Source organism: Anabaena sp. UHCC 0253, assembly GCF_009712085.1.
Lineage (GTDB): Bacteria > Cyanobacteriota > Cyanobacteriia > Cyanobacteriales > Nostocaceae > Dolichospermum.
This window is the reverse complement of sequence record NZ_VILD01000009.1, coordinates 217,497-272,753: the sequence shown is the minus strand read 5'-3', so window position 1 is coordinate 272,753 and position 55,257 is coordinate 217,497. Positions and strand designations below refer to the sequence as shown.

Sequence of the window (55,257 nt, the reverse complement as noted above, 5' to 3'; positions counted from 1 at the left end):
AATGATTGAATTAACAGCTACAGAAAATATTTCAATTATAGGAAATATTTCAATTCCAGGAAATATAACTACATCTAGTTTAGATAATGACGCTGGTAATATTGCCATTACTTCGGAATTCGGAAATATTGAGATTAGTAATAGTAACTTAATTAGTACATCTTCGATAGAAGATGGTATTAGTAGTGGTAGGGGTGGAGATATAACTATTCAAGCCGGAGGAACTGCGATTGATAAACCAGCCATTAGTTTAACTGATACCACAATAGATACAGCAGCTTTTGGTAATAATGGAAAATCAGGAAATATTTTAATTTCTGCAACTAATAATGGAGGAATTAAATTAATAGGAGAAAATCAACAACCGCGAATTTATGCTGATACCTTTGCTAGTGATCCTCAAAATCAAAATCAACGAACAGGTGGTAATATTAAGATTATTGGTGGGGATATTAATATCAATAATTATATCATAGATAATACAGTTCATAAAAATACCTATGGAAATGGTGGTTATATCAAAATTTTCGGTAAAAATATTACTGTTGAGAACAACAGCAAAATTCAAACAAACGTTAAATCTAATGCTATTGGTGACAGTGGTCATATCTATCTACTAGCAGATGATTTTCTTTATTTTCAAGATTCTGAGATTATTGCTAATAATGAATCTGAAGGTGTTGCTGGTAAAGTAGAAATCACAGGTAATAAATTAGTATCTTTAACTAAGACTAAAATTAATAGTAGTAGTAAAAATAGTGATGAAGAAAATGGTTTTAGTTATATACAAGTAACATCAGAAATTGGTTCAATTAATTTAAATTCTGTCACATTTGAGACTAATAACTCTGGTACTTTCTACGCAGGAGATATAGAATTAAATGCTGGTGATACCATTAATATTAATAATGAAAGTAGTTTAAATAGTCAGGGTAATTATGGTCGAGTTTTAATTAATAGTCAAAAACTGAATATTGATAATTCCACCTTTAATACCAACAATCCTAGTAGTGATAGTGATGCTGGTTATATGGAGTTTAAAATCACGGAATTAGCAGAAATTAATAATAGTCAATTTACTAGTAAAGGAAATTTTGGCTATATCTCTATCGAAAGTCCATTGTTAACCATTAATAACTCTAAAATCAATACTAATTCCCCTGATACTGACAACAATGCTGGTTATTTGCAATTAAATTCCTTAGAAAAAATCCAAATCAGTAATAGTCAATTAGATAGTCAAGGGAGGGAAGGATATATCTTCATAAATAGTCCTAGCGTCGTGATTGATAACTCAATATTTAACACCACAAACAGCAGCGTTGAAAGTGGAGAAGATCAATTAATTCATTCTGGTAATATATCAATTAATGCTGAGAATCAAATTTCTATTCTTAATCATTCCCAGCTAAATGCTTTTACAGAACGTCAAGGAAATGCAGGTAATATTATTCTCAATTCTCCCAACGGCTCAATTATTATTAACAATGGTTCTGGATTAAGTAGTAACGTAGAAAAAACAGGAATAGGAACAGGAGGTTATATTGATATAGATACTCAAAAATTACAACTTTTGGGAAATTCAACAATCAAAACATTAGTCCAACCAGGAGGAGAAGGAAACGCCGGAAATATTAATCTCCGAAATTTAAATAGTTTAGAAATTAATCATAGTGAAATTTCTGCAACATCTATTGATGGTCTCGCGGGAAGTATTAATATAGATGCTAAAAACTCAATAGAAATTAGAGGAGAAAAAGGTATAGCGGTAGAATCCACCGGTCAAGGTGAAGCAGGAAGTTTAAATATTTATACTTCTAACTTTATTATTGCTGATGGTGCGAAAATATCTGCATCTAACACAGATGGAGCAGGAGGTAGTATTAATATTTATGCTGATACATTTACAGCCACCAATGGGGGACAATTAATTACGAATACATCTGGTAATGCTAAAGCTGGAAATATTACTTTACAGGTGAAAGAAAATATTACCCTAGCTGATGCCAATAGTGGCATTTTTGCCAGTACCAATCCTGGTTCTAGTGGTGATAGTGGTAGTATTGATATTGACCCCGAAATGTTTATGATTAAAAATGGTGCGGGGATAGGAGTCAATAGTCAAGGTAGTGGCAAAGGTGGAGATATTTATCTACAAGCTGGGACACTGATATTAGATAATAATGCTTATATTACTGCGGCTACAGCGAGTAATCAAGGGGGAGAAATAAATCTCAATATTAGAGACTTATTATTATTACGTTATGGTAGTAATATTACTGCTACAGCGGGGAAAGCAGGTGCAGGAGGAAATGGGGGAAATATTAATATTAGTGTTCCTTTTATTGTAGCTTTGCCTAGTGAAAATAGCAATATTACAGCCAATGCTTTTCAAGGAGATGGAGGAAATATCAACATCACTACAAATACTATTTTTGGTTTAAAGTTTCGTGATCAAGAAACTGAATTTAGTGATATTACTGCTTCTTCAAAATTTGGCTTGAGTGGTGAAGTGATAATCAATCGTTTAGATGTTGATCCTGCTCAAGGTTTAGAAGCATTATCTACTAATTTAGTTGATGCTTCTAGTCAACTTGCTCAAAGTTGTCAAGGTGGTGGAAAATTAGCACGTCAACAAAATCAATTTATCATTGTCGGGAAAGGTGGATTACCATCTCAGCCTAGCGATTTATTAACTGGAACAACTCCTTTAGTAGATTTAATAGATCCAGTTTCTACTCAGGAAACAAGTCAAGAAAATATTATACCAGTTGTCATTAGTAAAAAGTCAGAAAACAGCACAAATCGGGTATTTCAACAAGTACAAGGATGGGTAATTGCTGATGATGGTAAAGTAATTCTCACAGCCGAAGCACAAAAATCAACATTGCAAAATACAGGTTTAAATCATCCTGGTTGTCAAGTTTCTGTGGGAGGACTTACGCAGTAACTAGGAAATGTAAAGGTAATTCATGAATTACCACAACGATAAATAGAGATTTCACGTAATTTTTTTCTATTTCCTGTCACCTGTAACCTCAGATTGGGCAATAATACTACATTTTAAAGATGTGAAGACCGATCCAGCTATGACCCCAGATATTTTTACAATGATGTTATTAGACAAAATTATTCTAAAAGCCTATGCAGCCTAATAACCCCAATCAATTTACAGAAAAAGCCTGGGAAGCGATCGCTCAAACCCCCGATATCGCTAAACAGTACCACCAACAGCAACTAGAAAGTGAACACCTGATGAAAGGGTTGCTAGAGCAGGAAGGACTGGCCAGTGCGATTTTTACCAAAGCCGGCGCAAATCTGCAAAAAGTCCGCGATCGCACAGAGCAATTTATTCAACGTCAACCCAAGGTATCTGGAACTAGCACTTCTGTTTATTTAGGGCGAAGTTTAGATACACTGTTAGATCGGGCAGAAAAATATCGTCAAGAATTTAAAGACGAATATATTTCTATTGAACATTTACTGCTGGGTTACGCCAAAGATGACCGTTTTGGTAAAGGTCTCATCCAGGAATTTGGTTTAGATGAAAACAAACTCAAAAATATTATTAAAGAAATTCGGGGGAATCAAAAAGTGACAGACCAAAATCCAGAAGGTAAGTATCAATCACTGGAGAAATATGGCCGCGATCTCACAGAAGCCGCCCGTAAAGGTCAACTAGACCCTGTAATTGGTCGTGATGATGAAATTCGTCGGACGGTGCAAATTCTCTCCCGTCGTACCAAAAATAACCCGGTTTTAATTGGTGAACCCGGCGTTGGTAAAACTGCGATCGCTGAAGGTCTAGCACAACGCATAGTAGCAGGTGATGTTCCCCAATCTCTCAAAGATCGGAAATTGATTAGTTTGGATATGGGAGCTTTAATTGCCGGAGCAAAATTCCGAGGTGAATTTGAAGAACGGCTCAAAGCAGTATTAAAAGAAGTTACCGAATCCGGCGGAAATATTGTTTTATTTATTGATGAAATTCATACCGTTGTCGGTGCAGGTGCAACCCAAGGGGCTATGGATGCCGGTAACTTATTAAAGCCGATGTTAGCACGGGGTGAGTTACGCTGTATTGGGGCGACAACTTTAGACGAATATCGCAAATATTTGGAAAAAGATGCAGCTTTGGAAAGACGCTTCCAACAAGTTTATGTAGATCAGCCAAATGTCCAAGATACAATTTCGATTTTACGCGGTTTGAAAGAACGCTATGAAGTTCATCATGGGGTGAGAATTTCTGATAGTTCCCTCGTAGCTGCTGCTACTCTGTCTAATCGTTATATTAGCGATCGCTTTCTCCCCGACAAAGCCATTGATTTAGTTGATGAAGCCGCTGCTAGACTGAAAATGGAGATTACATCCAAACCCGAAGAACTCGACGAAATAGACCGGAAAATTCTCCAATTAGAAATGGAGAAACTCTCCTTACAAAAAGAAATTGATCCTGCTTCCCGCGAACGTTTAGAAAGATTAGAAAAAGAACTAGCTGACTTCAAAGAAGAACAAAGAACTCTCAGCAGTCAATGGCAATCTGAGAAAGATATTATCACCAAAATTCAGTCAATTAAAGAAGAAATTGACCGTGTTAACTTAGAAATTCAACAAACAGAAAGAAACTATGATCTCAACCGGGCTGCGGAATTGAAATATGGCATATTAACAGACTTACAGCGAAAATTAGCCGCAGTCGAAAGTGAACTTTCTCAAACCCAAGGAACAGGCAAATCTCTATTACGAGAAGAAGTCACAGAAGCCGATATTGCCGAAATTATTTCTAAATGGACAGGAATTCCTCTTAATAAATTAGTGGAATCAGAAAAAGACAAACTCTTGCATTTAGAAGATGAATTACATCATCGTGTCATCGGTCAACATGAAGCCGTCACCGCTGTAGCTGATGCCATTCAACGTTCTCGCGCTGGACTCTCTGACCCAAACCGTCCCATTGCCAGTTTTGTCTTCCTCGGTCCAACAGGTGTGGGTAAAACCGAACTCGCTAAAGCCTTAGCAGCCTATATGTTTGACACAGAAGAATCCTTAGTGCGGATTGATATGTCCGAATATATGGAGAAACACGCCGTCTCTCGCTTAATTGGTGCGCCTCCCGGATATGTCGGTTATGAAGAAGGAGGACAATTAACCGAAGCCATTCGTCGTCGTCCCTATGCGGTGATTTTATTCGACGAAATCGAAAAAGCCCACCCTGACGTTTTTAATATATTCCTGCAAATTCTCGATGATGGTAGGGTGACAGATGCCCAAGGTCGAACAGTGGACTTTAAAAATAGTATCATTATCATGACCAGTAACATCGGTTCTCAATACATCCTTGATATATCTGGAGATGACACCCGTTACGATGAAATGCGTAATCGAGTAATGGAAGCAATGCGTAGTAGTTTCCGTCCAGAGTTCTTAAACCGTTTGGATGAACTAATTATTTTCCACAGTTTACAAAAATCAGAATTGCGGAATATTGTCCAATTACAAGTAGATAGGTTAAGACAAAGATTGAGTGACAGAAAAATGTCTTTGAAATTATCTAATTCTGCTATTGACTTTTTAGCAGAAGTAGGATATGATCCTGTATTTGGTGCAAGACCATTAAAACGAGCTATTCAACGGGAATTAGAAACCCAAATAGCTAAAGCCATTTTACGGGGTGACTTTAGCGACGGTGACACCATTTTTGTAGATGTTGAAAATGAGCGTCTTTCCTTTAATCGTTTACCCGCAGAAGTATTTACAAGTTAATTGCTTGACAATAGGAAATAAGAAGAAGATATTTCCTAATCATCATCTGTAGAGGCGTTTCCGTGGAACGTCTCTACGATAAAAGGTTTAATTTCAGTTTTTATTAAATTTTTAATTCCGAGAAAGCGGTACTATAGCGGTATGCACTTGAGTGAGATACAGTCAGCCAATTGCAAACCCTGTAGGGGCGCAGGGTCTGCGCCCTAGATTGTATTGCATTCTACCGATAAACGCTATAGTACACAACGGCGTAAATCAACCAACCATTAAGAATTCTCAAAAAGCTTGTGTAATATGCTTTTTTAATTTTTAATTTTTAATTTTTAATTCCGAGAAAGCGGTACTAGCCTTTTTATGCCTTTAATTATTGCATGATATGGAATTTGCCACGAATTTTCTAACCCCCAAAGATATTGTAGATACTTCGTAAATCCTAAAAAATTTGATTTCCCATTTTCATCAGATACCATTCTTACATATTGGTAATATCTCAAATTTAAACGATCTAATACGCTATTATTTTCCTGAGTCATAATCTGATATTCACGGTCTTCAAAGCTGGAAATTGGTAAATTGATTATCTGCGTCAAAATTGAAGACGGTATAGAAATATTTAAAATTTCCTGTAAAGCCGTGAGCAGATTTTTTAGTCCCCAAACAAAGCGGTATTCTTGGGCTTTGATAACTAACTGATTCCAGTCAATTTGATTTTCTGAAGCATTGATAATAATTGCAGCATCAGCTAGTTTATTACTTGACATAGCCTGATTTTTTAACCCTGCACAAATATACAATAACTGATATGTTGGATTTAAAATATTTATTTCTAATTCACCCAATTGAGTAATTATTATATTTTCCCAAAAATCATGTTCAGCTTTTTCTGAAAAGCCATCTGCGAATAAATGCCACCGCAAAATCAAAAATTGATTGGCACTGTTTTTAAATCCTATCGCTTGGGAAAATAGTAAAATTTCTTTAGGTATCTTTCCTGTCGCTTCCCAACCAAGATTTTGCAATAAATTAATCCCCATTAAAGCATCTGAGGAATGAATCAATAATTCTAAATTAGGCATCATTCGTAATCCATTATCGTGGTAATAATGGAGATTTAACGCGGCATCTTTAAGTAATAGAGTTTTAATTCCCTTTTCTGAAAAAGACTGTAAAATTGGGGCAATGGCTTGAAATAAAACTTGATTTTCTACCCAAGTGCGTCGGTACACTCCCTTCAGTCTTCCTATATGCACATCTATCACTTCCTGTAAGGATAAATTGCGATAAAGTAAAGGCAATAAACGATAAGATTCAGTATCTAAATCTTCAATATCAACCGATTCTCTCCATTGCTTCCAGGAATCAAATCCCGCTTCTTCTGATAAGAATGCTGCTTGCAAAAGCAATTTTTTCTCGTTAGTAAGTCCAGAATTTTCTTGATTATTCATAATTATACTTTTATCCCTGGAATATTAACTCTAATCTTGTAAACAGAGGTAGAAGCTGTAATATAAAGACTTTGGTAATCTTCATCTCCCCAAGCACAATTTGCTGGTACTTCTGGAGTGACAATTGTTCCTAAATGATTACCTGCTAAATCAAAAACCCAAACTCCACCACTACCTGTACAGTAAATATTTCCTTGTACGTCTATCTTCATTCCATCTGGTAAACCGGGTTTTTCGACTTTCATATCATAAAAAATCCGTCCATTGCTAAGTGTTCCATCAGATTGAATATCAAAAACTCGGATATGACGACGTTCTGAATCATCTATATACAGCTTTTTTTCATCAGGTGAAAATGCTAAACCATTTGGTTTGATAAAATCATCAACAACAATAATAATTTCATTGTTATCTGGTGAAATTCTATATACTCCTTGAATTAGTTGTTCCTGTTGTTCGGGTTTAATCCCATAAGGTGGATCTGTAAAATAAATAAACCCGTCGCTTTTAACAACGACATCATTAGGACTATTAAGTTTTTTCTCTTGAAAAATATCAGCTAAAACAGTAATTGAACCATCTTTTTCTGTGCGGGTAACTTGACGTGTACCATGTTCGCAAGCTATCAATCTTCCTTGTTTATCTCTAGTTAAACCGTTGGAATTATGGCTAGGTTCTCTAAAAATTGTTAATTCACCATTAGGTGTGAGTTTATATATTTTATTGGCTGGAATATCGCTAAATAGGAGATACTTTTCTTCAGTAAACCAAATCGGTCCTTCTGTAAATTGAAATCCTGTAGCGACACGCTTGATTTTCGCATTTTTAGGAAAGAGAGTTTTAAATGTTGGAGATTTTGCCTCTAATCTACCTGGTGCTAATTTTTGAGTAAAAATTGCAGCTATTCGTTTGATTTTTCTATTAATCCGTTGAACAATATGAAACATTATATTTATGTAAAAAAAAATAGGGTTTTTTAATTGAGGTGGATTTTGAGCAACACGATAATTATATAATGTTGTGCCACCATCAATTTTTAGAACCGTTCCTGTCGTGAATTTTGAAAAGTAATCTGAAGCTAGATAAACAGCCGCTCTACCTATATAACAAGGAGAGATACTACAGCCATGCAAAAGATTATATTCGATACTCAATGGTTGTTTTTGCTCATCTTCCGCTACCCAACTGGGAGCAATTCCATTGACTCTTATTTTGTATGGGGCTAAGTCTACTGCTAATTCTTTGATAATCATCCCTAATGCTGCTTTGGAAGAACTATAACTAGGCCAACGAACAACTGTTTCTTGGTGGATAGAAGTCATAAAAATAATAGAACCTTGAATAGAATTACTCACCATCATTTGGGAGATAAGTTTGGTAAGGTACATGGGACCAAATACATTAGTTTGAAAGATTTTTTGCCATTCTCCTAAATCCAATTTATTTATCCCAATTGTTTCAAATTGAATGCCTACATTATTGACGAGAATATCAATTATGATTTTGTTTTCCTTTAAAATGCTATATAAATAATCAATATTTTCAGGTTTTGATATGTCTAAAACAAAGCCTCTTACCTTAACTGGATAAGTATTTAATTCTTTTTCTAAGTTTAAACATCCTTCCTCAACAATATCTGTGAAGAAAATATTTGCACCTTGTTTAGCCATTTCAATAGCGATACTTTTGCCAATATTTTTTGCTGCTCCCGTAATCAGAACATTTTTTCCAGCTAAAAGCTGATTATCTAAAACTAATGAAGGCTCTACAGTTTTGACTAAAATTTTCGGTTTGAGAGTAGGTATCGGATCGAGGAAGGCTTTTGATGCGGCTTTAAAACGCATTCTAATGTTATTTAACTTGGTTTTTAAGTTCATATCATATCCGTGAATTATAAGCCATCAATTTGAATATCCTAATCTTTAGTGCGACGACGATCTAGTGATGCTTTGAGAATCTGAATATATTCAGTCTGATATTGTTTTTTCTGAATTCCTTTATTGGTTTCATGCAGTCGCCGCTTGGCTACTAAATCGGGTAACATCATTGTTTGGAGTCCTATCTCTGTCAGACGTACTTGCCAACTAGCAAATTCGGCTAATTTCCAATGAGTTTCAAATAAACCAACCCGAAAAAAAGACTCTCTTTTTATTAGCAGTGCTGAAGGAATATGTCCCGGCATTAATTTATCGGGAACGTACAGTTTTGCTTTCAGATTGTCTGCCAATTCTGGACTAATAAACTGTTCAACCTGTCCAAATACAACATCAAGATTGGGGTTATTTATAAATGCTGCCATTTGGCGTGTTAATTTATCCTCTACCCAAAGGTCATCTGCATCAAGAAAGGCAAAATAATCGCCTTTGGCTAATTCTAAGCCTCGATTACGAGCCGCCGCAGTACCACTGTTGACTTGACAACAATACTGCACTACAGAACCAAATCCCTTGGCTATTTCTGCACTAGCATCAGTTGAACCATCATCTATAACGATAATTTCTAGGGGCTGATAGGTTTGAGCTAGTACACTTTCTATGGCTTGGGCTAGATACTTTTCGCAATTGTAAACTGGAATAATGACGCTGATTAAAAGGTTTTTGTTCATGCTTATTCTTGCTCCAATTTTTGATTGCGTTTCCGTTCAATTGATGGTCTCATAATCTTTTAACGGTTGAATTCAAGGAGGACTACCAAGATATTCATTAATTGGCATATCTAATAAAATATTAGTTGGAGATATTTGTTTTTTTCGGATTCTATCTAAACGTTTCTTGTATATTTTGATAAATCCCAGTTCAACTAAATTTTTCCCCCCAGTCATATTTTTTTGATGTTTTCGATAAAACAGCATTACCTGATCTATAAGAACCTTGGATATCCCATTTTCCCAGGCTCGGATAAACCAATCTACATCTTCAGCATAATTGAGTGTTTCGTCAAAAATGCCAATTTTTTCAAATACAGATTTCCGATAAATTGCGCTCCCTAAATTAATATAGTTGTAAGGTTTATAGACAGGTTCAAATATAGGTTTTTTATCAGATGTCAGTTGTGATAAATTCATTTGTTGAATTAATCCTTGTACAATCTCTACCGAGGTATTATCTGCCAAATAATTTCCTTGCACTTTCAGTTTATCATCCGACCAAATATCGTCAACATCCAAAAAGGCAATTGCATCACCATTTGCTATTCTTATCCCTCGGTTTCGAGCAGCCGATGGACCACTATTTTCTTGATAAATATAGCGGATACTGTCCTTGAATTCGGCAGCTATTTCCGCAGTCTTATCTTTTGAACCATCATCAATGACAATGATTTCTAATGGCTGATAATCCTGATTTTTGACATTTTCAATGGCTTCTGCTAGATATTTTTCTCCATTAAAAACTGGAATAATAACGCTAACAAATAATTTTTGATTTTCCATTTTCTATTGTTTTGTAATGAGATTGGAAATTACTTGAGGGATTTGCTCTAAATCAGTACCCAGTTCTAGATAATAACAAGGAACTTGTTTTAAGACTTGCATCATAATCTGACAAGCTTCTTTCCCTGCACCAGCTAATTGAATCATCGTACTTGGTACAAGTGAAGCTAAAGCGGCAGCAGCAGAGGTAGCTGTTAAAGAAGTATCTGTTTTTCCAGTAATGCGCGGAACTAAAACTGCACGAATGGGGCAACTTTTCAATATTTTTTCGGGAAAATGCTCGTTAATAAAATAAACGGCTTTTTCTGAATCCAGGCGATCGCTATTACTGATAGCCTCAGCCAAAAATGGTAATCTATTCACATCATCGGCATTTTTTTTGCCTGTATTGTAGATACTAAACACCGTTGGTGTCGGTTCACAAGTAATTAAACTGTAATCATCGCTGGCATAAAAAAGCTCTGAATTAATACAACTTAAAGCCGTTGTTGATTTTCCCGAACCTCCTTTTCCTACTAACAACACACCACCGCTGGAAAGTCCCACCGCACCTGCATGAACCAGTTGTATTCCCCGTTTACTCATCCAGACATTCAAAATAGTTCGTAGGGGTGAACCAGTTTCCCAATAGGGAATTTGTGCAGTTGTATCTACCCAATAGATGCCTAAATTGCGATCGCTATCCAACAAACTCAATGCAAATGCACCCCATTGAAAACTCGTATGAATGCGATCAGTATTGAATCCGTGAATTTCTCCGCGCTTAGGATGATGATGATTCCTACCCCAAGGTGGAGGAGGCATAATAGTTTTGGTTGAGGTACTATCCCACAAACAAACTGTTAAATCAGGATGGGAAACTGGTTCTATTTCCAAATGTCCTAAAGCCGGAGTTTGATAAGAAATTAAAGCCTCTCCAGCAAATCGTAACTGAATTTTAAACCCACCAATATCATAAAACCGATTAACTGCACCACCCACAGATGCTTCGGCTTTTTCGTATAGTTCATAAATTGAATCAAAAAAAGCAATTGGATCTTTCTTCTCTGTTTCAATTAAGTTTTCTGATTCTTCAATATCGGGTTTCATTATTTATTTTCACTTATATTTTTAACATTGATTTGGTTGGGTTGAGATCAGAAAACCCAACCTACATAAATTCTGTTAATTGATTTAAACCTTGGCACTTGGCCAACCCACTTCCTGATCTACATCATGGATGGGATCTAAAGCCAGCAATTCTTCCATGTCTGTATATTTATTTAAAGTTGGTGGTTCAAATTTCAGCTTTTCTATAGCTTGAGTTGGCAGATTATCATTATTTGTATGCGTTTGATTTTCTGCATCTGTTGCATCAATACTAATCAAATTTTCGCTTTCTAATTCTGCAATTAGATTATTAACACCGATTTCAATGGTTTCTTTGCTACTGTCGTAACTATTAAGCATTTCTGCCAAAATCTCACCTCTGGAAAGACCTCTAGCTAGTTTTTCCCAAATATCTGCTCCGACTGTCACTAAACTATAATAATCTCCCCCATCCAGATTGACGATGACTACTTCACCTTCAATCATTTCGTGGACAACCTTCGGGACATTGATTTTAAATTTTTCAGATAAATTCATTGTGCTTTGAAACTGAATGAGATTGTTTGCTTAACCCAAATTTAATTATAATGTAAATTTGATCACATCTTTTTTAAAGATTTAATAAAGAAATTTACATTTTCTTAAAGATAGATAATATAGCAGCAAGTTTATTTGTGTATTCCTGACGGAAGCTATCGGCATAAATCACTCATGCGAAAATGCCCTAATTTTTAGTGAAGTCAGGGATATTGTGGTTCAAAATTGCTATAGAAAAATTAGAAATTCTGGTTAATTTTTTTTAATACTTGCTCTCTAACTAACCGTATAGGTCGCAATAAATAGTAAATAAAAGCGGGAAATTCTGCTAAAGGCAGTATTAACCAATCTGAAGTTGTCGGCGTTGTGGACAAACGCAAAGAATAACGTATTTTATCTTGTAAACGTTCCCTAACACTCAGATGAAAACGAGTCACTCTCCCGTCTTGGAATGAGCCATCAGTTTTTTGAAATAAATTTTGGCTAACTTCAACTGCAAGTAAACTAACTTTTGGATCTGTCTGAATTTTTTGCCAAACTTCATCAGGTAAAGCAGTTCCCAAAATATTTCGTGCTAGTGTCAAAGCCAAAAAATAAGATTCTTTGACCACCTTTAATTCTTGCTTGTTCGAGCAATTTTTCCCAATTTAACTGGGGATAACTGCGAATTAATTCAGCCACATCACAAATGCGAGCTAAATTTGTCCAACAGTCTTTTGTCCCATGTCCAGCTAACATCAACAGCATATTTTCTGGAGAAAGATTGGGAACACTTTTACCAGCAATCGTAACTGGTTCTAAGTCTTGCCATAATGCCTCACAATCAATGGGAAAAGAAAAATAGTTTGGCATTACTCCCCAGTGAAGTTCTACTACCAGTTCTGTTTCCGGGTGGATAAAAGGATAAGCAGCTTCACGAACTAATTTATAGATGCTTTGCGATCGCACAAACGCAGCTTTTTGAGCCTCTGTAACTTCGATGCGCTCAATCTTCTGGCTATATCCCTGAGACACGAATACTTGTTTGGCCTTTTCTACATCCTGCGGGTGAACTAAAATGTCTAAATCGCTAAACTGTCGCAGTGATAAATTTCCATAAGCACTCGCAGCCAAAACTGGTCCTTTAAAGGGGAGAACTGATATTTTTGCTTCTGCAAATAAATTTAGCAGCCTTACCAATTCCCCACTTAAAAGTAAACTACGCCTAGTTTGAGCCAGAAAATCAAGTCGTAATTTGCTCAAAATCTCTTTGGGAACTACATCTGAAAAATTTCTGGAAAGACTGGAATATAATAGAGGCAACACTCGTTGCTGTTGCGCCATTTCTATCAATTTACCCCAATTTATATTTTTTGCTAGAAGTTCTCTAATATGATCAGCTTTTTCTGGTTCTATCTTAGTTCTGGCACAGCAAAGTAGCAATTCAATTTCAGAATTAGTCTGTGATAATATAGTCTCAACAGTTGAATGATGCAATTTCAGTCTCCATTAAAAAAAATCAGAATTTCAATTATTACAAATAATTTTTATTTTTTAGGTGTTGCTTCACCAAAATTAATCACGAGGGTGATAAGCAAAGTGATCCTTAGTTTTGCAACCATGGCAGAACTGCATTAGTTCATAAAATTGAGCAATATAGCAGGTGACAGGTGAACCAGCGCGCGCGGTCATGGGGGAAACCCCCATGAGCGACTGGTGTTCGCGTAGCGTGCCTGAGGCATTCACCCGAAGGGTGACAATTATTCAAGAAATTTGAGGTAAAGATATTTCTCAATATCCTATCACCCATCACCAAGAGATTAAAATGAAGAATCAGGTTGTTGTAAAAATTCCTCTTCTTCTGGGGTAGAGATGCGTCCTAAAATTTCATTACGATGGGGAAAACGACCAAATCGAGCAATTATTTCCTTGTGTCGAAACGCTGATTCAATCGCTTTAGCACTATCAGGATCATGGCTAAGTTGTTGAAATAGCTTAATACATTTGCGCTGATCAGCTAGGTTTTCACTGTGTTCAAATGGTAAATAAATAAACCAACGTTTCACAGATAATAATTGCCGATCATAGCCTTTACTTGTCGCGTGTTGTGCTAATGAAATTGCTTCCCAGTCCGTTGCAAAGGCTTCTGGAGTATCACGAAACATATTTCGGGGAAATTGATCTAGCAAGAGAATTAAAGCTAGACAACTTTCAGGTGCATTCATCCAATCATGTAAGTGTCCCGCTACTGCTTCTCGGTAAACTTCAAAAAAAAGATCGCGGACTTTAGCATCAAAATCTGGTTGTTTGTCAAACCAAAATGGCTGCACTTTACCGTAATTTGGGTCATCTGGATAACCAAACCAAAAATCCAAAATAGCTGTTGCCTGTGACATTGCTGTTATTGATTATTACAAAGCACCTGTCGCATTTTACACATATATCTGGTATTTTTGGTAATTTAATTTGAGATGATTACCATAATGTCATCACATTTTCATCTTCTAGAGTGTTCCAAACAATAAATGATCCAAAACCAGAGATTGCTTCATTCCGCTCCGCTCCATATGGCTAACGCCACGCTCCGCGAACGCAATGACAATTGGGCATTTTTTTACTTGGAATACTCCTATCGGACTTACGCAATAACTCTCTGAAACTCTTATTTCTCCGCGTCCTCTGCGTCCTCTGCGGTTCATTTCTTCATGATTTTACAGAATCCTACTTTCGATAGATTTATTATTTTGCCAAATATTTTATAATAGAAATTGTGCTACCTGTTAACCTGCACAAATTATGCTTTGTAATGGCATATAGCAATTATGTCCTCTTGTTCAATACCTGCGCCATTTTTTTGTAGGTATTGGTTGTTTAGACGATTTTTGGCTTTAACACTTCAGAAAGTACAGTAAGGCAACAATTCCTGAGCAAAATTCAACTCAAAAGCTTGTAGGAAGCTAATTGTTAGATTTTTCAGTGTTAATTTTTGATGCTGCATTGCGGTACTAGCCAAATTCAAGGCTTGTTAAAAATACACAGGGTGTCAGAAATCAACGTTTTTGTATTTGAGGAAATCGAATTGTTTATGAATACTAAAAAAGAAGGCCGTGGTAGCGGTAGATTACAACACACGCCTTAAATCCTGTAGAGACGTTCCATGGAACGTCTCTATATCTGTAAAAATATATTTATCAGGGCGAACGATGGGGATCGAACCCACGAATGGTGGTACCACAAACCACTGCCTTAACCACTTGGCTACGCTCGCCATTCACTACTTGAGTATAGCACAACCTCCAGAAAATGATCAAGTTTTTTTTGCCAGAAATTAGAGAATTTTCTTGGTAGTCTTTAAAAGACTAACAATCGGACTAGATCAAGTAGGAATATGAAACCTTTAACTATGCTTATATGTGTAGGCGCAGCGGGTATTGGCATTCTAGGGGCAATGATGTCGAAGACAAATCCCAATCAGGTTGAATATGAAAAGTATGCAGTCCAAAAACTGACAACATATCTAAAAACTGATGTATGTCAAAAAACACCAAGTTTTTTAGAAAGATTAATCAAAACTAATTGTGAGCAAGTGCTGGAGTCAGCAACACCGCACATCAAAGAACTAATTACTAGCACAACCAAGCGACAAGATTATATGATCTTTAGTATTTATCGGACCGAAATCAAGCTTGATTCTTGGATACCAGGGTACAAATTTGAAACAGTAGGCGCGTTGAATCAATTTTACACTTACAATGCCCAAGAAAAATAAATCAGCAGAAATCAGATGAAGACTTAAGATACAAGTAGTCCCGGAAAAAACTACTCTGTGATGAGTTTCTGTACTAACTGTCTGTATCCGCAAAATCCAGATAATGCTCTGTTTTGTCTTAAATGTGGTAAACCGCTTTTACTTAAAGATCGCTACCGTCCTCTTTATCCTTTAGGTAAGGGTGGGTTCGGGAGAACACTTTTAGGTGTGGATGAACATATCCCTTCTCAACCTCAATGCGTAATTAAACAACTCTGTTTCCCAGAAGAGAATCTAGCCAGCTTTCGCAAAGCTGTAGAATTATTTCGTCAAGAAGCAGTGCGCTTAGATGATTTGCGCCATCCCCAAATTCCCCAATTATTAGCACATTTTGAACAGGAAAATCGCTTGTATTTGGTACAAGAATTAATTTCCGGACAAACATTAGCCCAGGAATTAGAGCAGCAAGGAGTTTTTAATCAGGGGAAAATCCAGAAATTACTGCAAGATTTATTACCTGTGTTGGAATTTGTGCATGGTCATCATGTTATTCACAGGGATATTAAGCCGGAAAATATAATGCGAAAATCTCTAGGAGGGGATTTAGTATTAATTGATTTTGGTGTTGCTAAATATATTTCTGCAACTGGGGTAATGAAAACAGGAACAACTATTGGGAGTCCTGAATACATGGCCCCTGAACAAATGCGGGGTAAAGTGTTACCAGCGAGTGATCTTTATAGTTTGGGTGTAAGTTGTATTCAGCTATTAACGGGGATTTCTCCCTTTGATTTATTTGATGATACAAGCGATCGCTGGATTTGGCGAGATTATTTACCTCCAGACAATCATGTTACATCTCATCTAAGTGAAATTCTGGATAAACTTATTCATAATGCCTTGGCTCAACGCTACAAATCTGCTCAGGAAGTCCTAGCAGCAATGGCAATAAATACCCAACCAGCCAAGAAACAGCAACTTACTACTCTCCGTTCGGATACAGGTATTAATTACCAGCAATTACGTGATTTCCTCGCATGGAAACATTGGCAAAAAGCAGATGCAGAAACTTGGGCGTTAATGTGTCAAGCTTTATCTAAACGGAAAGGTAGTTATTTATCTAATAGTGATTTAGAAACTTTACCTTGTCAGGATTTACAAATAATTGACCAATTGTGGACAAAATATAGTCAAGGGCATTTTGGTTTTAGTATCCAAACCCAAATTTATAATACCTGCGATCGCGACTATGCAGAATTTTGCAGTACAGTAGGTTGGTATTTGCCCAATGCTACTTCTGTCCGTCAACAATTAACTTTTAAATTATCTGCACCAACAGGCCATTTACCTTCTCACTTTTGGGTTAGTGGTAATCAGTTAGGAAGACACATGAAAGCTTTAACTGCAAAGGTGGCAAGCTGTTATATTAGGAACAATTGACAATTGATAATTGACAATTGACAATGCTTAATAAAGTGAAAACTTAGATAAATCAATAACAATTGACTCCTTCTTCTCTCCTGTCACCTGTCACCTTCTTCCAGCCCTAATTATGCAAAGTAATACAGCTTATCTTTTAGTATCTCATGGCAGTCGTGATCCTCGTCCAGATATGGCTATGGAGCAATTAGCTAGGCTGTTAAGTGAGATATTACCTCAAGGTGAAAATTTCGTAGGTGTCGCTACCTTAGAAGCAAATATCCAACCTTTACATCTGCAAATACAAGATTTTGCTGATCGTGTTCAGGCTTTTGGCTGTAAAAATCTGCAAATTATCCCTCTATTTTTGTTACCGGGTTTTCATGTCATGACTGATGTTCCCGCAGAAATTGCGATCGCACAAGAGGTGATAAGTGCAGGAATAATCATGGAATTGCGTCCCTATATTGGTAGTTATCCTGGGTTAGGCAAGTTTGTCGCTAGGATGATGATGACGGTAAAAGCAGATGTATCAATTATTTTAGCTCATGGTAGCAGACGGGCTGGTTCTCATGCTCCTGTGGAAAGTATAGCGGCTAGTGTGGGCGCAGTTACGGCTTATTGGTCTGTACCTCCGAGTTTAGAAATAAGAGTACAGGAATTGATAGCTGCTGGTGATCAAGAAATTGCGATTTTCCCATATTTTTTATTTACAGGTGGGATAACTGATGCGATCGCTCTGGCAGTAGAAACGCTAAAATTACAATTTCCATCAGTAAGTTTTCAACTCGCACCACCTTTAGGAACAAGTCGAGAATTTGCTGATTTAATCTGGGATTTCATTAAAGAAGAGGACAAAGTTTTTGGGTAAAGTCTATTTAGTTGGTGCTGGTCCTGGAGATCCTGGACTCATGACACTCAAAGGAAAAGGGTTGTTGGCTTGTGCAGATGTCGTTATTTATGATGCTTTGGTGAGTCCAGAAGTGCTGGACATGATAAATCCCGAAGCCGAACAAATCAACGCGGGTAAACGCATGGGTAGACATTCGCTGTTACAGGAAGTCACTACCCAATTACTGATTGAGAAAGCTGAGAATCATGGCATAGTTGTCCGGCTCAAAGGTGGTGATCCTTTTATCTTCGGTCGTGGTGGGGAAGAAATGGCGGAATTGGTAGCCGCAGGTATTCCCGTTGAAGTTGTCCCAGGGATTACATCAGGAATTGCCGCACCAGCTTATGCAGGTATTCCTTTAACCCATCGTCTTTATAGTTCTTCCGTAACTTTTGTGACTGGACATGAATCCGCTGGTAAGTATAAACCTCAGGTAAATTGGCAAGCGATCGCTCACGGTTCAGAAACTATAGTAATTTATATGGGTATTCACAATTTACCCTACATAGTTGAACAGTTTACTCTAGCTGGGTTGAGTTTAGATACACCCATTGCCTTAGTGCGGTGGGGAACTCGGCCAGAACAGGAAGAATTAATAGGTGAATTGGGGACAATTGTAGAAGAAGTGGAAGCAAAGGGATTTCTTGCACCAGCGATCGCGGTAATTGGTGCAGTTGTAAAATTACACGGTATATTATCTGGTTCTGTAGAGGACAAAAAATAGGGAAAAGCTGACAAGGGCGATATCTGCTGCAAATCACTGAAAATTTGTTTAGAAGTGGTAATATTTGATGATACATTTGGTAGTATTTCGTATTCAAAAGACTACTCCTAAATAAAACTTTTAGAGGTGTAAATGAGTGAAATTCCTCTCTGTAGCATATTGATTTCATCCCAATTATCCCCAGATGAAATAGAGTCTTTAGAAACATCACTATCTCTAAGTTCACTGAAGATACAGAAGTCATCAAACCGCGTGTTAGGTGTAGATGACATTGTTTTGATTATTACAGTAGCGTCAACGACGGCACAGTTGATAGATTATAGTATCAAAGCGGCTAAGGCAATCAATAATTGGCGGCAAAAATTACGAGAAAAAGGGATAGAAGCAAAAGGCAAGTTAAAACACCCAAAACTTCCTGATATTGACTTCAGCACCGCTACAGAAGCAGAAATAGAAGCATGGTTTAAAAGACTAGAAGCATGATTGTCTCACAAATAGCTGTAAAAATCCCCCTTAATCCTGGGGTAGAAAAACTCTCCAAACAAGATCATTCCTTCAGTAATCAAATTCTCATCCTGTTTTCAGCCCCTCTACTCAATGAAGATTTATCACCAGTAGAGAATTTATCAATTCAGAAAGAAATTGATGCTATAGCAGAAGTGCTAGAGGATATATCTCATCCTATAGCAGTGGAAATAGTGGTGAAAGTAGCCACCTCACAAACATTACAAGATGTGTTATCTAGTCGCGTCAAACCACTGATTATTCACTTTATTGGTCATGGGATGACAGAGGGAGAAAGTACAGCCCTAGTGTTAGAAAATAAGGTAGGAATGACTCGTTCTTTTAGTGAGGAAGAGTTAGAAATTGCCCTATCAAATCAGAAACAAGCACCCTGTCAATTAGCATTATTAAATGCCTGTCATTCAGAAAAGTTAGCTCAAGCTTTTGTCAAAGCAGGAGTATCTCATGTAATTGGAGTAGACGCTGAAGATAAGATTTTAGATGTTGCAGCCCGATGTTTTTCTCGACGACTTTATCAAGCATTATTTAATCAAGATAACATTGCTAATGCTTTTTTATTGAGTCGTAATGCAGTTAAACTTGATGATAAATTAAAAGCAATCTTTAACTCTCAAACTTTTCAGCAAGGAGTTAATTTTGATGAAGCTTTCAAATTTCGATTATTACCCCAATCTTCCCATAATCAATCACTGATTATAGAACCAGCCGATTCTCATCAAGTTATATATCCCCAGTGGTCAAATACTAATATTCCCCCTGATAATACCAACTTTGTAGGACGCAAAAAAGAAATACATCAAGTAATTAAAGCACTGGTAGAGTCGGATAATAAACGTTGTATAGCCCTACATGGTATGGGAGGAATAGGTAAAACGTCCTTAGCTTATGCTATTGGTCAGTGGTTACATGAACGAAATCGCTACAAGGATGGAGTTTGGTTTATTAGTTTACGCGATACTGATTCTGTAGGAACACTAATTACGAAAATCAAACAGAGTCTTGAATTGAGTAATTTTGCCTTAGAAAAAGAATTAAAGAATAGTCGACTGTTTTTAATTCTCGATGATTTGGATAAATTGATTGAAAAAGAATCTAATGAATTAATTGAATTTTTGAACTCGCTTTTAGAACAATGTCCTAAATTAAGAATGTTGTTAACTTCTCTTGATTCTCTAGCAGGGGATATTCTTTATTGTCATCAAGAAGAAGTTTACAGCATGGGAGCATCAGAAACAAGAGAGATATTTAAAAAGTATGCTCCACCGCAAGCACAATGGGGTAATGATGATTTACTAGAAGATTTTAATCTTTTAGTTAAGTTTCTGGATGGTTATCCCTTAGCGATTAAATTAGCAGCATCTTATATGGCAGAAACTAAATCTACTCTCAAGATGCTGTGTGAAGACTTGATAGATGAACCACTGGAAGTTCTTGCTGCTTATTCTCCTCAAGAAAGAAAAGAAAGAAGTCTGCGGATAACTTTAGATCGTTCTTTTGAAATGTTATCGGTAGAAGGACAAGATATATTTCCCTTATTGGCTTTCTTTCCTAGTGGGTTAAGTCGAGATTTAGCTAGGGATATTTGGGGAAGAAGTGGGAATAAGGCTTTATTGGAATTGTCTAAGTTTTCGATGGCAGAAAAATCTCCTACTGCATCTGATTGGAGAGTAAATTTACCCGAACCCGCCCGTACTTATGCAGAAAGTAAATTACAGAAAGGAAGAAGAATTGACTATATTGCTCCTCAAGTTTTGGATTTCTATCATCGCAATTTTTGTGACACAGTTTTCAAGCTTTTTAGCAATGGAGATGAGCATAAAGGGCAGCAGTTACTTCTACAAGAAAGCTCAAATTTAATCTTATTTCTGGAATGGGGTTATGAGCATGAAATGAGTTCAGACAAAATCTGTCACAGTGCGAGAATTACAGCTTCATTAAGTCCTCATTGGCTTTGGATTGAACCGGATAAAGACCCGGTACTAAAATTGAATTTAGCTTTAGCAGCAGCCCAAAGAAATCAGGATAAAGAGGGAGAAGATTTAGTTAAACTTATGATCCCTGTGAATGCTGCTTTTTCTTCTAAAGAAGAATTTAAAGATGTTCCATATTTGGGACAAAAAAGTGATGAGCTAAAGTTTTTTGAGTTTGAAACTGTTACCGTTAACCGTAGTGGCAAAATCATTCAACGAGAAACCAAACAAGCCCAATACTTTAATGAAAACTTGGGTGAAAATATCACCTTAGAAATGGTTGCCATCCCTGGTGGTATCTTCACGATGGGTTCATCTAAAAGAGAAGGGGATGACTGTGAACAACCTCAACATGAAGTAACTGTTCAACCCTTTTTTATGGGTAAGCACCCTGTGACACAATCGCAGTGGAAAGCGGTGGCCAAACTACCCCAACTTAACCGAGAATTAAAAGTAGATCCATCTTATTTTAAAGCTGATAACCGACCAGTAGAACAAGTTTCCTGGTATGATGTAATTGAATTTTGTGATCGCCTCTCCAAATACACAGGCAAAAGCTACCGTCTACCAAGTGAAGCAGAATGGGAATATGCTTGTCGAAGCAGAACTACGACACCATTTCACTTTGGTGAAACAATTACAAAAGATTTAGCTAACTATAATTGTGACTATAACTATGATGATGAGGTTGAAGGAATTTATCGAGCAGAAACAACAGAAGTAGGCAGCTTTAAAATAGCCAATAACTTTGGATTATACGATATGCATGGCAACGTACTGGAATTTTGTCAAGACCATTGGCATAATAGCTATGAAGGTGCGCCTACAGATGGGAACGCATGGTTAAATAATGAACAATCTATGAGAATAGATGAAGATTCTATTATTACAAGATTGCTACGCGGTGGTTCTTGGAGAAGCATTCCCCTTTTTTGCCGTTCTGCTTGTCGTAATAACTTCTACTTCGACGACTACGAACATGAAGATATTGGTTTTCGGATTGTGTGTAGTGGTGCGGCGAGGACTTAGTAGCCCTTTGCAATCTTGCGCTTTTTCTATTTTTTTCTGTCTTTACTCGCTACACGAGTAAATTTTTTTTGCAAAACTGATTAAATTATACTAAAAACGGCTTCCATTTTTACTTTTTAATCCTGTTCATCCTTAAATCCTGGAAATCCTGATTCAGACAATTTCTCTAACTAGCAACTTAGGTTATTAATGAATAAATGCTGAGATTTTGGATTTAGAGAATGTTCCTAAAGTCTAGATTTCTACCTATTCTCGTTAATAATTCTCACACAATATGGTGAAAAATAATTTTCAGTAAATCTCCTTGAGAAAAAGGCTTTTCTAAATAACCATTAGCTTTCACAAACTTGGCTTTTGCTCTATCTCTTAATCCCATTCTTTCTGTCATCAAAATTACAGGAATATTTTGATAATGTGTGTGTTTTCGTAATAAAGAACAAATTTCATAGCCATCTAAATGAGGCATTTCTATATTTAGTAAAATGATATCTGGCTGTACGCGCAGAATTTCCATTAAAGCTTGGGAAGAATCCATAAATTTAATTACAGAAAATATTTGCTCATCTAAAAAATCTGCTACAGCATTTAATATGTTATAATCATTGTCTACACCCAAAATACTGTATTTTTTCCTCTCAGTAACTTGGGAATTGATCGGCTGATTTATATTAGGCTCATAATCAACTTGATATGAATTGCTTTTGGGTAATTGTTCTGGAAATTTGTTAACTGGATGTGACTGATGATAATTTTCAAAATTCAAATTTTCTTCAACATCAATTTTTACCCCTGATTGACATTTTTCTACTAAAGTTCTTAAATTCAAATGACAAAACTTAGGGAGATCATCTAAAAAAGTATTAGGGACAAACTCATAACTACCATGTTCTAAATCTAGTAATGATTCTAAAACCTCTAATGCCAATTGCTCAATTAGCAAAGCAGCTTGAAAGTGACTAATATATTTTTGATTAACTAACCAACAAATGGCTAAATAATCGGGATTTGGTATTGACTGATTCTCAATATCTTTTTCAAAAATCATCCGTACCTGTTCATTAATACCTCTAGGAAGAGTAGAAATTTGCTGACTCAATTTCTGTAAATTTCGGTAAAGAGGTTCAAACATTTCTTCAGAGTAACTAGCGTAAATTAGTTTACCCTTATCCATATATATTGACCATGCACCAGATTCACTAAATACTTGTAAACAACCAGTAAACGAATTATTAGTAATCTTCTTTAATAGAGTAATTGGTTGTAACTTTTGGAAAAATCTATATCTACTAATAGGTATTGTATTCATGGTCGGAAATTGATCATTAAATTTTTCTCTCATGATCAGTTAATTAATGTATTTTATAAACATTCTGAATCCTGTCTTTTGAATTCTTCCCTTTAGGTTACTATATATTTTTTGGAGAAATAAAAAAGTATGTTAAACCTATGATGAAAAAATGAAGTAGAGATGTTCCAGCAGAACGCTTATAATTTTTAATCTCAATGTTTTTTAAATTACCCCCTACTAATCGTGTCCGTAATTAATATCCAAGTCCCAGAAAATTGTCAGCGCCTAGATGTCTATTTATCTCAAGAGTTATCAGATTTATCCCGTTCACGCATCCAGCAGTTAATCGAACAGGGTCATGTGCAAGTTAATGATACAGTTTGCAAATCTAAGAAAATTCATCTAAAAAGTGGCGATCGCATTACACTAGAAATTCCGGCAATCCAACCGTTAGAACTAGTAGCAGCAGATATTCCCCTCGATATTCTCTATGAAGATGAAGAGATCATCATTCTCAATAAACCCGCTGGTTTGGTTGTTCACCCCGCACCAGGACATCCTGATGGCACTTTAGTTAATGCTATATTGGCACACTGCCCCAATTTACCAGGAATCGGTGGTGTTCAACGTCCGGGCATAGTCCACCGTTTAGACAAGGATACTACTGGAGCGATCGCGATCGCTAAAACAGATCTAGCTTATCAGCACCTCCAAGCACAACTACAAGCAAAAACCGCTCGCAGAGAATATCTAGGTTTAGTTTACGGTGTCCCCAAAACCTCAACCGGAAGCATAGACTTACCCATTGGTCGCAATCCTCAAGACCGCAAAAAAATGGCCATTGTCTCTGTAGAAGATGGTGGACGTAATGCTATCACTCATTGGCAGGTACAAGAGCGATTTGGCAACTACACACTAATTCACTTCCAACTAGAAACAGGACGCACCCATCAAATTCGCGTCCATAGTTCCAAAATCGGTCATCCTATCGTTGGTGATCCTATTTATAGTTCTGGTCATTCCATTGGTGTCAATCTACCAGGACAAGCCTTACACGCTTGGAAACTCCAGTTACAACATCCCGTTTCTGGAAATTTAGTCGCAGTCACAGCGCCTCCTCCCCGCAGCTTTACGACTTTATTGGAAGTATTACGCCGTCGCAGTGGAGTTTCTTAAAATTTAATAAAATTATGAAGCCTTAGTCCCATTTTGTGCATATAACCTTTTTTACCTTAAAATCCCCCCCTGGGGGAAAAAGAGAAGAAACTTCTTTCAATTATTTAACAATGTAAATTTACAATCCTTAATCCAATTCAGTAACATCCCAAAACAACCAAAAAGGGCTGTAATCTATTTATAGCAAGGGATTTATAGAAAATTTAAACAATATTAACAAACAAAATATTGCGATTCTTTTCGAGAATTGTAAACTTATGTAACGTAAATATTGATTTTTTCTCACTTACACACCTTGTATGTAAAGGATTTGAGGCTTTTCTTAGGCGATCATCTTATTTATTCATAATTTGTAACAAATAAAGACTCTATGGCATTGTATAAACATAAACTGTAGGGGTTAAACAACAGAAAAAAGTTAAACAAAGCAGGCAATTGACGAAGTTTGCCAGTTTCTCATAAAATCCCTCATGACTCTCATAATTTCTAGTTCATAAAATATAAATATGGTCTAGTATATGAGAAGATAGATTGAGAAGCGCTTTGATTTGATTCTGTTGCCAACCAATCCGAATTAGTTTTAATTTAGAGATCTCTCAACTAAGTAATTTAGGAGATTAGAGTCCATGACATTAGATGTATTTTCCAAGGTTGTTTCCCAAGCTGACGCTAGAGGCGAATTCCTCAGCACCGAACAACTAGATGCTTTAACAGCAGTTGTAGCTTCTGGTAGCAAGCGTTTAGATACCGTTAACCGGATTACAAGCAACGCTAAAGACATTGTTACTGACGCTGCTCGTGCCTTGTTTGAAGAACAGCCCAACTTGATTGCTCCTGGCGGCAACGCTTACACCAACCGTCGTATGGCTGCTTGCCTACGCGACATGGAAATCATCTTACGCTATGTAACCTATGCAGCATTAGCAGGTGATGCTAGTGTTCTTGATGACCGTTGCTTAAACGGTTTACGTGAAACATACCAAGCTTTGGGTACTCCTGGTGCTTCTGTAGCAGTTGGTGTTGGCAAAATGAAAGAAGCAGCGATCGCTAAAATTAATGATCCTAACGGGATCACCAAAGGTGATTGCAGTTCTTTGGTTTCTGAAGTTGCTAGCTACTTTGACCGCGCTGCGGCTGCTGTTGCCTAACAATTTCTTACAAATCAAATTAGCTCGAACCTAAATTGAGCTTCTCCCAACAAAACAAGCAAGAAACACTCTAGGAGATTTTCACCAATGAAAACACCAATTACCGAAGCAATCGCATCTGCTGATACCCAAGGACGCTTTTTAAGCAACACCGAATTACAAGCAGTTAACGGCCGTTTTGTTCGTGCTGCTGCCAGCATGGAAGCTGCTCGTGGTTTGACAGCTAACGCTCAAAAATTGATTGATGGTGCTACCAGCGCCGTATACAGCAAATTCCCTTACACCACCTCTACACCAGGCGCTCAATTTGCATCTGACAGCCGTGGTAAAGCTAAATGCGCTCGTGACGTTGGTCACTACCTACGCATCATCACCTATAGCCTAGTTGCTGGTGGAACAGGTCCTTTGGATGAGTTCTTAATTGCTGGTTTGTCTGAAATCAACGGCGCGTTTGATTTATCTCCTAGCTGGTACGTAGAAGCTTTGAAATCAATCAAAGCCAGCCACGGTCTAAGCGGTCAAGCTGCTAACGAAGCTAACACCTATATTGACTATGCAATCAACGCTCTCAGCTAGATAGCGTCATGCCCGGAGAGGGATATAATTGTTAGATGGAGTTACCCCTAAGGGGGTTCGCCAGTCGTTCATGGGGAGTCACTGCGTAAGTTGGAAAATATTCTAACTATAAATTAAGTGGCGTTAAAATCTCCAAGATCATTCTGGTTCACCTAGCAATTGGATCTAGCTCCGGGCATCGTTTTATCTCCAGATAACTGAAGTTGTTAATCAGAGCGTGAAAATCACTTTTTCAGGTGGTTTTGGATTGAAATGAAAACAATAAAGGAGAAAAAACATGGCAATTACAGCAGCAGCATCAAGACTGGGGACAGAGCCTTTTAGCGACGCACGCCGAGTTGAACTGCGCCCCAACGCCAGCCGAGAAGAAGTCGAATCAGTAATTCGTGCTGTTTATCGGCACGTTTTAGGAAATGACTATATATTGGCATCAGATCGCTTGATTGGTGCAGAGTCACTTTTACGCGATGGTAACTTAAGCGTGCGCGAGTTTGTTCGCAGCGTTGCTAAATCGGAACTCTACAAAGCTAAATTCTTTTACAACAGTTTCCAAACTCGGTTAATTGAACTCAACTATAAACACTTGTTGGGTCGCGCACCATACAATGAGTCAGAAGTAACTTACCACTTAGACTTATATATTAACCAAGGTTACGACGCGGAAATTGACTCCTACATTGATTCTGAAGAATATCAAAACAGCTTTGGGGAAAGTGTAGTTCCCTACTATCGCGGTTTTGATTTTCAATCAGGACAAAGTGCAGCCGGTTTTACGCGGATGTTCCGTTTATACCGTGGTTATGCCAACAGCGACACTGCTCAAGTCGAAGGTGATAAATCTCGTTTAGCGCGGGAATTAGCGAGTAATAAGACTTCCTCAGTTGTTGGACCCTCTGGTAGTAACAATAATTGGGGTTTCCGTGTATCTGCGGATGACGCTCCTAAGCAAAACTTAGGTAATGCCGTAGGACAATCAGATCGCACTTACCGAGTTGAAGTTACAGGCATTCGCAATCCAGGATACCCCAGCGTGCGCCGCAGCAGCACAGTATTTATTGTCCCTTACGAGCGCCTTTTAGACAAAATGCAGCAAATTCATAAAGTTGGCGGCAAAATTGTCAGCGTCACATCAACATAAGGTTTAGTGCTGTTCACCGACAAAACACATCACAGGAGATAGAGAATGTTCGGTCAAACCACACTTGGTGCTGGTAGCGTTTCTTCATCTGCAAGCCGCGTATTTCGTTACGAAGTTGTCGGCTTAAAGCAAAACCAAGAAACCGACAAAAATAAATTTGACATTCGCCGCAGTGGTAGCGTATTTATTACCGTACCCTATAACCGCATGAATGAAGAAATGCAGCGGATTAGCCGTCTCGGTGGCAGAATCGTCAAAATTGAATCTTTGACCGTAGCAGAGTAAGCAGAAAGCCCTGGCAATGATAGAAACCAGTGGAGAAGAATATTCTGCCCAGAATGCACCACCTCTGACACCAGAGATAGCGTTCGCCGAAGGCGTGCGGGACGCAATCGCTAACCTGCAATCATCAGATTTAAGTCTCCGCTATTATGCTGCTTGGTGGTTGGGTAAGTTCCGAGTCAGTCAGCCAGAAGCCATAGACGCACTCATTACAGCGTTAGAGGATGAAGCCGACAGAACAGAACTGGGTGGTTATCCCTTACGGCGGAATGCCGCGAGGGCGCTTGGTAAACTAGGCAACTTAAAAGCCGTACCAAGTTTGATTAAGTGCTTAGAATGTGCTGATTTTTATGTCCGCGAAGCAGCAGCCCAATCTTTGGCGATGCTAGGGGATAAAACAGCATTACCAGCACTGATAAAACTCCTAGATGGGGGAGTTGACCAGGCTGTACAAGTACCAGGACTACCCCACCTTACCCAACCCTATACAGCAGTATTAGAAGCCTTGGGAGCTATGGGTGCAACTGAGGCTATTTCCCTTGTTCAGCCTTTTCTCAATCATCCAGTTCCCCGATTGCAATGCTCCGCAGCTAGAGCCATGTACCAACTGACACAAGACTCTGCTTATGGCGAGTTATTAGTGAAAACCTTGGTAACAGGTGATTTAAAGATGCGTCGCGTTGTGTTGGGGGACTTGGGGGCAATCGGGTATTTGCCAGCAGCAGCAGCGATCGCCTCTGCTCAAGTGGAAAATAGCTTCAAACTTATTGCTTTAAAAGGATTATTAGAGTATCAACTGCCAGAACAGTCTGATACTTTTGGTATTTCTGAGCAAGCTATCCAAGTCATGAATTTGATGGATTCACTATTATAGTCAGTAGTCAATTGTCAATTGTCAGTTGCAAAACTACTGACCACTGACAACTGACAACTGACCACTGACAACTGAAAAATGGATGAACTAATTCGGGCTGTCACCGTAGCAGAAACACCATCTCAACTGGTGACAGCGGTTAAAAATCTGGCAGCAGCCAAAGATCCATCGGCAATTCCCGCCTTAATTGCCGTCTTTGGTTATAACAATCCAGAGGCGGCAATAGTTGCAGCAGCAGCATTGACAGAGTTGGGAGAAATAGCAGTTCCCCAACTGCTAGAACAAATTGATGATTATAACTATGGCGCACGGGCTTATTCGATTCGCACAATAGCAGCGATCGCAGATCCCCGTGCTTTGGATATTCTCATCTCTACAGCAAAAACTGACTTTGCCCCCAGTGTCCGCCGGGCTGCGATTAAAGGACTAGGAAACTTACATTGGCATCAGTTAGAAATTTCTGAAGCAGAAACAGCCATCAACCGAGTCCTAGAGGCACTTCTGTTAATCTGCGAAGATACAGACTGGTCAATTCGTTATGCTGCTGTTGTTGGTTTACAAGCTTTAGCAAAAGTAGCCATAGTACAACCGCCTATTTTGGCTAAATTTCAATTAATGCTGACTAACGAAACTGAAAAAGCCGTTCGCGCTCGCGTTCAGTTGGCCTATAGCCAGTAAACAGATTTATATACCATATAACAAGGTAAAAGTAAAGATGTCAATACCATTACTAGAATATTCGCCCAAAACGCAAAACCAGCGAGTAGACGGCTACGAAGTCCCCAACGAAGACACCCCAACCATTTATCGTTTAGATCGTGCCACCTCAGATCAAGATATTGATGCCATCATCTGGGCTGCATATCGGCAAATTTTCAGCGAACACCTGATTTTAGCCAGCTATCGGCAAAACTTTTTAGAATCACAACTGCGAAATCGGGCGATTACCCTGCGTGATTTTATCCGGGGTTTGGGAAAATCAGACGTTTACCGCACCCAAGTAGCAGAGACAAATACCAACTATCGTTTAGTTGACATCACCTTAAAACGCTTCTTAGGCCGGGCTGCTTATAACAAAGCCGAAGAAATCGCTTGGTCAATTGTCATTGCTACCAAAGGTTTGCACGGTTTTATAGATGCTTTGTTGGAATCAGTTGAGTATATAGATAACTTTGGTGATGACATTGTACCTTTCCAACGTCGTCGTTTTGGCGATCGCCCCTTTAACCTAGCTAACCCCCGTTATGGTGCTGACTGGCGCGATACTCAAAACATCCGTGGATTGGCAGGTCGTTCCTACTACAGCATCCGTACCAGCGGAGAACTGACTACAGCAGATATCCGTCGGGCCATTCCCGCCAACTTCTTCATCATGGCTGGGTCTATTATTACTGACGAATGCAACTACCAACGCAGTTTAGCCACCGCCCAATCTTACGTTAGTAGCGGCGAAATCCCTGATACCAGCAGAGATAACCAAGAACAACCCACAGTTAAACCTGTAGCAGTTTCCTTACCTTATCGTTACATTCCGGCGATCGCCAAAAATTAGTTATTGGTAATGGGTGATTGGTGATTGGTGATTGGTGATTGGGAAACACCTATTCCCTGTTCCCTGTTCCCTATTCCCTGTTCCCTGTTCCCTGTTCCCTGTTCCCTGTTCCCTAACAATTAACAAACATGACAATACCTCTACTAGAATACAAACCCAGTTCTCAAAACCAGCGCGTTTCTGGTTATGAAGTCCCCAACGAAGATACACCCACAATTTACCGCATCGAAGACTATGCCTTTGGTGGAGAAGTAGAAGAACTAATTTGGGCTGCTTATCGGCAACTTTTTAGCGAACACGTGATTCTCAAATTCTACCGCCAAGGTAATTTAGAATCCCAAGTAAAAAATAAAGCCATTACCGTCCGCGATTTTATCCGGGGTTTAGCTAAATCTGAAGCTTTCCAAAGTTTAGTAATTCAAAGTAATTCCAACTACAGATTAGTAGAAATTGGACTAAAACGGTTATTAGGTCGCGCACCTTACAACAAAGAAGAAGAAATTGCTTGGTCAATTGTCATTGCTACCAAAGGTTGGGGTGGTTTTGTTGATGCTTTGTTAGATTCTGAAGAATATCAAAGCAACTTTGGCGAAAATATCGTTCCCTACCAAAGACGGCGTTATAAAGATCGTCCCTTTAATTTGGTAACACCACGATACAGCGATTACTGGCGCGACCAACTAGAAGATGCTCGTTATAAATGGGGCGACATCAAAAACTTTTTGGATATGGCAAATTCCATTAATATTAGAACAGTGACCTACACACCAGTTAGCACTGCCAATATCCAAATTCCTAACACGACCAAGGAAACAACACCAGCAGGTATTCCCGTTTCCATCAGTCCTAGTGCTAGTTTTCCCTTGTAATAAATAGTTTTTTAACTAGCTGGGGAATCTCGGTTGAAAATCTTAAGTTTGTATTTTTTTAAGGATTTTGATTTTAGTTAGTTTACTAAAAATAACGACATTTTAAGATGCCAACTTTACCAAAAGGCAGGTTCTTGAAAATGGCAATTCCTTTACTTCAATACAAACCGACAACTCAAAACCAAAGAGTTAGCAGCTTCGGTACAGCAGATATTAACGAAGACACTCCTTATATCTACCGAATTGAAGATGCTAACTCACCCGGCGAAATTGAACAACTAATTTGGTCTGCCTATCGCCAAATCTTCAACGAACAGGAGATCCTCAAATTTAACCGCCAAATTACCTTAGAAACCCAACTCAAAAATAGGTCAATTACGGTTAAAGACTTCATTCGCGGTTTGGCGAAATCAGAACGATTTTATCAGCTAGTTGTGACACCAAATAACAACTATCGGCTAGTAGAAATGTTCCTGAAAAGGATCTTGGGTCGTTCTCCCTACAATGATCAAGAAAAAATTGCTTGGTCAATACAAATTGCTACTCTGGGTTGGGGAAAATTTGTGGATGTGCTGATTGATAGTAGCGAGTACGAAGAAGCCTTTGGCGAGTACACCGTACCCTATCAACGCAAAAGAATGACCACAGACCGTCCTATTAGCTTTACCCCTCGTTATGGTGCTGATTATCGTGACCGAGCAGGTATTGTCCAAAAAAGGCGGTATATTCCTCAGTGGAGTGGGTCTTTGTCACCCGCATTTAGTCAAAATGTTGATTGGGGGGCCCTGTCTGCTGTATTACTAGTAATAACCGCAGGCATTACCTTCTTATTTATCCTCAATTGGTTAGGAATTAGTTCTATCTATTAACCAAATAGGGGAAAATAACTAGGAAAGAAAGATGAATGAGGAATTTGAGTAATCAACCCTTATTCATCTTTCACCGCTAAATTTTTGTTTAATTTGATAATAAAAGGAAAAAAACAACATGGCATTGCCATTACTTCAATACAATCCAAGCAGTCAAAATCACCGGGTGGGTAGCTTTGGCGCTGCTGACAAAAATGAAGATACACCTTATATCTATCGTTTAGAAGACGTTAGTTCTTACACTGACATTAGCAGCATCATTTGGGCTGCTTATCGCCAAGTTTTTAGCGAACATGAAATTCTTAAGTTTAACCGTCAAGGTACTTTAGAATCTCAACTGAAAAACGGTTCTTTGTCAGTTCGTGACTTTATCCGTGGTTTAGCTAAATCTGAAGCTTTCTATCGTTTAGTTGTCTCCGTTAACAACAACTACCGTTTAGTAGACATCACCCTCAAACGCTTATTGGGTCGTTGTGCTTACAATAAAAAAGAAGAAATTGCTTGGTCAATTGTCATTGGTACAAAAGGTTTTAGCGGTTTTGTTGATGCTTTAGTAGACAGCGCAGAATACACCGAAAACTTCGGTGAAAATACTGTACCTTACCAACGTAAGCGTTTCGTAGATCGTCCCTTTAACTTAGTAACTCCCCGTTACGGTGCAGACTTCCAAGAAACAGCAGGTACAGTCAGAACCGACTGGCGCTTTACCTTGGAGAACTTCTACACTGCTAAAGCGAAAGAGAAGCGGATGGTAGAAGGAGATCCTCGGAAGTTTGCAGCTATGGCGGCTTCTGTATCTGGTAAAGGTAACTATGCTCAAAAGCTATCTTCTTTTGACATTGATTACCTCAACGCCGTTCCTTACCGTGGCAAACGCTAGTACCGCTTTTTGGGAATTAAAAATTAATAATTAAAAATTAAAAAAGCAGATTGTACAAGCTGTTTAGTAATTTTTAATTGTTGGTTGACAATTTTGAAAAAATTTCCAGTTTTTAGGGTGTGTTAGGAAGATAATTCTTGACGCACCCTATATTTATTGGTTATTGTATAATTTTGCTGAAAAAATGCACTTACATAAATTTTATCAGCAGTTGCTACACTGTTTATATTCTGCATTAGTGCAAGTCTTCAATACCAATGTTGAACTTGAAGCTAAAGTAGCACAACAAACTGCGGAATTAGAGGCTGTTAATCAACGTTTACAACAAGCGGAAGCAGCAATAGAAGAAAAGGACGCTATATTGCGTAGTTTTTATGATTCTGCACTAATGATGATGGGTGTGGTGGAATTACTAAATAATGATATTCGCCATTTATCTAATAACTCAACTACGGCTAGATTTTTAGAAACGACTTCAGAGAATATTCTCAATAAATCTTGCAGTCAAGCAGGTAGCGATCAAGAAGATATTCGCAAATGGATAGAACATTATCAAGAGAGTCAACGGACTGGTAAATATGTTCGCTTTGAGTATCAGCTAACTGTTAATAGTATTCCTAAATATTTATCGGCTACAGTTAATTATATTGGCAGCGGTAATTATAATTTACCCAGATTTACATATTTTGTTGAAGATATGAGTGCCAGTCTAGAGGTGGAAGCAGAGCGAGTTTATCTGTCAAATCTTCTGGAAGCTAGTTTAAATGAAATTTACGTTTTTGATGCCAAAACATTAGTTTTTCGGTATGTTAATCAAGGGGCGCTGCAAAACTTAGGTTACTCTTTGGCAGAAATCCAACAAATGACTCCTCTGGATCTAAAAACAGAGATGACAATAGAGAAATTTCAATCTTTAATTACTCCTTTAATAATTGGTGAACAAAAAATTATCCAATTTCAGACTATTCATCAACGTGCAAATGGTAGTTTATATCCTGTGGAAGTTCATCTACAATTGATGAAAAATTTGGGTAAAGAAGTCTTTTTAGCTGTCATTTTAGATATTACCCAGCGTCAAGAAACCGAAAAACAAGTCAAATTTCAAGCTCAGTTATTAGCCCAAGTGAGTGATGCAGTAGTGGCAATTGATAGCAACAACCGCATCATTCATTGGAATAGTGCTGCGGAAAAACAGTATGGGATTAAGGCTACGACAGCACTGGGTAAATTAATAAATGAATGTTATGAATATCGTTGGATAAAATCAACAGATGAAACAGATGCTTTGACAACTTTAAATACTATAGGTTATTGGCAAGGTGAAAATATTCACCGCAAGCAAAATGGAGAAGAGATATTTGTTGAATCATCGGTAACTATTCTCAAAGACAAACAGGGTAATAAAATTGGATTACTAAGTGTGATTCGAGATATTAGTGAACGCAGAAAAGCAGAAGCGACTTTACAACAACAATTTCAAAAAATGTTGTTACTAAAGCAAATTACCGATGAAATTCGCCAGAACTTGAAAACACAGGAAATTTTCGACACTGCTGCTTTACAAATTGGCCAGGCTTTTGCAGTGAATCGCTGTCTGATTCATAATTATATTGTAGAACCAGAACCTAATTTACCTTTGGTGGCTGAATATTTAAGTGGTAATTACAAATCAGTAAAAGGAATAGCAATTCCTGTCAGAGATAATCCTTATGTGAAAGCAGTTTTAAAAACAGATCGGGCGATCGCTACACCTGATGTTGATCATGAACCATTATTGCAAAATGTTATTTCTCTGTGTCACCAAGTCCAAATTCAGTCTTTACTAATTATTCAAACTTCTTATCAAGGAAAACCTAATGGCATCATAGCCTTACATTATTGCTGGAAACAAGGGGATATCAAGCCAAAAATTCGGGAATGGACATCTGAGGAAATTGAATTGTTAGAAGCTGTAGCTGCTCAAGTAGGAATTGCGATCGCTCAAGCTACTTTCTTAGAAATAGAAACTTCTAGAAGAGAAGAATTAACACTAAAAAATTCAGCTTTAGAGCAAGCAAAACAACAAGCAGAAACTGCTAACCGAGCTAAGAGTGAATTTCTAGCTAATATGAGTCATGAAATTCGCACACCGATGAATGCTATTCTCGGTTTTGCAGATTTATTGCAATTGGTAGTCATGGAAGATCGTTCCCGTTTTTATGTTGAAGCGATCGCTGCTAGTGGCAGAACTTTACTGAGATTAATTAATGATATTCTTGATCTTTCTAAAATTGAAGCTGGTAAACTGGAACTATATTATGAACCAGTGAATTTGCGATCGCTCATTCAAGAAATTCTCCATATTTTTCAAGCCACAGCAACTGAAAAGAGAATAAACCTTTGTTCCCACATTGCAGAAACAGTCCCTACAGCTATTTATGTTGATGAAATTAGATTGCGCCAAATTTTGTTTAATGTTGTTGGTAATGCGTTGAAATTTACAGACAATGGATATGTAAAAATATCTCTATCGGCTCAAATCTATTATATAGATAATCAAGAAAATATCTGGCTAGAAATTACTGTTGAGGATACAGGAATCGGCATTGATCGAAAACAACAACAAAGTATTTTTGAAGCCTTTATCCAAAGTGATGGACAAAGTAATCGCAAATATGGGGGAACAGGTTTAGGACTCACAATTACACGCAAATTAATTAACATGATGGCGGGAATAGTCACAATTCAAAGTAAATTAGGTGAAGGTAGTATTTTTACGTTTGTTTTTCCTCAACTCAAACCTCATCCTGGGGTCGAGAAAATTACATCCTCTTGTCAAGACGATAATTTTAACAAATTTTCACCTAGTAAAATTTTAGTTGTTGATGATATAGAATCAAATCGAGAATTAATGAAGGGATACTTCCAAGGAACTGACCATTTTCTTTTATTTGCAGAGAATGGAGAGGAAGCAATTAATTTAACTAAACTACATCATCCTGATGTAATTTTACTCGATATTAGAATGCCCAAAATGGATGGAAAACAAGCATTAAAATATCTAAAACAGGATCAAAATACCCAAAATATTCCTATCGTTATTTTGACTGCTTCATCTCAATCAGAAGAGAAATTTGAACTTGAGCAAAGCTGTCAAGGCTTTTTACGTAAACCCATTAATCGTCAACAACTATTTACTGAACTAAAAAAACATTTAAAATTAACTCATGTAGTCCAGCAACAAACAAATCAAGAATCTTTTATTCCTAATAATATCGCCCAAATATCATTAACCTGCCCAATTAATTTACCAGATTTACTGCTGAAATTAGAGGAAGAAGAAAAAGTTTGGTTCACATTACATAGAACCCTGAAAATTCGTGAATTAAGGCAATTTATTCACCGCTTACAAGAATTAGGGAAACATTATGATTGTCAAATTTTATCAGATTATGTTGAGCATCTCAAAACTAATTTAAATACTTTTGATATAGAAAAAATTATGCAGATACTTGATGATTTTCCCTGTGTGCAGAAAACCCTTATTCAAGAATATACTTCTTGAGGAAAATGATGGGCAATTACTCGATTACGTCCCTGATTTTTAGCTTGATAAAGTGCTTCGTCAGCCCGTTGAATCAGGACATCAATATTTGCATCACCTTTTTGATAGCTACCCACACCAATACTAACTGTTATTGCTACTAATTTTCCATCCACAGGAATAGTTATTTGTTCTATATTTTCTCGAATCCGTTCCGCTGTAATTACTGCTGCTTTACTATCAGTTTCTGGTAACAAAGCCACAAATTCCTCACCCCCAAATCTTCCTAAAACATCCACATTACGTAAGTAATTCATAACAGTTTCTGTCATCACAATTAGCACTTCATCTCCTATAGCGTGTCCATAAGTATCATTAACAGTTTTGAAATGATCGATATCAATCATTAGTACAGATAAAGGACGATTATATCTTCGACAACGTTGAGTTTCTTGTTCTGCTAAATTTAAAAGATAACGACGATTCCAAACTCCTGTTAATGAATCTGTATTAGCCAATCTTTCTAAATTTTTAACTAATTCTTTTTGCTCTTCTAGCATTTTCTTGAGTTGATTTTGTGTATATCTCAACTCTAAATGAGTCCTAACACGAGCTAGAAGTTCATAAGTATTAAATGGCTTGACTATATAATCAACTGCACCTTTATCAAAAGCTTGTAAAATATGCTCTTGTTCGTTACTAGCAGTAATGAAAATAATAGGAATATCTGCTAAAGTTAAGTTAGATTTAATTTGATCACAGACCTCAAAACCATTCATGTCTGGCATCATTAAATCCAATAACACTAAATCTGGGCGAACTAATTCCATTCGTTCTAATGCTTGTTTGCCACTGGAAGCTAAAGTAATTTCATAACCTGCTGATTCTAATGCTTCTGACATAATTTGTAAATTTAGTGATACATCATCTACCACTAAAATCAAACAATTCCCAGGATTAAGTTGTGTCATAAATTTTTTAACCTTTTCCTTGCTTGTTGCTATTGTTGTTGAAAAAATGAATTTTCACAGAATAAATAAAAATGTTATAATTATATATAACATTTAAAAATCATTTATAACATTAAGGTTTTTGTCTCAGTCTCATAAAAGTTGCACCCGTAACTAAAGCCGCAAATTGTCCCCAGTAACTGACATTAGAAAAAGAAAAACTGCCTGAAATATTTAAACTTCCTATTCCATAAAATAACTGCTGTATAAACCACCAAAATAAGTAAAAAATAACTGGCAATTCAACAGGTATGTACAAAATTAATAAAGCCAGAACAGAATATATTTTTGCTTGGGGAAACTTGATGATATATGCACCTAAAATAGATGCAATAGCTCCATTTGCACCAATTATAGGGATTGTTAAATCTGATAATAAGATAATTTGGACTATCCCACAAAAAAAGCCAGCAGTTAAGTAAAGTAGTAAATATTGTTTATGTCCTAAAATACCTTCTACTGTTTTTCCAAATACCCATAGAAAAAGCAAGTTACCTAAAAATTGACTAAAACTGCCATGGAGAAACAGCGATACAGGAAGAGAAATAAATCGCCAAAATACAACTACCCAAGCCGCAGAATTGTTCAAAAAAGCATTAGCGATCGCTTGATTGATTTGAGCAGGGATGATACCCAAATTATTAATTAAATACCCTAATTCATTAGTTGTATCTAATTTAATTTCCCAGATAAATATCACTAGGTTAATCCCAATTAACCAATAATTAATAATTGGCTTTTGCCAACTGCGAATATTGTCATCTACAGGAATCATCTTAATTTTAACATTTGGGTTTTCGATTTTTAGCTACTGATGAATATTTTTCCCCATCTCCTCATTTTTATGTGGCAAGATTGTCATAATGTAACATAATAGTCAGATAGGCTAATGAGATGCTAGGAAACACACTTGTAGGCAGATACCAAATTACCAGTTATCTGGGAGGTGGAGGATTTGGAGAAACTTATGTTGCTAATGATACTCAACTACCTGGTTCACCCCAGTGTGTAGTTAAGAAACTCAAGCCTCAGTCTACGGATATTGCTACTTTAGAAATAGCTAGAAGGTTATTTGACACAGAAGCGCAAGTTTTATACAAGTTAGGGATTCACGATCGCATTCCTCAACTTTTAGCTTACTTTGAAGAAAATGCCGAATTCTATCTGGTTCAGGAACTTATTGTTGGTAAGGATCTCAGTCAAGAATTAAAACCTGGGACAATTTTTACTCAAGATCAGGTAATTTCTTTGTTACAAGAAATTTTAGAAATTTTGGACTTTGTACATCAACAAAAGGTAATTCATCGTGATGTCAATCCTCGGAATATTCTCAGACGTGAACAAGATGGTAAGTTAATTTTAATTGATTTTGGTGCAGTCAAACAAATCACGACTCAATTAGTAAATTCTACAGATATTACTAAATCTACGGTTGCGATTGGCACACCAGGTTATACTCCTGGAGAACAAGCACAAGGCACACCAAAATTTAGTAGTGATATCTATGCTTTGGGAATTATTGCTATTCAATCTTTAACCGGATTGTCTCCCGAACAATTAGAGAAAGATGCAGAAACTAATGAAATTATTTGGCAAAATCACGCCAATGTATCTCCAGAATTTGCCCAATTTTTAAATCAAATGGTATGTTATGATTTTCGCCAACGTTATGCTTCAGCTACATTAGCATTACAAGATTTACATAAATTAAATAAAAACACATCGGGAACAATAGTTTTTGCCCCTTCCCATTTACCAAAGCAGATAAAAATCAAAAAAGGAATATTCTGGAAGTTAGTATTAGGAATGTTTGTGCTAGGTATTGGTAGTATAGGATCAATTTATATCATCAATCGTATTAATAATAAGAATGCTACAGAATTATATAATCAGGGAAATACATTGATTCAATTACAACGTTATGAAGAAGCTTTAGCAAATTATGAAAAAGCTGTAGATATTAAACCGAATTATCATCAAGGTTGGTATGGTAAAGGCAAAGCATTATTTCAGTTACAGAAATATCAAGAATCTTTAATAGCCTATGAGAAAGCTATTCAAATTCAACCCAATTATTTAGAAGCTTGGACTAATCGTGGTTTTGTTTTAGTCAGCCTCAAGCGTTATTCAGAAGCACTTGCCGCTTTTGATAAATCTTTACAACTAAAAAATGATAACCCCCAAGTTTGGCAAGTAAAAGGTGATATTTTTATAAAAATTAATCAATATAATAATGCCATTCAAGCTTATGAACAAGCAATTAATTTAGAATCAGACAATTTTGAATTATGGTACAAAAAGGGTCAGCTTTACAAAATATTAAACAGTATGAAGAAGCGATCGCCGCCTATAAAAAAACAGTAGAATTAAAACCAGATCATGAATTAGCTTGGTATAACTTGGGTAATTGTTCAGTTAATTTAAATCGTTATGAATATGCTTTACAAGCTTACGATCAAGCCGTGCAGCATAACCCAAATAACTCCGCAGCTTGGTTATCAAGAAGTCATGTATTAATGACATTACGCAGATATCCAGAGGCAGTTGATTCTTTTACTCAAGTAATTAAATATAATCCCCAACAGTATCAAGCTTGGTATAATCGGGGCTGGGCATTACATCAAGTTAAACGTTATCCAGAGGCAATCGAATCTTATAATAAAGCGATCGCGATCAAAGGAAATGATTATTTAGTATGGTATAATTTAGGAAATACCCAATACAAGTTATTAAAATATCAAGAGGCGATCGCCGCCTACAATAAAGCAATCCGCTATAAACCAAATCATGCGGAAAGTTGGTACAGTAGAGGTAATGCCTTGTTAAATTTGCAACAATACCAACAGGCGATCGCTTCCTACGACAAAGCCATAGAATATAAACCAGACTACCAACAAGCCATAGAAGCCCGCACAAAAGCCCAAAATAATCCTAAATTCCCCCTCAACTTCTAATTCTTTCTTTTTCTTCTCTCCTGTACGGGCGTTCGCGAAGCGTGCTGTAAGCATCAGCATTCGGAAAATAAACTTGGGAAAAAACCGATAATTTATCGCCCGAATGCTTCGCCCCTACCTCCTGACTCCTTTTTCAAAAAACCTGAGACTTTACCAAAATCCAGGTAAAATCTAAAATACAAAACACATCACAATTTATCTGACAAAAATCTCAAGTCATTTCCACTTGAGCCAAAATTATGGACGTATTAGAACTAAAACGCGAAATCGAAACATTGTCTAGTCGCCTGGGGAAAACCCAGGACTATCTTTGACGTACCCGCACTCAAAGCCAAAATTCACGACTTAGAACAAATTTCAGCCCAAACAGAATTTTGGGAAGATCAAACCCAGGCACAGAATACCCTGCAAGAACTCAATGATCTAAAATCCCATTTAGATCAGTATTATCAGTGGCATTCCCATTTAGACGATACCAGGGCAGTCGTTGAGTTATTAGAATTAGAAACCGACACAGCACTATTGCAAGAAGCGGAAACTACCATTACCAAACTCAATCATGAGCTTGACCAATGGGAATTACAACAACTACTTTCCGGGCTTTATGATGATCAAGGCGCAGTTCTGACAATTAACGCAGGTGCAGGTGGTACAGACGCGCAAGACTGGGCATTTATGCTCATGCGGATGTATACCCGTTGGGCAGAAGATCATGGTTACAAAGTCACCCTAGCAGAAGAATCAGAAGGTGACGAAGCCGGAATTAAATCCGCCACCCTAGAAATTACCGGACGTTACGCCTATGGTTACTTGCGTTCCGAAATGGGTACTCACCGGTTAGTGCGAATTTCTCCCTTCAATGCGAACGGAAAACGGCAAACCAGCTTTGCTGGAGTCGAAGTCATGCCGCAAATAGATAACACCGTCAAATTAGACATTCCAGAGAAGGATTTAGAAATTACCACCACCCGTTCCGGTGGTAAAGGAGGACAAAACGTTAACAAAGTAGAAACCGCAGTCCGCATTGTTCACCTCCCCACCGGTTTAGCAGTTCGTTGTACAGAAGAACGTTCTCAACTGCAAAACAAAGAAAAAGCCCTTGCTCGTCTTAAAGCCAAACTCTTAGTTATTGCTAAAGAACAACGCGCTCAAGAAATTGCCGAAATCCGCGGCGATATGGTCGAAGCCTCTTGGGGTAATCAAATCCGTAACTATGTATTTCACCCTTACCAAATGGTAAAAGACTTACGGACAAACATCGAAACAACAGCCGTTACCGATGTCATGAATGGTGAACTTGATCTGTTCATTCAAGCCTATCTTAGACAAGAAAATCAGCTAGTTGATGTGTAATAGGGGAGATTCCTAAATGGGCGGGGAGACCCCGCCCCTACGGTCAATCCTTCTTCCCATTTCCCCACAACCTGTTACAGTGATAAAAGAGATTATTACGAATTAATTATGGACAAATCTCCTGCCACAGACCCCCAACCCAGCTACGTCAAACTTGCCATGCGGAACATGGTGAGAAAAGGTGGAACTTCCCTCAAACACTTTGCCCTGACTGCTGTAGGACTATTATCTGTCCTCGTGGGTTTGGCATATCTTACCCGCTAAGAGAGGAAAACTTGTGCCTCTACAAGTGGAATTATATTTAGAAAATTGTGTTGACGACTCTTCGCCCATAGCCGTCAATATTAGTGATAATTACCCAATTTCTCCCGAAACTTGGGAAAACTGGTTTCAGCAATGGTTGGAAATTCTTCATACTTATCTGCCAACTGCACCTAGTTATGAAATTAGCTTGCGTTTGACAACCGACACAGAAATTCAAACCCTAAATTCCCAATATCGTCAACAGGATAAACCTACAGATGTATTAGCTTTTGCATCTCTAGAAGCTGATTTTCCACAAAGTGAAGAAATGCTTGCTTCCATGCCTTTGTATCTAGGTGATATTATTGTCTCTATAGATACAGCACAGCGTCAGGCACAACAGCAAGAACATAGCTTATCTACAGAATTAGCTTGGTTAACAGCCCATGGTTTATTGCATTTGTTAGGTTGGGATCATCCCGATGAAGAGAGTTTGATGCAAATGCTACATCAACAAGTTATATTACTCAAAGACATAGGTATTATTATTAACTTAGAGTAGCAATAGATGTATATTCATAACTGTAAATCTTGGTAATTACTTTATAGTGTGGCTATGAAAAATAGCCTACAATTACCTGAAAGTTGATTTGGCTATGAAAATCGGTAAATCCTCACTCCTTCATATATCGTATTTTTTTGTCTATGTCCCCAAAAGTTTCGTCATCACCAACCAATAACAGCTTACCAACGCTTGTGTCCAAAGATAGGGAACTTTCTTGGCAAATTGCCTCTAATTTATTTGTTAGTTTTAAGTATGCTTGGGCTGGAATTACCTATGGTTTTCAGACTCAACGTAATTTTCGTATTCATGTAGCCGTCTGCGCCTTGGCTATTGGGTTAAGTGTATTTTTACGTCTAGAAACAGTAGAAATAGCCATAATTGCTATTACTAGCGGGTTAGTTTTGACATTAGAGTTAGTAAATACTGCCATTGAGTCAATTGTAGACTTAACGGTAAAACAGTCTTACCATGAGTTGGCAAAAATCGCTAAAGACTGCGCTGCTGGTGCTGTACTTGTTTCAGCTTTAGTAGCATTATTGGTCGCAGCTACATTATTATTGCCTCCTTTAGCGACTTTAATCCTATCTAGTTTTTAGATAAATGAGGAAATAGGCTGTTGAGTCTTTTTTCTGTTGGATGAGTTCGATGATTACTGTTGAGATTGTGAATAATAGAGACGTTCCGAGGGAACGTCTTTGATATGTTTAAAAAGATTAGGTAAAAATTGTGATATTAGTCATTGATAATTACGATAGCTTTACGTATAATTTAGTGCAGTATTTGGGAGAATTAGCAGCAGATTTTCCAGTTGCCAATGATCTCCAAGTGGTGCGGAATGATAAAATTACTATTGATGAAATTAGGACATTAAACCCTGATGCAGTGGTGATTTCTCCTGGTCCTGGTCGTCCAGACGATGCGGGAATTTCCTTAAATGCGATCGCTCAATTGGGAGATAAACTACCGATTTTAGGGGTGTGTTTAGGACATCAAAGTATAGGTCAGGTTTTCGGTGGTAAAATCGTTTCTGCCCCAGAATTAATGCACGGTAAAACCTCTTTGGTATCTCACACAGGCATAGGAATTTTTCAAGGATTAGAAAATCCTTTGACCGCTACCAGATATCATAGTTTAGTCATTGAGCGCGAAACTTGCCCAGAAGTATTGGAAATCACTGCTTGGGTAGAAGATGGCACAATTATGGGCGTGAGACACAGGAACTATCCTCACATTCAAGGAGTCCAGTTTCATCCAGAGAGTGTTCTTACTTCTTTAGGTAAGGAATTGCTGCGAAATTTTCTGCGAACTTTGTAAAGCGAGAGTGTAAATGAAACGACGACAATTGATAGGCTATGCTGGGGCGGGTTTAGTAACGGCTGTAGTTACTAATTTAAGTTCTCACGTGCCAGTAAATGCCCAATCTAGCGGTGTATCAATTCAGTGGTTAGGTCATACTTGCTTTTTATTAACTGCTGGGAATATAAAAACACTCATTAATCCCTTTCGGACTTTGGGGTGTACTGCTAAGTATCGTCCCCCAAAAGTAGCGGCTGATTTGGTATTAATTAGCAGTCAACTTTTGGATGAAGGTGCAGTAGATCAACTACCAGGAAATCCTAAATTAGTTTATCAAGCTGGAGTTTATGATTTTAGGGGTTTGAAGTTTCAGGGAATTACCACAGATCACGATCGCAATGGAGGCAGACGATTTGGAAAAAATGTGGTTTGGAAACTGACCAAAGGGGGAATTAATATGCTTCATTTAGGGGGATCTGCTTCACCAATTACCCTAGAACAAAAAATTCTGATGGGTCGCCCCGATGTGTTATTTATTCCCGTGGGAGGCAGTGCTAAAGCTTACAATGCCCAAGAGGCAAAACAAGCGATCGAGGTCTTAAATCCTAAGTTAGTCATTCCCACCCATTACCGCACCCAAGCTGCTGATGCTAACCAGTGTGATATTACCCCAGTAGATGATTTTCTGGCTTTGATGCAGGGTGTTAATATCCGCCGGAGTAATAATGACTCTCTAGTAGTTAATGCCAAGAGTTTGCCAGAAAATACCGAAATACAGGTTCTGAGTTATAAATTTTAAAATTGTTGGTTGGGTTGATAGCAGAAAACCCAACCAGACTATCAATTACTTATTTTTTGCGTGATAGTTCTTCCTTATCAATTTTAGCATATCATATCCAGCCGTGCTTGTCAATGGGTTTCTTTTTAATAAACGCGAACATTTTGCACCAAAAAAGTTGGGTAACATACGTCAACCCAACCTACGCTGAACAGTTCAAAAAATATTGGTAGGTTTTCCCAATTACCAATTACCAATTACCAATTACCAATTACCAATTACCAATCACCAATTACCAATTGTCAATTGTCAATTGTCAATTACTAGATCAAGCTGTATACCATTCTGGAGTCAGCTTCTCTGTATCAGCAACAGGAGTTTCTGTTGCTAGAGTTCCATCCATAGTCCAGATGAAATCTGCGGATGTTTGTTGATCACGCCAGTAAATATCGGTCTTACCATCACCGTTGAAATCACCCAAAGATGCTGTCAAACCGGGGGTATTGCTGGGTAGGAAAGCTTCAGAACTGACTGCTGTACCATCCATCAACCAAGCGGTATTTGCGCCAGTAGTCGCATTATGCCAGAAGATGTCAGTTTTACCATCGCCATTAAAATCGCCAATATTAGCACTCCAAGCTGCATCTAGTGTGCTGACAACACCCTCAGTCACAAAAATGCCATTCATTGTCCAAATTTTGTTCTCACCGGTGGCGGTATTGCGCCACAGAAGGTCTGTTCTCCAGTCGCCGTTGAAATCGCCTAAGCTATAAGTCCAAGAAGAATCTTGTGATTGTAAATCATACTTGGTGGCTTGGCTACCATCCATAAACCAAACACTATTTGTGCCGGTTGTGTCGTTACGCCAGAAAATGTCACTCTTGCCATTTGCGTCGAAATCAACAATGCTTGCAGTCAAACCTAGCTCTGTGGTGTCGAGAACGGTTGCACTAACTACTGTTGTTCCATCCATTTCCCAAATAGCATTTTGGCCAGTAGTTGCATTATGCCAGAAGATGTCAGTTTTGCGATCGCCATTGAAATCGCCAATATTCGCACTCCAACCTGGATCAACTCGATCTAAAGCTAGGAAACTAGAGACTCTTGCGCCATCCATTAGCACAACTACATTCTCACCAGTTTGTTGATTACGTAATAAAAAATCAGTCTTATTATCGCTGTTAAAATCAGCAATGTTATAAGTCCAGACATTTAAATCATATTGACCTAAAGAAGCCTGTTCCATAACTTTTGTTCCGTCCATTAGGCGAACCAAAATTTCACCAGTTTGGACATTTACCCAAAGTTTATCGGTTTTACCATCACCGTTGAAATCAGGAACAACGGCTGCACTGGTTAAATAAGGATTAGGATTGGGGTTAGCACTGCCGCCAATAGGAGGTAATTGATCTAATGGATTTATTGGTAAGAATGGGTCTTCTTGTGCTTGAGGTGCAGAACTTATAGGAGATGATTGATCAAGAGAGGTTGTCAAAGATTTTGATTTTTCAAGGGATTGTAAACCCCAATTGCTTGTATTTAAAGATAAGGGTGATTGATCAGGCATGATGTGTTTTTATTAGTAATTAATATCCATTTTTAATTTGATTTCTATGAAGATTCTGTAAACAGAAAACATTTGTTTAATTATTTTTGTTGAATGTCATTATTTGTAGATATTTTCATAATGTTCATGCACACTAACATTTAAAATTAAAAGTAATATTTGAGCAATCTAAAAATATTTTATTTTCTATTCATGTCATTATTTAATGATGAAATCCTGTTTTAATGACAATTTCATTTAGAGAAGTTCTCAAAGATTTGCGAAAATTGCCATAGTCCACTAAATTAAAAATTGGCTAAAATAACTGAAATTAGCAATTTTCCTGGCACATTTCTCTGTAGTCTATAATTGTTAAAGCAAAAAACAATACTATCAATAAATTAGCTATGCAAACAGAATATCGGCAACGTCGTGAGCAGTTAATGGCGAAAATAGGCAGCGGTACAGCGATTTTTAGAAGTGCGCCAACAGCAGTAATGCACAACGATGTCGAGTATGTTTACCGTCAAGATAGTGATTTCTTTTACTTAACTGGCTTTAATGAAGCCCACGCAGTAGCAGTATTAGCACCCCATCACGCAGAACATCGGTTTATATTATTTGTCCAACCCAAAGATCGAGAAAAAGAAGTTTGGAGTGGTTATCGCTGTGGAATAGATGCAGCGAAGGAATTTTATGGTGCTGATGCAGCTTACCCCATAGCCGAACTAGATGAGAAGTTACCACAATATTTAGAAAAAGCCGATCGCATATACTATCATTTAGGGCGCGATCGCTCTTTTAATGACAAAATCCTCAAACATTACCAAAATTTACTGCGAACCTATCCCAAGCGCGGTACAGGTCCAACTGCGATCGCTGATCCTAGTATTGTCCTCCACAGTTTGAGATTACATAAAAGTAAAACAGAATTAGACTTGATGCGTCAAGCTGTAGAAATTGCTGTAGAAGCTCATAATCATGCTTTACAAAATACTGCACCTGGACGTTATGAATACGAAATCCAAGCAGAAATAGAACATATTTTCCGAATCCGTGGTGGAATGGGACCTGCTTATCCTTCCATTGTCGCCTCTGGTAAGAATGCTTGCGTTTTGCATTACATCGAAAATAATTGTCAAATGCAAGAAAATGACTTGCTATTGATTGATGCTGGTTGCGCTTATGGTTATTACAACTCCGATATTACTCGGACATTTCCCATTAGTGGTAAATTCACACCAGAACAAAAAGCATTATATGAAATTGTATTAGAAGCACAAAAACAAGCAATAGCAGCAGTAAAACCAGGTAACTCCTTCCATGCACCTCATAATACAGCCGTGCGGATATTGACAGAAGGATTAGTAGAACTGGGTTTGCTGAAAGGGGAAATTGATAAATTAATCGCTGAGGAAAAATATAAACCCTTTTATATGCACCGTACCAGTCATTGGTTAGGTTTAGATGTGCATGACGTAGGAGTTTATCAACATGGAGAAAACCCGCAGATTTTACAACCAGGCCAAGTGCTAACAATAGAACCCGGACTTTATATAGTACCCGACACCAAACCCGCAGAAGACCAACCCGAAATTGACCCCCGTTGGGTAGGGATTGGAATTCGCATTGAAGATGATGTATTAGTTACCCCAGAAGGAAATGAGGTACTAACTGCGGGAGTTCCCAAGGAAGTCAAAGATTTAGAAAAATAAACTTTAGCCCGGATTTCTCACATCACGCTATGATCGGATAGAGTGCCTAATTAGTGCCTAAATTCTCCGCATCTACCATGACGACTTCCACACCAGAACCCCAGCCACCAAATACACCTATTACCGATACAAATCTGGTAGAAGATCGTAGCAAGCTGAGTAAAATGTACCAGCACTATGTAGAGGTAAAAGATAAACATCCTCATGCTTTGCTGTTGTACAGGGTAGGTGACTTTTTTGAAACTTTTTTCCAAGATGCTGTAACCGTCTCTAGAGAATTAGAATTAGTTTTAACCAGTAAACATGGTGGTGAAGTGGGTCGCGTCGCCATGACAGGTGTACCCCATCACGCTTGGGAACGCTACACAACCCTCCTGGTAGAAAAAGGTTACGCTGTGGTGATTTGTGATCAAGTAGAAGACTCGGCTGATGCGATTGGTTTAGTTAAACGGGAAGTAACGCGCATACTTACCCCAGGGACTTTACTGGAAGAGGGAATGCTCAAAGCCAGTCGTAATAATTATATAGCCGCTGTGGTAATTGCGGTTAATCATTGGGGTTTAGCTTACGCAGATATATCAACTGGAGAATTTCTCACATCTCAAGGGAGTGATTTAGAACACTTGACGCAAGAGTTAATGCGATTGCAACCTTCGGAAGTGCTGTTGCCCACGAACGCCCCCGATTTAGGTAGTTTACTACGTCCTGGGGAAACTTCGCCATCTCTGCCCCAATGTTTACCACCTTCATTCTGTTATAGTTTGCGATCGCAAGTTCCCTTTTCCCAAACCGAAGCTAGAAGTAAATTATTACAGAAATTCAAACTGCGATCGCTTGAAGGTATTGGTTGCGAACATCTTCCTCTGGCAGTTCGCGCCGCTGGTGGTCTTTTGGAATACATCGAAGATACGCAAAAAGCCAATCCAGTCTCGATCCAATTATTACGCACCTATACATTAACTGATTATTTAATTGTCGATCATCAAACCCGCCGTAACCTAGAAATCACCCAAACCGTCCGCGATGGTACATTTCACGGTTCTCTATTATGGGCTTTAGATAGAACTAGCACCGCAATGGGCAGCCGGGCTTTAAGAAGATGGTTGTTACAACCGCTACTAGAAATTAAAGGGATTAAATCACGCCAAGATACCATTGAAGAATTAGTTGAAAATACGCCTTTGCGTCAAGATTTGCGGCAGTTATTAAGGCAAATCTACGATTTAGAACGATTAACAGTCAGAGCCGCTTCTGGTAGAGCTAATGCACGGGATTTAATGGCTTTAGCTGATTCTTTCTCCCGTTTACCAGAATTATCGCGCTTGGTTGCCGATGCTCGTTCTCCGTTCTTAAAAGCTTTGCAAAAAGTCCCGCCGATCCTAGAAGAAATAGCAGAAAAATTACACGCTCATATCGTAGAATCACCACCCATCCAGTTAAAGGAAGGTGGTTTAATTCGCGCGGGAATTAATCCGCTTTTGGATGAAAGAAAGGCTACTGTAGAAAGTGATCAACAATGGATTGCAAACTTAGAAGTTGATGAAAGAACGAGAACGGGAATCCCGACTTTGAAGGTAGGATTTAATAAAACTTTTGGTTATTATATCAGTATTTCCCGCAGTAAATCTGACCAAGTTCCTGATAATTACATTCGTAAACAAACTCTGACAAATGAGGAACGTTACATTACTCCTGATTTGAAAGAACGAGAAGCGCGAATTCTTACAGCGCGAGATGATTTAAATCAGTTGGAATATGAGATTTTTGACGCATTACGGGATGAGGTGGGTTCTCACGCCGAAATTATTCGGAATATTGCCCGTGCGGTAGCTGCCTGTGATGTATTATGTGGTTTGGCGGAATTGGCTGTTCATCAAGGTTACTGTCGCCCGGAAATGCTGACAGGACGGGAGATTAACGTGATTGATGGTCGTCACCCGGTGGTGGAACAGTCTTTACCTGCTGGGTTTTTTGTGCCTAATTCTACTGGATTAGGAGGAATGAACCACGAAGGAGCGAAGGACACGAAGGAAGAAGGGAAGAAGACATCCTATCCTGATTTGGTGATTTTGACGGGTCCAAATGCGAGTGGGAAGAGTTGTTATTTAAGGCAGGTGGGTTTAATTCAGTTGATGGCACAGGTGGGTAGTTTTGTTCCTGCTAGGTCGGCTAAATTAGGGGTGTGCGATCGCATTTTTACTCGTGTGGGTGCGGTGGATGATTTGGCTACTGGTCAATCTACGTTTATGGTGGAAATGAATGAAACTGCAAATATCCTCAATCATGCAACTGCGAAATCGTTGGTTTTGTTAGATGAAATTGGTCGAGGAACTGCAACTTTTGATGGTTTATCAATTGCTTGGGCTGTGGCGGAATATTTAGCAGTTGATATTAAATCGCGGACGATTTTTGCCACTCATTATCATGAGTTAAATGAATTGGCTACTATTATTTCTAATGTGGCAAATTATCAAGTTACTGTGAAAGAATTACCTGATCAAATTATCTTTTTACATCAAGTTCAACCCGGTGGTGCTGATAAATCCTATGGGATAGAAGCTGGAAGGTTAGCGGGTTTACCCCCAGTGGTAATTAAAAGAGCAAAACAGGTAATGGGACAAATCGAAAAACACAGTAAAATAGCTATGGGTTTACAGAATTTAGAGTAGTTAGAAGAAGGTGACAGGTTACAGGTTACAGGTGACAGGGAATAGGAAGGAGAAGATAAAATGTTCTTCATTCTTCATTCTTCATTCCGGCCTGCGGTACTAGTTTAAACCTAAATCTTGAGAAGTAATGATGCAAAAGCGATCGCGTCCTGCTCTTTTTGCTTGATAAAGTGCATCATCTGCTGTTTTAATGAGAAATGCAGCCGGAATATCAGCAGCAGGAATCATAATAGCAACTCCTAAACTGACTGTAATTTGATGACTTATCTGGGAAGTTGTATGGGAAATTGCCAATTTTTGAACTTGAGAACGAATTTCTTCAGCTACAAGTATCGCCTCTTCCATGTTTGTATTCGGCAAAATTACCGCAAACTCTTCTCCTCCATATCGTGCTACTAAATAACTAGGTTTTTTAATAGCTTTAGTCATAGCTTGAGCCACTTTTTGTAAACAACTATCTCCGGCTTGATGTCCGTAAGTGTCGTTATATAGTTTAAAAAAATCTACGTCACATAAAATTAGAGAAATTGAGGAATTTTCCCTAGCCATACGTCTCCATTCCTGCTGAAAATATTCATCAAATCGGCGACGGTTGGGAATTTGCGTGAGTCCGTCATAATTAACAAGATGTTGGAGAGTTTGATTTTCTGCTTTGAGTTTGAGATCATCTTGCCAAATAACAATTCCTGTAGTCATTGCTAATAAAGTTATTGGTGCAGCAACAGGTAGCCAATAATTTATTTTTAACATGAGCAAACTGAACAGTTGCCAGATTACATATAGCCCTATACAAAATCCTAATTTTTTCCGAGAATACCAACGAACAATTACTAAACTCCATAGAGGACCTGCTAATAGGAATAAGATGATCCATGCCCCAGCCGGAAAGATATGTAAAAAATTATCCTCAAATAAATTACTAATAAAAGCTGCGTGTAAGTAAACTCCTCCTGTCGGTGGATCATAATTAAAGGGTGTGACTAAAACATCAATACCCGGAGCAGTAACTCCTACTAAGACAATTTTATTTTTAAATATATTGGCTGATACTTTTCCCTGCACTACATCAACAAATGAGTAATGAGGCATTTGATTTACCTGACTTGGCCAGTTAATCAACAATGGCTGTTGTAAATTAGGAAATTGAGGTATTTCCGTAAAAATTCCATAAGCTTGGATAGCGGCAATTCCTAATGCGGGAATACCATTAATTAAAGGCTGTATTTTCCGGATCATACCATCTCCATCTTTTGCTCCCAATATATGCCCTGTGGTAATAGCGGCTGCTTCCAATTCAGCTACAGGAAACCAAGGTTCTCCTTGGGTATCCCAAGCTTGTGCTAGAACTACATTTCCATGTTGCTGCATGACTTTTGCTAAGGCGGCATCATTGAGGCTAGAATCAGAAAAAATAATATCAAAAACAACTACATTTGGCTGGGCTGTATTCAGTACATTTAATAACTCTATATATCTGGTTCTTTTCCAAGGAAAATGTTTAAACTCTGCCAAACTTTTTTCATCTATTGTCACTACTACTACCTGCTGATTCCAGTTAGTATTTCCCCGTAGTCGAAATAGGTTGTTGTATGTCATCCATTCCAATGGTTGGAAAATTCCTAATTTTAGCAAACAAGTAACTATGAACATAGCTATCCAACCAGGAATAGATAACTTTATTCTCTTGAAGAGGCTAAGTATAGCTTCCTTTCCCGCAGGATTACGCCGCAGGTATTGTAATAGCCAATATTTTTTGGTCACTGATGTTTCTGTAAAAATTAGATTACTCTTGTATCTAATTTAAGCGATCGCCTGCACCTTTGCAACTTTTATACAATCACTGATAGGCTAACAATCATGGGAAAAAAACGCAGGTTTGTAGTGAGGACTTTAGTCCTCATTTAAGGGCTTCAGCCCTTACTACACTTAATCTAAGTTGATTTATTTTTGTCTAGTACACAACGGCGTAAGTAAACCAACCATTAAGAATTCTCAAAAAGCTTGTGTCATCTGCTTTTTTAATTTTTAATTTTTAATTCCGCCCTGCGGTACTAGTTACTTATAATAAAATTAACAGTTTGAAGAATCTCCCCTTGCAAACAAAAACTGCTCTTGTGAAAAGTCTCAACAAAAGCAGTTAAAATTAATTTTTTAGCAATAATTGCGCCATTTTTTGTAAATTGGATTGACATAAAAAACCCAACTTACAAATCAAGAATATTTTCAATTTGGCGAAAATAACTAACAATTAAAAATTGATTAAAAGCTTATGTAATCTACTTTTTTAATTATTAATTATTAATTTTTAATTCCGCACTGTGGTACTAGGCATCATCTGGTTCAAATTGTGCCACTGTGACAGCATTAAACGCAAAAGATAAAACTAAAGGAATCGGACATTTAAACCAAAAGGTGTAAATCACTGCTAAGATAGTAGTAGATATGGCCGCACAAGCCCAATACATTTCTTGATTGGTGAATCCATTTTCTTCTTTAATTACTCTCAACACATTCATGGGGATTGGTTCTGGCATAACTCCACCAGGAGGAAACGCCCAATAGTTGTCACGTCTCTCCATAAATAAATCTGTCCAGCCGTTTTCTAAGCACCATGCTTCAATCCATTGAATAGAGTAATGATTCATCATAGAAATACCAATTTTGCCTTTTGTGTGTGCCTTTCGTCAATTTCAATAACTTAAAAATTTTTAGTCAGATCACTGTTAGCAATAACATTAACTTTAAAGTCATGATTCTGGATATTGATTAAACATTTTATCCATATTAGAAATCTTGCTTTCACAGCTATGACCATAATTAACAGATTAACAGTAGTTTTTAACAGTGAACTTCAAAAGATAATAAACTTTACTTGTAATCAAACTTAATGAATAATTGTAAATACACAGATCCTGAATCAATGAAAATTTGATCACCAACAACTTGATTAAAATATCAAATCGGAAAATTCAACCTTTGCAACCCTGATTCTTTGCGCCTCTGCGACGGCAGTCACTCATGGGGGAAACCCCCAAGACCGCGCTGCCTCGCCTTTGCGTGAAAAATATTCATATATTTAATCAGCCACGCCCAGATTAAACTAGATAATTAGTAACTTGGACTTATCAGCTATGTTTTGGCAAAAAGCCGTAGGATTGATTTTAGTAATTATGGTTTGGTGCATAGCACAACCAGCATTAGCAGACTGGACTCATCCTTTATCATTTAGTAATGCAGAGTTGTCAAGACAAGATTTTTCAGGACAAAGTTTACAAGCAGCAGAATTTTCTAATGCTAATCTGGAAATGGCCAATTTTGAGGGTGCGGACTTGCGAGGAGCAGTTTTAAGTGCTTCAGTCATGACTAAAGCCAATTTACATGGAGCAGATTTAACAAATGCAATGGTGAATGAGGTAAAATTAATAGGCGCTGATTTAAGTAATGCTGTTTTAGTAGAAGCTATTTTATTCCGCACTATCTTTACAGATGTTAATATTGCAGGTGCAGATTTTTCAGATGCAATTCTAGATAAAGCGCAAATTAAAGAACTATGTCAAAAAGCCAGTGGTGTAAATTCCCAAACTGGTGTAGAAACTCGTGAGTCGTTAGGATGTCAATAAAACTTGGTATAATTGGTGGTGGACAACTGGCTTGGATGATGGGAGATGCAGCAAAAAAGCTGGGAGTAGAATTAATAGTCCAAACTCCTAGTCAAAATGATCCTGCTGTATCTATTGCCAAAGATAGCATTTTTGCCGCAGTTGATGATGCTGCTGCTACGGAAATTTTAGCAACAAAATGTGATATTATTACTTTTGAAAATGAGTTTGTCAACCTGGCGGCATTATCTCAACTCGAAAAAAAAGGTGTTTGTTTTCGTCCTCAATTAGCAGCTTTAGCACCTCTGTTAGATAAATATGAGCAACGTTGCTATTTACGAGATTTAGGTTTACCAGTTCCCCAGTTTTTTGCATTACCAGGGGAAAAAGATATAGAATCTAAAATTGCAGATTTGGGTTTTCCTGTTGTTCTCAAAGCGCGAAGACATGGATATGATGGTCAAGGAACTTTTATCATTCCCGATTTTTCAGCTTTATCCAAAATCATTAATCACAGCAATACCCAGTTTTTAGTAGAAGAATTTGTTCCTTTTACTAAAGAATTAGCGATAATTGCAGCCCGTTCTGTGAATGGGGAAATTGTCATCTATCCAGCGGTAGAAACTTTCCAAGAAGAACAGGTATGTAGATGGGGTAATTGCACCAGCTATAATTACCAAAGAACAAAGTTTAGAAATTGAAGCGATCGCTCATAAACTATTAAATAGCCTCCAATATATAGGAGTCTTGGGCATTGAATTATTTCTCACTGCTGATGGTAAAATCCTAGTTAATGAAATAGCA

The 55,257-nt window shown here is 37.8% G+C and carries 44 protein-coding genes, 1 tRNA gene and 2 pseudogenes; 31 read left to right on the top strand and 16 right to left on the bottom strand.

Features of this window, described 5'->3' with window-relative positions; all coding sequences use genetic code 11:
* The coding region (locus FJR38_RS22740; RefSeq protein WP_168539565.1) for an S-layer family protein at positions 1–2,950 on the top strand (2,950 nt) is incomplete at its 5' end.
* 194 nt (positions 2,951–3,144) lie between these two features.
* On the top strand, positions 3,145–5,763 hold the full coding sequence (clpB, locus tag FJR38_RS22735; RefSeq protein ID WP_168498658.1) for an ATP-dependent chaperone ClpB: 2,619 nt from the start codon (positions 3,145–3,147) through the stop codon (positions 5,761–5,763).
* A gap of 323 nt (positions 5,764–6,086) precedes the next feature.
* On the opposite strand, the gene FJR38_RS22730 is transcribed toward clpB, so the two are convergent.
* The 10 genes from FJR38_RS22730 to FJR38_RS22685 all read right to left on the bottom strand — a co-directional run bounded on the left by FJR38_RS22730 (position 6,087) and on the right by FJR38_RS22685 (position 15,511).
* Positions 6,087–7,208, bottom strand: coding sequence for a nucleotidyltransferase family protein (locus FJR38_RS22730; protein ID WP_168539563.1), 1,122 nt, complete (start codon positions 7,206–7,208; stop codon positions 6,087–6,089).
* Positions 7,209–7,210: 2 nt separating this feature from the next.
* A complete protein-coding gene (locus FJR38_RS22725) occupies positions 7,211–9,085 on the bottom strand; it encodes an SDR family oxidoreductase (protein ID WP_168539561.1) in 1,875 nt (624 codons plus the stop codon).
* Between the two features lie 38 nt (positions 9,086–9,123).
* Positions 9,124–9,813, bottom strand: coding sequence for a glycosyltransferase family A protein (locus tag FJR38_RS22720; RefSeq protein ID WP_168498666.1), 690 nt, complete (start codon positions 9,811–9,813; stop codon positions 9,124–9,126).
* Between the two features lie 72 nt (positions 9,814–9,885).
* Positions 9,886–10,638, bottom strand: coding sequence for a glycosyltransferase (locus tag FJR38_RS22715; RefSeq protein WP_168539559.1), 753 nt, complete (start codon positions 10,636–10,638; stop codon positions 9,886–9,888).
* A gap of 3 nt (positions 10,639–10,641) precedes the next feature.
* The gene (locus FJR38_RS22710; RefSeq protein ID WP_168539557.1) at positions 10,642–11,727 is read right to left on the bottom strand and encodes a serine kinase; all 1,086 of its coding nucleotides are present in this window, start codon (positions 11,725–11,727) and stop codon (positions 10,642–10,644) included.
* Between the two features lie 84 nt (positions 11,728–11,811).
* Complete coding sequence (locus tag FJR38_RS22705; RefSeq protein ID WP_168539555.1) at positions 11,812–12,264, bottom strand: PqqD family protein; 453 nt, start codon at positions 12,262–12,264, stop codon at positions 11,812–11,814.
* A gap of 239 nt (positions 12,265–12,503) precedes the next feature.
* The gene (locus FJR38_RS22700) at positions 12,504–12,827 is read right to left on the bottom strand and encodes a hypothetical protein (RefSeq protein ID WP_168539553.1); all 324 of its coding nucleotides are present in this window, start codon (positions 12,825–12,827) and stop codon (positions 12,504–12,506) included.
* Positions 12,808–13,740 carry a nucleotidyltransferase family protein gene (locus FJR38_RS22695; protein WP_168539551.1) on the bottom strand — a complete coding sequence of 311 codons (933 nt, stop codon included), beginning with the start codon at positions 13,738–13,740 and terminating at the stop codon, positions 12,808–12,810. Before FJR38_RS22695 ends, FJR38_RS22700 begins: the two co-directional genes overlap by 20 nt.
* A gap of 323 nt (positions 13,741–14,063) precedes the next feature.
* The gene (locus FJR38_RS22690; RefSeq protein WP_168539550.1) at positions 14,064–14,639 is read right to left on the bottom strand and encodes a DUF924 family protein; all 576 of its coding nucleotides are present in this window, start codon (positions 14,637–14,639) and stop codon (positions 14,064–14,066) included.
* Between the two features lie 799 nt (positions 14,640–15,438).
* Positions 15,439–15,511, bottom strand: a tRNA-His gene (locus FJR38_RS22685).
* Positions 15,512–15,631: 120 nt separating this feature from the next.
* On the opposite strand from FJR38_RS22685, the gene FJR38_RS22680 reads away from it, so the two are divergent.
* The 6 genes from FJR38_RS22680 to FJR38_RS22655 all read left to right on the top strand — a co-directional run bounded on the left by FJR38_RS22680 (position 15,632) and on the right by FJR38_RS22655 (position 22,550).
* A complete protein-coding gene (locus FJR38_RS22680) occupies positions 15,632–16,012 on the top strand; it encodes a DUF4359 domain-containing protein (RefSeq protein ID WP_168492491.1) in 381 nt (126 codons plus the stop codon).
* 60 nt (positions 16,013–16,072) lie between these two features.
* Entirely contained in the window at positions 16,073–17,431 is a 1,359-nt protein-coding gene (locus tag FJR38_RS22675; protein ID WP_168539549.1) for a serine/threonine-protein kinase, read from the top strand.
* A gap of 112 nt (positions 17,432–17,543) precedes the next feature.
* Positions 17,544–18,281, top strand: a complete 738-nt coding sequence (locus FJR38_RS22670) for a sirohydrochlorin chelatase (protein WP_168539548.1) — start codon at positions 17,544–17,546, stop codon at positions 18,279–18,281.
* Entirely contained in the window at positions 18,274–19,026 is a 753-nt protein-coding gene (cobA, locus tag FJR38_RS22665; RefSeq protein ID WP_174764096.1) for a uroporphyrinogen-III C-methyltransferase, read from the top strand. Before FJR38_RS22670 ends, cobA begins: the two co-directional genes overlap by 8 nt.
* Before the next feature lie 132 nt (positions 19,027–19,158).
* Positions 19,159–19,509, top strand: coding sequence for a hypothetical protein (locus tag FJR38_RS22660; protein ID WP_168539546.1), 351 nt, complete (start codon positions 19,159–19,161; stop codon positions 19,507–19,509).
* The gene (locus FJR38_RS22655; protein ID WP_168539544.1) at positions 19,506–22,550 is read left to right on the top strand and encodes an SUMF1/EgtB/PvdO family nonheme iron enzyme; all 3,045 of its coding nucleotides are present in this window, start codon (positions 19,506–19,508) and stop codon (positions 22,548–22,550) included. Before FJR38_RS22660 ends, FJR38_RS22655 begins: the two co-directional genes overlap by 4 nt.
* A gap of 265 nt (positions 22,551–22,815) precedes the next feature.
* Here the strand turns inward: FJR38_RS22655 and FJR38_RS22650 are convergent, their stop codons facing one another.
* On the bottom strand, positions 22,816–23,856 hold the full coding sequence (locus tag FJR38_RS22650) for a response regulator (RefSeq protein ID WP_168539538.1): 1,041 nt from the start codon (positions 23,854–23,856) through the stop codon (positions 22,816–22,818).
* A gap of 225 nt (positions 23,857–24,081) precedes the next feature.
* Here FJR38_RS22650 and FJR38_RS22645 point away from each other — a divergent pair, with 225 nt between their 5' ends.
* The 12 genes from FJR38_RS22645 (at position 24,082) to FJR38_RS22590 (ending at position 36,746) form a co-directional block, all read left to right on the top strand.
* The gene (locus tag FJR38_RS22645; protein ID WP_168539536.1) at positions 24,082–25,014 is read left to right on the top strand and encodes an RluA family pseudouridine synthase; all 933 of its coding nucleotides are present in this window, start codon (positions 24,082–24,084) and stop codon (positions 25,012–25,014) included.
* A gap of 626 nt (positions 25,015–25,640) precedes the next feature.
* Positions 25,641–26,162: a phycocyanin subunit beta gene (locus FJR38_RS22640; RefSeq protein WP_168492497.1), complete on the top strand. Its 522-nt coding sequence runs from the start codon at positions 25,641–25,643 to the stop codon at positions 26,160–26,162.
* Between the two features lie 87 nt (positions 26,163–26,249).
* On the top strand, positions 26,250–26,738 hold the full coding sequence (gene cpcA, locus FJR38_RS22635) for a phycocyanin subunit alpha (protein WP_168492498.1): 489 nt from the start codon (positions 26,250–26,252) through the stop codon (positions 26,736–26,738).
* A gap of 277 nt (positions 26,739–27,015) precedes the next feature.
* A complete protein-coding gene (locus tag FJR38_RS22630; protein WP_168539534.1) occupies positions 27,016–27,876 on the top strand; it encodes a phycobilisome linker polypeptide in 861 nt (286 codons plus the stop codon).
* Positions 27,877–27,921: 45 nt separating this feature from the next.
* A complete protein-coding gene (locus FJR38_RS22625) occupies positions 27,922–28,161 on the top strand; it encodes a phycobilisome linker polypeptide (RefSeq protein ID WP_168492502.1) in 240 nt (79 codons plus the stop codon).
* A 16-nt stretch (positions 28,162–28,177) separates the two neighbouring features.
* A complete protein-coding gene (locus FJR38_RS22620; protein WP_168539532.1) occupies positions 28,178–29,032 on the top strand; it encodes a HEAT repeat domain-containing protein in 855 nt (284 codons plus the stop codon).
* 78 nt (positions 29,033–29,110) lie between these two features.
* The gene (locus tag FJR38_RS22615) at positions 29,111–29,710 is read left to right on the top strand and encodes a HEAT repeat domain-containing protein (protein WP_168539530.1); all 600 of its coding nucleotides are present in this window, start codon (positions 29,111–29,113) and stop codon (positions 29,708–29,710) included.
* Between the two features lie 37 nt (positions 29,711–29,747).
* Positions 29,748–30,584: a phycobilisome rod-core linker polypeptide gene (locus tag FJR38_RS22610; protein WP_168539528.1), complete on the top strand. Its 837-nt coding sequence runs from the start codon at positions 29,748–29,750 to the stop codon at positions 30,582–30,584.
* Positions 30,585–30,712: 128 nt separating this feature from the next.
* Positions 30,713–31,453 carry a phycobilisome rod-core linker polypeptide gene (locus FJR38_RS22605; RefSeq protein ID WP_168492510.1) on the top strand — a complete coding sequence of 247 codons (741 nt, stop codon included), beginning with the start codon at positions 30,713–30,715 and terminating at the stop codon, positions 31,451–31,453.
* Positions 31,454–31,593: 140 nt separating this feature from the next.
* Entirely contained in the window at positions 31,594–32,322 is a 729-nt protein-coding gene (locus tag FJR38_RS22600; RefSeq protein ID WP_168539612.1) for a phycobilisome rod-core linker polypeptide, read from the top strand.
* A gap of 118 nt (positions 32,323–32,440) precedes the next feature.
* A complete protein-coding gene (locus FJR38_RS22595; RefSeq protein WP_168492512.1) occupies positions 32,441–33,202 on the top strand; it encodes a phycobilisome rod-core linker polypeptide in 762 nt (253 codons plus the stop codon).
* A 184-nt stretch (positions 33,203–33,386) separates the two neighbouring features.
* On the top strand, positions 33,387–36,746 hold the full coding sequence (locus FJR38_RS22590) for a PAS domain S-box protein (RefSeq protein WP_168539526.1): 3,360 nt from the start codon (positions 33,387–33,389) through the stop codon (positions 36,744–36,746).
* Here the strand turns inward: FJR38_RS22590 and FJR38_RS22585 are convergent.
* Positions 36,728–37,696 (bottom strand): diguanylate cyclase, encoded by a 969-nt coding sequence (locus FJR38_RS22585; RefSeq protein WP_168492519.1) that lies wholly within the window; start codon positions 37,694–37,696, stop codon positions 36,728–36,730. The genes FJR38_RS22590 and FJR38_RS22585 overlap by 19 nt on opposite strands.
* Positions 37,697–37,808: 112 nt before the next feature.
* The gene (locus FJR38_RS22580; RefSeq protein WP_168539524.1) at positions 37,809–38,510 is read right to left on the bottom strand and encodes a rhomboid family intramembrane serine protease; all 702 of its coding nucleotides are present in this window, start codon (positions 38,508–38,510) and stop codon (positions 37,809–37,811) included.
* 119 nt (positions 38,511–38,629) lie between these two features.
* Between FJR38_RS22580 and FJR38_RS22575 the strand changes: the two are divergent.
* The 7 genes and pseudogenes from FJR38_RS22575 (at position 38,630) to FJR38_RS22545 (ending at position 44,945) form a co-directional block, all read left to right on the top strand.
* Positions 38,630–40,689, top strand: a pseudogene (locus FJR38_RS22575) (tetratricopeptide repeat protein).
* A 239-nt stretch (positions 40,690–40,928) separates the two neighbouring features.
* Positions 40,929–42,042 (top strand): peptide chain release factor 2 gene (gene prfB, locus FJR38_RS22570; RefSeq protein ID WP_168492524.1). Its coding sequence is split into 2 segments (ribosomal slippage): positions 40,929–41,000 and positions 41,002–42,042, totalling 1,113 coding nucleotides; the frame shifts between segments, so codons are not numbered across the junction.
* Between the two features lie 108 nt (positions 42,043–42,150).
* A complete protein-coding gene (locus tag FJR38_RS22565) occupies positions 42,151–42,306 on the top strand; it encodes a DUF3285 domain-containing protein (protein WP_168492525.1) in 156 nt (51 codons plus the stop codon).
* 13 nt (positions 42,307–42,319) lie between these two features.
* Entirely contained in the window at positions 42,320–42,847 is a 528-nt protein-coding gene (gene ybeY / locus FJR38_RS22560) for an rRNA maturation RNase YbeY (RefSeq protein WP_168539523.1), read from the top strand.
* A gap of 143 nt (positions 42,848–42,990) precedes the next feature.
* Positions 42,991–43,446, top strand: coding sequence for a diacylglycerol kinase family protein (locus FJR38_RS22555; protein ID WP_168492529.1), 456 nt, complete (start codon positions 42,991–42,993; stop codon positions 43,444–43,446).
* 130 nt (positions 43,447–43,576) lie between these two features.
* Entirely contained in the window at positions 43,577–44,164 is a 588-nt protein-coding gene (locus FJR38_RS22550; protein ID WP_168492530.1) for an aminodeoxychorismate/anthranilate synthase component II, read from the top strand.
* A 13-nt stretch (positions 44,165–44,177) separates the two neighbouring features.
* Positions 44,178–44,945 (top strand): MBL fold metallo-hydrolase, encoded by a 768-nt coding sequence (locus FJR38_RS22545; RefSeq protein WP_168539521.1) that lies wholly within the window; start codon positions 44,178–44,180, stop codon positions 44,943–44,945.
* Between the two features lie 307 nt (positions 44,946–45,252).
* Here the strand turns inward: FJR38_RS22545 and FJR38_RS22535 are convergent, their stop codons facing one another.
* The gene (locus FJR38_RS22535) at positions 45,253–46,491 is read right to left on the bottom strand and encodes a VCBS repeat-containing protein (RefSeq protein WP_168492533.1); all 1,239 of its coding nucleotides are present in this window, start codon (positions 46,489–46,491) and stop codon (positions 45,253–45,255) included.
* A gap of 386 nt (positions 46,492–46,877) precedes the next feature.
* On the opposite strand from FJR38_RS22535, the gene FJR38_RS22530 reads away from it, so the two are divergent.
* Positions 46,878–48,185: an aminopeptidase P N-terminal domain-containing protein gene (locus FJR38_RS22530; RefSeq protein ID WP_168539519.1), complete on the top strand. Its 1,308-nt coding sequence runs from the start codon at positions 46,878–46,880 to the stop codon at positions 48,183–48,185.
* 77 nt (positions 48,186–48,262) lie between these two features.
* Positions 48,263–50,854 (top strand): DNA mismatch repair protein MutS, encoded by a 2,592-nt coding sequence (gene mutS, locus FJR38_RS22525; protein WP_168539517.1) that lies wholly within the window; start codon positions 48,263–48,265, stop codon positions 50,852–50,854.
* 99 nt (positions 50,855–50,953) lie between these two features.
* Here mutS and FJR38_RS22520 read toward each other — a convergent pair whose 3' ends face one another.
* Complete coding sequence (locus FJR38_RS22520; protein WP_371418269.1) at positions 50,954–52,615, bottom strand: diguanylate cyclase domain-containing protein; 1,662 nt, start codon at positions 52,613–52,615, stop codon at positions 50,954–50,956.
* A 563-nt stretch (positions 52,616–53,178) separates the two neighbouring features.
* Entirely contained in the window at positions 53,179–53,502 is a 324-nt protein-coding gene (locus FJR38_RS22515) for a hypothetical protein (protein WP_168492537.1), read from the bottom strand.
* Between the two features lie 483 nt (positions 53,503–53,985).
* Between FJR38_RS22515 and FJR38_RS22510 the strand changes: the two genes are divergently transcribed.
* Both FJR38_RS22510 and FJR38_RS22505 read left to right on the top strand, forming a co-directional pair.
* Positions 53,986–54,474: a pentapeptide repeat-containing protein gene (locus tag FJR38_RS22510; RefSeq protein WP_168539515.1), complete on the top strand. Its 489-nt coding sequence runs from the start codon at positions 53,986–53,988 to the stop codon at positions 54,472–54,474.
* Positions 54,465–55,257, top strand: a pseudogene (locus FJR38_RS22505) (ATP-grasp domain-containing protein); the annotation flags it as partial. The gene FJR38_RS22510 and the pseudogene FJR38_RS22505, both read left to right, overlap by 10 nt.

Bases quoted from the DNA above. Each gene is read 5' to 3' on its own strand.
- FJR38_RS22625 (WP_168492502.1), top strand. From the start codon at position 27,922: ATGTTCGGTCAAACCACACTTGGTGCTGGTAGCGTTTCTTCATCTGCA.
- FJR38_RS22705 (WP_168539555.1), bottom strand. From the start codon at position 12,264: ATGAATTTATCTGAAAAATTTAAAATCAATGTCCCGAAGGTTGTCCAC.
- FJR38_RS22670 (WP_168539548.1), top strand. From the start codon at position 17,544: ATGCAAAGTAATACAGCTTATCTTTTAGTATCTCATGGCAGTCGTGAT.
- FJR38_RS22725 (WP_168539561.1), bottom strand. From the start codon at position 9,085: ATGAACTTAAAAACCAAGTTAAATAACATTAGAATGCGTTTTAAAGCC.
- FJR38_RS22580 (WP_168539524.1), bottom strand. From the start codon at position 38,510: ATGATTCCTGTAGATGACAATATTCGCAGTTGGCAAAAGCCAATTATT.
- FJR38_RS22630 (WP_168539534.1), top strand. From the start codon at position 27,016: ATGGCAATTACAGCAGCAGCATCAAGACTGGGGACAGAGCCTTTTAGC.
- FJR38_RS22680 (WP_168492491.1), top strand. From the start codon at position 15,632: ATGAAACCTTTAACTATGCTTATATGTGTAGGCGCAGCGGGTATTGGC.
- mutS (WP_168539517.1), top strand. From the start codon at position 48,263: ATGACGACTTCCACACCAGAACCCCAGCCACCAAATACACCTATTACC.
- FJR38_RS22585 (WP_168492519.1), bottom strand. From the start codon at position 37,696: ATGACACAACTTAATCCTGGGAATTGTTTGATTTTAGTGGTAGATGAT.
- FJR38_RS22720 (WP_168498666.1), bottom strand. From the start codon at position 9,813: ATGAACAAAAACCTTTTAATCAGCGTCATTATTCCAGTTTACAATTGC.
- FJR38_RS22600 (WP_168539612.1), top strand. From the start codon at position 31,594: ATGGCAATTCCTTTACTTCAATACAAACCGACAACTCAAAACCAAAGA.
- FJR38_RS22615 (WP_168539530.1), top strand. From the start codon at position 29,111: ATGGATGAACTAATTCGGGCTGTCACCGTAGCAGAAACACCATCTCAA.
- FJR38_RS22610 (WP_168539528.1), top strand. From the start codon at position 29,748: ATGTCAATACCATTACTAGAATATTCGCCCAAAACGCAAAACCAGCGA.
- FJR38_RS22515 (WP_168492537.1), bottom strand. From the start codon at position 53,502: ATGATGAATCATTACTCTATTCAATGGATTGAAGCATGGTGCTTAGAA.
- FJR38_RS22535 (WP_168492533.1), bottom strand. From the start codon at position 46,491: ATGCCTGATCAATCACCCTTATCTTTAAATACAAGCAATTGGGGTTTA.
- FJR38_RS22590 (WP_168539526.1), top strand. From the start codon at position 33,387: ATGCACTTACATAAATTTTATCAGCAGTTGCTACACTGTTTATATTCT.
- FJR38_RS22660 (WP_168539546.1), top strand. From the start codon at position 19,159: ATGAGTGAAATTCCTCTCTGTAGCATATTGATTTCATCCCAATTATCC.
- FJR38_RS22545 (WP_168539521.1), top strand. From the start codon at position 44,178: ATGAAACGACGACAATTGATAGGCTATGCTGGGGCGGGTTTAGTAACG.
- FJR38_RS22730 (WP_168539563.1), bottom strand. From the start codon at position 7,208: ATGAATAATCAAGAAAATTCTGGACTTACTAACGAGAAAAAATTGCTT.
- FJR38_RS22510 (WP_168539515.1), top strand. From the start codon at position 53,986: ATGTTTTGGCAAAAAGCCGTAGGATTGATTTTAGTAATTATGGTTTGG.
- FJR38_RS22565 (WP_168492525.1), top strand. From the start codon at position 42,151: ATGGACAAATCTCCTGCCACAGACCCCCAACCCAGCTACGTCAAACTT.
- FJR38_RS22650 (WP_168539538.1), bottom strand. From the start codon at position 23,856: ATGAATACAATACCTATTAGTAGATATAGATTTTTCCAAAAGTTACAA.
- FJR38_RS22655 (WP_168539544.1), top strand. From the start codon at position 19,506: ATGATTGTCTCACAAATAGCTGTAAAAATCCCCCTTAATCCTGGGGTA.
- FJR38_RS22690 (WP_168539550.1), bottom strand. From the start codon at position 14,639: ATGTCACAGGCAACAGCTATTTTGGATTTTTGGTTTGGTTATCCAGAT.
- FJR38_RS22675 (WP_168539549.1), top strand. From the start codon at position 16,073: ATGAGTTTCTGTACTAACTGTCTGTATCCGCAAAATCCAGATAATGCT.
- FJR38_RS22595 (WP_168492512.1), top strand. From the start codon at position 32,441: ATGGCATTGCCATTACTTCAATACAATCCAAGCAGTCAAAATCACCGG.
- FJR38_RS22710 (WP_168539557.1), bottom strand. From the start codon at position 11,727: ATGAAACCCGATATTGAAGAATCAGAAAACTTAATTGAAACAGAGAAG.
- clpB (WP_168498658.1), top strand. From the start codon at position 3,145: ATGCAGCCTAATAACCCCAATCAATTTACAGAAAAAGCCTGGGAAGCG.
- FJR38_RS22555 (WP_168492529.1), top strand. From the start codon at position 42,991: ATGTCCCCAAAAGTTTCGTCATCACCAACCAATAACAGCTTACCAACG.
- cpcA (WP_168492498.1), top strand. From the start codon at position 26,250: ATGAAAACACCAATTACCGAAGCAATCGCATCTGCTGATACCCAAGGA.
- FJR38_RS22530 (WP_168539519.1), top strand. From the start codon at position 46,878: ATGCAAACAGAATATCGGCAACGTCGTGAGCAGTTAATGGCGAAAATA.
- FJR38_RS22620 (WP_168539532.1), top strand. From the start codon at position 28,178: ATGATAGAAACCAGTGGAGAAGAATATTCTGCCCAGAATGCACCACCT.
- FJR38_RS22640 (WP_168492497.1), top strand. From the start codon at position 25,641: ATGACATTAGATGTATTTTCCAAGGTTGTTTCCCAAGCTGACGCTAGA.
- FJR38_RS22715 (WP_168539559.1), bottom strand. From the start codon at position 10,638: ATGGAAAATCAAAAATTATTTGTTAGCGTTATTATTCCAGTTTTTAAT.
- FJR38_RS22605 (WP_168492510.1), top strand. From the start codon at position 30,713: ATGACAATACCTCTACTAGAATACAAACCCAGTTCTCAAAACCAGCGC.